The sequence below is a fragment of the Nocardia acidivorans NBRC 108247 genome (assembly GCF_001625085.1).
In the GTDB taxonomy this organism is placed as follows: domain Bacteria; phylum Actinomycetota; class Actinomycetes; order Mycobacteriales; family Mycobacteriaceae; genus Nocardia; species Nocardia acidivorans.
Genome location: NZ_BDAW01000021.1, coordinates 1 through 42123, shown reverse-complemented (window position 1 = coordinate 42123; position 42123 = coordinate 1). Strand labels below are relative to the sequence as shown.

General features: G+C 66.2%; 40 protein-coding genes. 20 read left to right on the top strand and 20 right to left on the bottom strand.

Annotated features, from left to right (window positions below; genetic code table 11):
• Positions 1–340: 340 nt before the first annotated feature.
• Together NA10_RS13245 and NA10_RS13240 are read right to left on the bottom strand one after the other, a co-directional pair.
• Positions 341–2875, bottom strand: coding sequence for a DUF6049 family protein (locus NA10_RS13245; RefSeq protein WP_157556463.1), 2535 nt, complete (start codon positions 2873–2875; stop codon positions 341–343).
• Positions 2872–3408, bottom strand: coding sequence for an NUDIX hydrolase (locus NA10_RS13240; RefSeq protein ID WP_067567868.1), 537 nt, complete (start codon positions 3406–3408; stop codon positions 2872–2874). Before NA10_RS13240 ends, NA10_RS13245 begins: the two co-directional genes overlap by 4 nt.
• 129 nt (positions 3409–3537) lie before the next feature.
• On the opposite strand from NA10_RS13240, the gene NA10_RS13235 reads away from it, so the two are divergent.
• On the top strand, positions 3538–4998 hold the full coding sequence (locus NA10_RS13235) for a CCA tRNA nucleotidyltransferase (RefSeq protein WP_245677182.1): 1461 nt from the start codon (positions 3538–3540) through the stop codon (positions 4996–4998).
• Positions 4999–5018: 20 nt separating this feature from the next.
• Here NA10_RS13235 and NA10_RS13230 read toward each other — a convergent pair whose 3' ends face one another.
• The gene (locus tag NA10_RS13230; RefSeq protein WP_245677181.1) at positions 5019–5954 is read right to left on the bottom strand and encodes a hypothetical protein; all 936 of its coding nucleotides are present in this window, start codon (positions 5952–5954) and stop codon (positions 5019–5021) included.
• 9 nt (positions 5955–5963) lie between these two features.
• Between NA10_RS13230 and NA10_RS13225 the strand changes: the two genes are divergently transcribed.
• The 3 genes from NA10_RS13225 to NA10_RS13215 all read left to right on the top strand — a co-directional run bounded on the left by NA10_RS13225 (position 5964) and on the right by NA10_RS13215 (position 8463).
• A complete protein-coding gene (locus NA10_RS13225; RefSeq protein ID WP_067567864.1) occupies positions 5964–6716 on the top strand; it encodes a LamB/YcsF family protein in 753 nt (250 codons plus the stop codon).
• Positions 6717–6821: 105 nt separating this feature from the next.
• Positions 6822–7532 carry a 5-oxoprolinase subunit B family protein gene (locus NA10_RS13220; protein WP_067567862.1) on the top strand — a complete coding sequence of 237 codons (711 nt, stop codon included), beginning with the start codon at positions 6822–6824 and terminating at the stop codon, positions 7530–7532.
• 49 nt (positions 7533–7581) lie between these two features.
• Positions 7582–8463, top strand: a complete 882-nt coding sequence (locus NA10_RS13215) for a 5-oxoprolinase subunit C family protein (protein ID WP_067567860.1) — start codon at positions 7582–7584, stop codon at positions 8461–8463.
• Here NA10_RS13215 and NA10_RS13210 read toward each other — a convergent pair.
• The 3 genes from NA10_RS13210 to NA10_RS13200 all read right to left on the bottom strand — a co-directional run bounded on the left by NA10_RS13210 (position 8451) and on the right by NA10_RS13200 (position 11907).
• Positions 8451–10031: a glycoside hydrolase family 183 protein gene (locus tag NA10_RS13210; protein ID WP_067567858.1), complete on the bottom strand. Its 1581-nt coding sequence runs from the start codon at positions 10029–10031 to the stop codon at positions 8451–8453. The genes NA10_RS13215 and NA10_RS13210 overlap by 13 nt on opposite strands.
• Complete coding sequence (locus NA10_RS13205) at positions 10004–11365, bottom strand: MFS transporter (RefSeq protein WP_067567885.1); 1362 nt, start codon at positions 11363–11365, stop codon at positions 10004–10006. Before NA10_RS13205 ends, NA10_RS13210 begins: the two co-directional genes overlap by 28 nt.
• A 71-nt stretch (positions 11366–11436) precedes the next feature.
• On the bottom strand, positions 11437–11907 hold the full coding sequence (locus NA10_RS13200) for an NUDIX hydrolase (protein WP_067567856.1): 471 nt from the start codon (positions 11905–11907) through the stop codon (positions 11437–11439).
• 225 nt (positions 11908–12132) lie between these two features.
• On the opposite strand from NA10_RS13200, the gene NA10_RS13195 reads away from it, so the two are divergent.
• On the top strand, positions 12133–12912 hold the full coding sequence (locus tag NA10_RS13195; protein WP_157556461.1) for a pirin family protein: 780 nt from the start codon (positions 12133–12135) through the stop codon (positions 12910–12912).
• A 67-nt stretch (positions 12913–12979) separates the two neighbouring features.
• Complete coding sequence (locus NA10_RS13190; protein ID WP_067567852.1) at positions 12980–13480, top strand: DUF4190 domain-containing protein; 501 nt, start codon at positions 12980–12982, stop codon at positions 13478–13480.
• A 9-nt stretch (positions 13481–13489) separates the two neighbouring features.
• Here the strand turns inward: NA10_RS13190 and NA10_RS13185 are convergent, their stop codons facing one another.
• Entirely contained in the window at positions 13490–13963 is a 474-nt protein-coding gene (locus tag NA10_RS13185; RefSeq protein WP_067567850.1) for a hypothetical protein, read from the bottom strand.
• Between the two features lie 90 nt (positions 13964–14053).
• On the opposite strand from NA10_RS13185, the gene NA10_RS13180 reads away from it, so the two are divergent.
• From NA10_RS13180 to NA10_RS13165, 4 genes are all read left to right on the top strand, one after another.
• Positions 14054–14905: a Scr1 family TA system antitoxin-like transcriptional regulator gene (locus NA10_RS13180; protein WP_067567848.1), complete on the top strand. Its 852-nt coding sequence runs from the start codon at positions 14054–14056 to the stop codon at positions 14903–14905.
• Between the two features lie 7 nt (positions 14906–14912).
• On the top strand, positions 14913–15317 hold the full coding sequence (locus tag NA10_RS13175; RefSeq protein WP_245677180.1) for a DUF397 domain-containing protein: 405 nt from the start codon (positions 14913–14915) through the stop codon (positions 15315–15317).
• 62 nt (positions 15318–15379) lie between these two features.
• A complete protein-coding gene (locus tag NA10_RS13170; protein WP_157556459.1) occupies positions 15380–17362 on the top strand; it encodes a M13 family metallopeptidase in 1983 nt (660 codons plus the stop codon).
• Positions 17359–17883: an AAA family ATPase gene (locus NA10_RS13165; RefSeq protein WP_245677179.1), complete on the top strand. Its 525-nt coding sequence runs from the start codon at positions 17359–17361 to the stop codon at positions 17881–17883. Before NA10_RS13170 ends, NA10_RS13165 begins: the two co-directional genes overlap by 4 nt.
• On the opposite strand, the gene NA10_RS13160 is transcribed toward NA10_RS13165, so the two are convergent.
• The 6 genes from NA10_RS13160 to NA10_RS13135 form a co-directional block, all read right to left on the bottom strand.
• The gene (locus NA10_RS13160) at positions 17880–18959 is read right to left on the bottom strand and encodes an ABC transporter ATP-binding protein (protein ID WP_067567839.1); all 1080 of its coding nucleotides are present in this window, start codon (positions 18957–18959) and stop codon (positions 17880–17882) included. The genes NA10_RS13165 and NA10_RS13160 overlap by 4 nt on opposite strands.
• Before the next feature lie 23 nt (positions 18960–18982).
• Positions 18983–20311 carry an ABC transporter substrate-binding protein gene (locus NA10_RS13155; protein ID WP_084514591.1) on the bottom strand — a complete coding sequence of 443 codons (1329 nt, stop codon included), beginning with the start codon at positions 20309–20311 and terminating at the stop codon, positions 18983–18985.
• A 19-nt stretch (positions 20312–20330) separates the two neighbouring features.
• Complete coding sequence (locus tag NA10_RS13150) at positions 20331–21122, bottom strand: carbohydrate ABC transporter permease (protein ID WP_245677185.1); 792 nt, start codon at positions 21120–21122, stop codon at positions 20331–20333.
• Between the two features lie 59 nt (positions 21123–21181).
• A complete protein-coding gene (locus tag NA10_RS13145) occupies positions 21182–22111 on the bottom strand; it encodes a carbohydrate ABC transporter permease (RefSeq protein WP_067567835.1) in 930 nt (309 codons plus the stop codon).
• A 285-nt stretch (positions 22112–22396) separates the two neighbouring features.
• A complete protein-coding gene (locus NA10_RS13140) occupies positions 22397–23293 on the bottom strand; it encodes a L,D-transpeptidase (RefSeq protein WP_067567833.1) in 897 nt (298 codons plus the stop codon).
• Between the two features lie 295 nt (positions 23294–23588).
• A complete protein-coding gene (locus NA10_RS13135; RefSeq protein WP_067567831.1) occupies positions 23589–24962 on the bottom strand; it encodes a cytochrome P450 in 1374 nt (457 codons plus the stop codon).
• Between the two features lie 140 nt (positions 24963–25102).
• Here NA10_RS13135 and lppU point away from each other — a divergent pair, with 140 nt between their 5' ends.
• A complete protein-coding gene (gene lppU, locus NA10_RS13130; protein WP_067567829.1) occupies positions 25103–25738 on the top strand; it encodes an LppU family putative lipoprotein in 636 nt (211 codons plus the stop codon).
• Between the two features lie 83 nt (positions 25739–25821).
• Here the strand turns inward: lppU and NA10_RS13125 are convergent, their stop codons facing one another.
• Positions 25822–26487, bottom strand: coding sequence for a chymotrypsin family serine protease (locus NA10_RS13125; RefSeq protein WP_067567827.1), 666 nt, complete (start codon positions 26485–26487; stop codon positions 25822–25824).
• A 505-nt stretch (positions 26488–26992) separates the two neighbouring features.
• Here NA10_RS13125 and NA10_RS13120 point away from each other — a divergent pair.
• The 9 genes from NA10_RS13120 to NA10_RS13080 all read left to right on the top strand — a co-directional run bounded on the left by NA10_RS13120 (position 26993) and on the right by NA10_RS13080 (position 36476).
• Positions 26993–27811 (top strand): MlaE family ABC transporter permease, encoded by an 819-nt coding sequence (locus tag NA10_RS13120; RefSeq protein WP_067567825.1) that lies wholly within the window; start codon positions 26993–26995, stop codon positions 27809–27811.
• A 3-nt stretch (positions 27812–27814) separates the two neighbouring features.
• Complete coding sequence (locus tag NA10_RS13115) at positions 27815–28678, top strand: ABC transporter permease (RefSeq protein WP_067567823.1); 864 nt, start codon at positions 27815–27817, stop codon at positions 28676–28678.
• Positions 28679–28690: 12 nt separating this feature from the next.
• On the top strand, positions 28691–30175 hold the full coding sequence (locus tag NA10_RS13110) for an MlaD family protein (protein ID WP_067567821.1): 1485 nt from the start codon (positions 28691–28693) through the stop codon (positions 30173–30175).
• The gene (locus NA10_RS13105; RefSeq protein ID WP_067567819.1) at positions 30172–31215 is read left to right on the top strand and encodes an MCE family protein; all 1044 of its coding nucleotides are present in this window, start codon (positions 30172–30174) and stop codon (positions 31213–31215) included. The genes NA10_RS13110 and NA10_RS13105 overlap by 4 nt, the downstream gene beginning before the upstream one ends.
• On the top strand, positions 31215–32210 hold the full coding sequence (locus NA10_RS13100; protein WP_067567876.1) for an MCE family protein: 996 nt from the start codon (positions 31215–31217) through the stop codon (positions 32208–32210). Before NA10_RS13105 ends, NA10_RS13100 begins: the two co-directional genes overlap by 1 nt.
• The gene (locus NA10_RS13095; protein WP_067567817.1) at positions 32207–33307 is read left to right on the top strand and encodes an MlaD family protein; all 1101 of its coding nucleotides are present in this window, start codon (positions 32207–32209) and stop codon (positions 33305–33307) included. Before NA10_RS13100 ends, NA10_RS13095 begins: the two co-directional genes overlap by 4 nt.
• A complete protein-coding gene (locus tag NA10_RS13090) occupies positions 33304–34389 on the top strand; it encodes an MCE family protein (RefSeq protein WP_067567815.1) in 1086 nt (361 codons plus the stop codon). Before NA10_RS13095 ends, NA10_RS13090 begins: the two co-directional genes overlap by 4 nt.
• On the top strand, positions 34386–35558 hold the full coding sequence (locus tag NA10_RS13085) for an MlaD family protein (RefSeq protein ID WP_067567813.1): 1173 nt from the start codon (positions 34386–34388) through the stop codon (positions 35556–35558). The genes NA10_RS13090 and NA10_RS13085 overlap by 4 nt, the downstream gene beginning before the upstream one ends.
• Positions 35559–35627: 69 nt before the next feature.
• Positions 35628–36476 (top strand): Rv1363c family protein, encoded by an 849-nt coding sequence (locus NA10_RS13080; protein ID WP_067567811.1) that lies wholly within the window; start codon positions 35628–35630, stop codon positions 36474–36476.
• 158 nt (positions 36477–36634) lie between these two features.
• On the opposite strand, the gene NA10_RS13075 is transcribed toward NA10_RS13080, so the two are convergent.
• The 6 genes from NA10_RS13075 to NA10_RS37535 form a co-directional block, all read right to left on the bottom strand.
• Positions 36635–37279 (bottom strand): ribonuclease H family protein, encoded by a 645-nt coding sequence (locus NA10_RS13075; protein ID WP_067567809.1) that lies wholly within the window; start codon positions 37277–37279, stop codon positions 36635–36637.
• Between the two features lie 10 nt (positions 37280–37289).
• Positions 37290–37817 (bottom strand): SRPBCC family protein, encoded by a 528-nt coding sequence (locus NA10_RS13070; protein ID WP_067567806.1) that lies wholly within the window; start codon positions 37815–37817, stop codon positions 37290–37292.
• Positions 37818–37911: 94 nt separating this feature from the next.
• The gene (gene lhgD, locus NA10_RS13065; RefSeq protein WP_245677178.1) at positions 37912–39111 is read right to left on the bottom strand and encodes an L-2-hydroxyglutarate dehydrogenase; all 1200 of its coding nucleotides are present in this window, start codon (positions 39109–39111) and stop codon (positions 37912–37914) included.
• Positions 39108–39782, bottom strand: a complete 675-nt coding sequence (locus NA10_RS13060; RefSeq protein WP_067567804.1) for a hypothetical protein — start codon at positions 39780–39782, stop codon at positions 39108–39110. Before NA10_RS13060 ends, lhgD begins: the two co-directional genes overlap by 4 nt.
• Before the next feature lie 388 nt (positions 39783–40170).
• Positions 40171–40962: a TIGR03084 family metal-binding protein gene (locus tag NA10_RS13055; protein ID WP_067567802.1), complete on the bottom strand. Its 792-nt coding sequence runs from the start codon at positions 40960–40962 to the stop codon at positions 40171–40173.
• 132 nt (positions 40963–41094) lie between these two features.
• A partial coding sequence (locus NA10_RS37535; protein WP_067567800.1) for a DUF445 domain-containing protein occupies positions 41095–42123 on the bottom strand: 1029 nt, incomplete at its 5' end.

Sequence of the window (42123 nt, the reverse complement as noted above, 5' to 3'; positions counted from 1 at the left end):
TGGCCCTGCGGGCGGGGTGGCGGGCCGGGCGGGCGCGCCATGATGGGTCCGGATTCGCCGGTGCGCGGTCCACGCACCGGCGGCGGACCGGACGGTTGACCTTGCGGCCGGCCGGGCATGACGGTCGGAATGCCCTGCGAGGAAGGATTTCCCACCCGCGGTCCCGGGCTCGGCGGTCCCGGACGGGAGCCGCGCTGCTGCGGTACGCCTCGTTCCCAGGGTGCGGAGGGCGCGCGCCGCGGTGCGGGAGCGTCCGGGCCGTCACCGCGGCCGGGCGTGCGCGGTGGCGGCCCGTCCTGTCCATCGGGTCGGCCGGTCGAGCGTGGTCCGCCGTACTCGCTCACCGTGCCTCCTTGTCTCGCAGTTCACGCTTGCGCGCCCGCCGGAACCTGTTCACTCGGCGCCGGGTCTCGGAGTCGAATCCCTTGTCCGCCGGATCGGACTGACCGCGGAAGCGGTGCCAGAGTCGGCGGGCGACGAGCAGGAGCAACAGCGCACCGACACTCGCGGTAATTATTGCCAACACTCGACCGTAGGCGTTGGAGCGCACCGAAACCGATACGGCATTGCCGAGTGGCACGCCATCGGGTGTGGTAAGCGCGATGGGTATCACCAGGTTTCGACTGTCGGAGACCTCGGTCGGAATCTGGAACGAGCGGGTGCCCTTGGCGGGCAGCACCTGTTCGCCGATATCGGTGATATTGGTCTCGGCGGGCGCGTCGATCCGGAATTTGATCCGGACCGCGACGGGCAGGTCATTGCGGGCGACCAGCAGCAGCGGACTCTGCTCCGAGGCGAGGGTGTAGACGCCGCCGGGCGGCAGCACGGTCACCGAGTGGAACAGATCGCCGACGGTGCGGGTGGTCTGATCGATGCGGCGCTGCGCGTTGGTATCGGCCGCGGCGGATCCGGCGCGCCGGTCCGACAGCGTGAGCGCGCGGATCAGGTCGTCGCGCAGCGGGGTCAGGAAGGTGCGCGGGCCGAGCTCCTGCTGGGGCAGTTCGACCAGGGCGCTCATCAGTTCGGTGATGTCGTGCGCCTGCTGCCGGACCGGTTCGACGAAATGCTCCGGGACCGCCTCGGCGGCCGCGGTGGGCAGATAGTCCAGATCGTAGGGCTGCGGATCCGCCTGCTGCGCAAGCAGATCGGTGAGTGAGCGGGGCGTGGCGAGATTGGCGCGGTACATCAGGTCGAGTTGGCCGAGCAGCGCGGTGGCCTCATCGCGATTGGGACCCCACTGCTGCGGCGGCATGAGCAGCGCCGAGCGCGGGCGGCCGGGCTGCGGATTGAGCGCGGTCCAGGTCACCGCCCCGAGCGCGTCCTGCAGCCGGGCGGCGCGGGAGTCGTTGGTGAGGTCGTAGCGCACCTTGTCCGGGGTGAACGGCGGGGTCGGCGGATGCGAGCCGACGGCGGCCAGCGCGGTCGCGGACCAGATGTCGAAGGTGGCGGCGCGCAGTTCGGGTGCGCCCGGGGCGGGGTCGCCGCCGCCGGGCGCGGGCAGGGTGAGCCCGCCCAGTCGCACCAGATCCGGGTTGACCGCATCGCTCGGCGGGGGCGGGCTCTTGGCGCTGGAGATATTGGCGCGGCCGTCCGCGGGCGTCACGGCGTTGTCGGCCAGGATCGCGGTGTTGTATCCGTGGTGCGCGAGCAGCTCCGCGCCCTCGTTGTCGATGCTGCCCGCATCGGGCAGGGCCACGCCGCGCACCGATTTCACCGACAGCAGCTGGTCGATCAGATCGGCGGGCGCGTTGAGCGCGCGGTCCGCCAGGGTGATGTCGCCGGTGGCGGCGAGCGCCTCCGGATCGACCTGTGCGAACGGCAGCGCGACCACGCACATGGTGGGGGCGAGGGATTTGAGCCGGTCCAGCCACGCCTTGGCGGCGTGGTCGCCGGTGCCCGCGCGGGTGCTGCCGTCCGGATCGGACGGACTGGCCAGCACCCGGTAGCCGTCCTTCATATCGGAGACGGTGAGCAGCAGGTCCGGATCGACGGCCAGGCACAGTGAGGCGTTCAGGTTCTTGTCCCCGCCGCCGTCGGGTTTGAGCGCGGTCTCGAGCGCCGACAGCAGCTGGTCGAGGCGGCCGCCCTGGGTGAGCGAGGCGGCCAGATCGTCATCGGTGAGCAGCGCCTCGCCCTCGACGGTGCCGGGCTTGCCCGCGACCAGGCGCGGGCGGTCGGCGAGCGGCCACAGCATGGTGGTGGCGACCGGCGGCGCGTCGGGGACGGCCGGAATCGGCGGTGCGGCCTCATGTTTGCGCGGATCGGCGGCGGTGAGCGGGACGCCGAGCACGGGCAGCAGGAAGCGGGCGTCGTCGAGCCGGGCCTGGCCGCCGTAGGCGGGTTCGCCGTTCACGTTCAGCAGCAGCGGGTAGATCCCGGGTGCGGTGATATCGAGAGCCGATATGCCACTGGGCAGTTCGGCCGCCGAATGCAGGGCGACGGTGAGGCTGAACTGCTTTCGCTGGCCGGGCGTCAATTGGTCTGCGACATCCTGGAATTCACCGGTGATGTCGTAGTTGCTCTGATCCAGTCGCAGCGCGGAGCGCAGTCCGCTGGGACTGGTGACCGCGCCCCCGCGCTGAATGCGCACGCTGACATCGTCGACCTGCCGGTCGCCGATATTGGTGACCGTGCCCGAGACCACGAAATACGGATCGCTGGTGCTGGTGATGGCGGTGGGCGTCACCGAATCCAGCGACAGCTTCAGGAATTTCGGCCCGGTGGATTCGCCGTTGCCGCTCCCGGTCGGCTCGGCGGCCGCCCATGGCGGACACGCGGTGAGCACGGCCAGCACCACCGCGACGAGCGACAGGATCCAGCGGTGCAGCGCCCCCGCGGTGTCTTGCCCAGGACGCCCAGACCCCGCACGCGTCATTGTCTGCCGTTCTCCATCCGGTCGATCAGCCGGTTCGCGACCTCGGCCAGCCTCCGTTCGTCAGCGTAGGCGAGCCGGGAATCGAGTTCGCTCAAGGGAACCCAGGCCACCTTGGTGACTTCGACGTCGGCATCGGAGAGTTCGCCGTCGAGGAAGCGCATCAGATAGTGGTGCACGGTCTTGTGTACCCGCCGGCCCTCGGTGACGAACCAGTAGTCGATGCTGCCGAGTTCGGCGACCACGCTGCCATTGATGCCGGTCTCCTCGGCGACCTCGCGGATGGCGGTCTGCTCGGCGGTCTCGCCCTCTTCGATATGACCCTTGGGCAGTGACCAGAGCAGTCTGCCGCGGCGATCGGTGCGTCCGATCAGTGCGGCGCAGCGTTTCTCGCGCGGGCCGTCCAGGCCGTCCACGACGAGTCCGCCCGCGGAGGTTTCCCGGACCGTGCGCATGCGAGGTTTCGCCGCATTACCGGCCGAACCACGGCGCCGGGGCTGGCGGCGTCGACTGTTCGCGCGATCGGCCGGAGACACTGCGCCAGTGTATAGGGGTGCGTGGCCCAGACCGGCGCACCGCAGGGGTGCCGCGGGAATCGCGCGCAATCGCCAGGGCCGGGTAATGCCGTGGCAGGTGATTTGCGCACTCCATTAAGCTGCGTATTCGTGGTTTCGCAGCAGTCCGAGGAAGCAGCCGTGGATCGCCGTACCCGATTGCTGGCCTCGGCGGCGATCACGGTGGGACGGCTCTCCGATGTCCTGACCCCGCTGGGCGAATTGTTCGCCGCGCACGGTCATGAGCTCTATCTGGTGGGCGGCACCGTGCGCGACGCCGTGCTCGGCCGCCTCGGCACCGATCTGGATTTCACCACCGATGCCCGGCCCGAGGTCGTGCAGGAGTTGATGCGCGGCTGGGCCGACAATCTGTGGGATACCGGCGGCCTGGCCTTCGGTACGGTGAGCGCGTCCAAGGCCGGACAGCAGTTGGAGATCACCACCTTCCGCGCCGACTCCTACGACCGAGTGTCGCGCAATCCGGAGGTCACCTTCGGCGACACCCTCGAGGCCGATCTGGTGCGGCGCGATTTCCGGGTGAACGCCATGGCGGTGCGGATCGGCGCGCTCGGCGAACTCGAGTTCGTGGATCCGCTGGACGGTATGGCGGATCTGCTCGAGGGTGTGCTGGATACCCCTGCGCTGCCGCGGGATTCGTTCAATGACGATCCGCTGCGCATGCTGCGCGGCGCGCGGTTCGTCTCGCAGTTGGGTTTCCGGCTCGCACCGCGGGTGCGCGAGGCGATCGTGGCCATGGCGGCGGAGATCGATCGCATCACCGCCGAGCGGGTGCACGCCGAACTGGACAAGCTGATCGGCGGCGAACACCCCACCGAGGGCATCGACGTCATGGTGGAGACCGGGCTGGCCGAGCGGGTGCTGCCCGAGGTGCCCGCCATGAAGCTGGAGATCGACGAGCATCACCAGCACAAGGACGTCTACGAACATTCGCTGACCGTGCTGCGCCAGGCCATCGATCAGGAGGAGGGCGATCCGGATCTGGTGCTGCGCTGGGCCGCGCTGCTGCACGATATCGGTAAACCGCCCACCAAGAAGAACGAACCGGGCGGCGGGGTGAGCTTCCACCATCACGAGGTGGTGGGCGCGAAGATGGTGCGAAAGCGTATGCGCGCCTTGAAGTATCCCAAACAGTTCACCGAGGATGTGGCGCGTCTGGTCTACCTGCACCTGCGCTTCCACGGTTACGGCAAGGGCCAGTGGACCGATTCCGCGGTGCGCCGCTACGTCACCGACGGCGCGGAACTGCTGCCCCGCCTGCACAAACTGGTCCGCGCGGACTGCACCACCCGCAACAAGCGCCGCGCCGCGCTGCTCCGCTCCACCTACGACGATCTCGAGGTCCGCATCGAAAAGCTCGCGGAGCAGGAGGATCTCGCGCGCGTGCGCCCGGACCTGGACGGCAACGCCATTATGGAACTGCTCGACATCAAGCCCGGCCCGGACGTGGGCAGGGCCTGGAAGTTCCTGAAGGAGCTGCGCCTGGACCGCGGCCCCCTTCCTCGCGAGGAAGCCGAGGCGGCCCTGCTCGAATGGTGGCAGGGCACAAAGTAGCCCCCAGGGAATGTCTTGTCTCAGAAGACGATCAGCGTCGTCCCGGCGACGATCGCCGAACGGATCTGCGCCAGATCGAAGGATCCCGTCAACCCGGGTAGGTCCGCCGCGAAGCAGACGTACTCCCCCGCCCGGTGGGTGCTGCTGATCCGCGCCTGATTCGGTAAGCCGGACAGCGGAATCGGCGGCAACGCGGTCAATCTTCTGGGCGCCCGTACCCCGCGCCAGTGCGCACTGTGCACGGTGATGGTGAGCAGATTGTCGGTGATCTCGGCATCGACGAGCGCCCGCACCCGTCTTCGCTTGTGCCGCGCCAGAATCAGTCCGTCCGCCGCGGGTTCGAGTTCCCAATCCGGCTGCCAGGTATTGACCCATCCCAGCAGCGCGGCCCGCGAGATCACCCCGGTGATATCGAGCTGCGCCGCCCGCACCCGGGTGGGCACCCCGGGCACCAGCCGCACCCCGTGCGCGATGACGGTCAGCTCCTCGATCCGATGGTTGTCCCAATGCACCCCGGTGACAATGGTTTTGGTTTGGAAATGCGCTCCGCGCCGCCGCACCTTGAGCGTGTGCAGGGTGGCGGTCAGGTCGTGGCCGAGGAAGGTGGCATTGACCTCCTGCCCGCCGAAGCGGCTCAGGATCCCCTCCGACAGCAGTGTCATGAGCACATCGGGCATGAGCGCGGTGACGGCTCCGGCCCCGAAGTCGGCGACGGGATCCAGCCAGGAGGTGGTGAAGCTGGTCCACTGGTCGACCCAGCTCTGGTCGAACAGGCGTTTCCCGAGATCCATCCCCAGGTCCACGGCGCGCAGCGGTGACCAGGCCTTCGGATCGAAATACGTGGCCATGATTGCTTCGAGCCTACTGCCCGGCGCCGACATGACCAGTGTGCCGAAGGTGACCCGGGTCACGAGCAATCCGGTCGGATTGTTGTGGGCGGGCGCGGGCGCGACCACAATCGGGACATGACCGTGGACCTGAACAGCGATCTGGGCGAGGGCTTCGGCGCATATCGGCTGGGTGATGACGCCGCCATGCTGGACGTGGTCACCAGCGCGAACATCGCCTGCGGTTTCCACGCCGGGGACCCGTCGATCATGCGCCGCACCTGTGCGCTGGCCGTCGAGCGGGGTGTCCGCATCGGTGCGCACATCGGCTACCGCGATCTGCCCGGTTTCGGCCGTCGCGCCATGGCGGTCGTCCCGGATGAGCTCCGGGACGAGACGCTCTACCAGATCGGCAGTCTGGACGCTTTCGCCCGCGCCGCCGGTGATCGGGTGCGCTATGTGAAACCGCACGGCGCGCTGTATCACGCGGCCGCGGCGGATCCGGCGCTCGCGACCGCCATTGTCACCGCCATGCGCGAATTCGATGCGGCCCTGGCTCTGCTCGGTCCGGCGGGCACGGCACTGGAGTCCGCCGCTCTTGCCGCCGGAACCCCTTTCCACGGTGAGGGTTTCGCCGATCGCGCCTATACCCCGGCGGGTCTGCTCGCGCCGCGCGGTCTGCCCGGTGCCGTGCTGGCCCCGGATGAGGCGGTGGCCCAGGCGCTTTCGATTGCCCGCGACGGCAAGGCGGTCACCATCGAGGACGGTACGGTGGCGGTCGCCGCGGCCAGTATCTGCGTGCACGGCGACTCCCGCGCCGCCGTGGAGATGGCCCGCCGCATCCGTGCGGCGCTCGACGAGGCCGCGATTCCCGTGCGGCCCTTCGTCTGATGGCCGCGTCATGATCACACCCGTTCGTCCCGTCCGAGATCCAGCCGTGCGCGGACCGGGTGCGGCGCTGACCGGGCCGCCGCATCGCGAAAGGACAGGTGCGTGATGAACGGCGATATCCGTTCGGCGGGTGACCGTGCGCTGCTGGTGATTCCGTCCTCGCACGCCCTGGTCGGCGAGTTGGTGGCGGCGCTGCGGTCGCGACCGGAAGGCGTGGTGGATGTGCTGCCCGCGGCCGAGACGGTACTGGTCACCCTGTCCGGGCCGGAGGCCGCCGAATCGCTGCGGAAGCGGCTGAATGTGCTGCTCGCACAGCTGGAATCGGATGCCTCGGTGGCGGTCGGTGGTCGCGAGTTGCCCGGATGGCAGCCGGAATTCGCCGACCGTTCCGAACAATTGCTGGGTGGCAATGGTTTTCACGATGAGCCGATTCGCATTCCGGTGCGCTATGACGGGGAGGACCTGCCCGAGGTGGCGCGCCTGCTCGGTCTGACTCCCGCGGAGGTCATCGCCCAGCACACCGCGACCGTATGGCGTTGCGCCTTCGTGGGTTTCGCCCCGGGCTTCGGTTATCTCGAATCCCCGGACGGCCGCCTGACGGTTCCGCGCCGATCGCAATCCCGCACCGCGATCCCGGCGGGCGCGGTCGCGCTGGCGGGCGGCTATTCGGCCGTGTACCCCCGTCGCAGTCCGGGCGGTTGGCAGTTGATCGGCACCACCGATGCGCGCCTGTGGGATGTGGACCGCGATCCGCCCGCCCTCATCCGCGCCGCCGCCCTGATCCAATTCGTCGATGTCGAAGCAGGTTTCGTATGATGCCCGCCATCGTCGGGGTCCTGCTCGCCACCCGAAACGAGGGTCGCCGATGATTCGCGTCGATCGGGTCGGCCCGTTGGCCACCATTCAGGATCTGGGCCGCCCGGGGTGGTTCGATTCCGGCGTCGGCATCGCGGGTGCGGCGGACCGAGCCTCATTGCGCCTGGCCAATCGCCTGGTCGGTAATCCGGAGGACGCGGCCGCCATCGAGGTGTTGCTGGGCGGGCTGGAACTGCTGGCGGATCAGCACCTGACCGTCGCGGTGACCGGCGCCGCCGCGCCCGCCGCGGTCGACGGTCGTCCGGTGGGTCCGGCCAGCGTGCTGGAAATCGAAGAGGGCCAACGGCTTCGGCTGGGTTTCGCCGTATCCGGGCTGCGCAGCTATGTGGCGGTGCGCGGTGGTATCGCGGTGCCGCCGGTCCTCGGATCGCGCAGTCGCGACACGCTTTCGGGGATCGGCCCGGATCCCCTGCGCGCCGGTGATGTCCTGCCGGTGGGCCCGCCGCCGCGCGAGTATCCGATCGTGGATGTGGCGCCGGTCCCGCCGCCGGGGTCGGGCCTGCTCACCGTGCGGGTGGTCCCCGGCCCCCGGGACGACTGGTTCACCCGTCCCGCGGCGCTTTTCGAGGGCGAGTGGCTGATCTCCTCGGAGACCGATCGCATCGGCGCGCGCCTGGACCGTCGCCGCGGCCCGAACCTGGAGCGCGCGGTATCGGATCAATACTCCGGCGAATTGCCCACCGAGGGAATGGCTCTCGGTTCGATCCAGGTGCCGCCGAGCGGTCAACCGGTGGTGTTCCTGGCGGATCACCCGATCACCGGCGGCTATCCGGTGATCGGGGTGGTGGTCGATGCCGAGGTGGATCTGATCGCGCAGGCCCGCCCGGGGCAGGCGATTCGATTCCGGCCGTCGACTTCTCAGTTCTCCTGATCCAGCTTGGCGTGCATGAGGTACACGTTGTAGCTGTTCCACGCCGAGACGGTGAAGTACAGATCCCGCGCGGTCGACCACGGGTGGATGAAGCCGCCGTACGCCGTCGGATAGTCGTCGATATCCACCAGTGCGACCGGTTCGGTCCAGCTGCCCTGCGGTTCGGCGGCGGTGCGCAGCACGATCGCATGCCGTTGCAGATCCAGGTAGACCATCTGCCAGCGTCCGCTGTCCCGGTCGTAGTGGATGGACAGTTCACTGGCGGTGCCGGAAACCAGTGGGGTGGCGAGTAATTCGTTGGCCCCGTCGGCGGCGGTCCAGGTGCCGTTGATCCAGTACTGGTACGCGGTCTTGTTCAGCACCTGGTCCTTGGGCACGCGGGCGAGCCCGATGACGCCCATCCGCCCGTTGGGTGTGCCGAAGGTGTAGACGTAATCGCCCTGCGGCACCATGGTCGCGACCTGGAAGCGGCCCAGGCCGAACATATTGTCCCAGCGCGCCCATTGGGATTTGGTCCAGGTGCGGCCGTTGTCGTCGGACCAGGCGATACCGCCGTGGTTGGTCCACCACATGCCCGGGATCTTGCTCCACCGGTTGACCGACATATAGCTGAGGTACTGCCGGTCGCCGACGGCGAAGCCGGAGGTGGGGATGGTGGTGATCTCGTAGTTGCGGATCTTGCGGCTGTTCAGAATCTCGGTGGCGTGGCAGCGGGTGTCCTGGACGAAGTTGTCCAGCAGCAGCCCCCGGGACAGATCGCGATTGCTGCTGTAGGCGATGGTGTTGCTGCGCCAGTCCTGATCGCCGGTGCCCGCGCCGATGGGTTCCCAGCCCTTGCCGAAGGTGTCGCCGAAGACGACGGCGACCTGGCCGGGCTGGTTCTCCCACATCAGTCCGAGGTCGGTGCCGTCGACGGACCAGCGGGTATCGGTGCGATTGACGGAGCCGTGCCCGGTGACCTGGTTGACCAGTTCGACCGAGTCCACCGTCGGTATGGCGGCGGGCGGCGCGGTGGGTGCGGCGGCGGGCGGTTGCACATCGGCGGCGGGCAGCGGCTGCGGTTCGGGCGGTTCGCCGCCGGGGACCGGGATCGGAATGGGTTCGGTCTCGGGCCGCACTTCGATCTTGGGCAGCGGCAGCGGGCCGTCCCCGGCATTGCTGCCGCCGGGGGCGCCGGTGGTGGTGGGCGCACCGGTCGGATTGCCCTCCGGCGGTGGCGCTTCCAGTGTCGGCTTGGGATTGTCCCGAATGTCCGGGCAGGGCGCCGCGCACGGATCCTCGGGCAGCGCCACCGGGTCGATGCGGGTGGTGTCGGGCTTGGGTCCGGGCACCTCGACGGTGGTGATCTCGGGTACCGGCACCGTGAGGCGAATCGTCGGATCGGGTTGCGGTGCGCCGCCCTCGGGATTGGACTGCCGCTTCAACGGATCGAAACCTGTTTCACCGCAGCTGTTCACCGGTGGCGGTTGCCAGGCCGGGACAGCGGCGGCGGGCGCGGCGGGCAGCATGATCGCGCCGATGGCGAGAACGCCGGACAGGATCAGGCCGTCGGTGGTGCGGAATCCCATATGTCTCCCGGTCTCGATCGAGCCGATATTAGCGCGATGGCGGCAATGCCCGCGCAGTACACACCGGCGGCCGCGATCACCACCGCGGGTGAGCGTCCGTCGGCCGGAATCCAGAGCGCGGTCCCGGCCAGCGCACCCACATAGGTGATGTTGAAGATGGTGTCCTGCAGGGCGAATACCTGGCCGCGGTGCAGATCGTCGATATCGATCTGCATGGCCGCGTCACCGGTGAGCTTGATGGTCTGCCCGGCCAGTCCGAGCAGGAAGGCCGCCGCCAGCAGGCAGAGTTCGGCGCGTCGCTCCCCGGTCCCGTCGGCGAGGGTGATGGGCGTGACCAGGGTCAGCTGCACCACGATGGCGGTGAGCAGTCCGGCCACCACGGTGCGCGAACGGCCCAGGCGCGGAATGAGAATGGGCGCGACCACCGCGGCCGCGAGCATGCCCGCCCCGGTGGCGGAGATGGCGGCGCTGAATTTGGCGATGTGATGCCCGCCCCCGCCGGTGCCGCTGGTCTCCGAACCGCGCCGCAGCACCAGCACCATGAGCAGGGTGTCCGCGCCGAATACCGCCCGGTGCGCGCCGATTCCGATCATGGCGGTGGTGACCTCGCGCGAATGCCAGGCCGCGGTCGCCCCGGAGCGCAGGCCGGCGGCGATGGCCCGCAGCGAACTGACGGCGGCCGTCGCCCGCCCGGGTTCGTCCGGATCGGGTCCGAGCGCGTGTCTGCGGAATCCGGCCGCGGCCAGCGCGCCCACCACCGATCCGATGGCGCTGACCGCGATGGCCACCGCGGAGGCGGTATCGCCCGCGCCGAGGACGGCGATGATGCCGAAGGCGATGCCCGCGCCGAGGATCGCGCAGCCGGCGGCCATGGTCGCGAGAATCGAATTGGTGGCCACCAGGCGCTGCTGGGCGAGCACCCGGGGCAGCGAGGCCGACACGCCCGCACCGACGAACCGCGACACGCCTACGACCGAGAGTGCGAGCAGCAGCAGCGGTGTTTCGCGCACCCCGCCCAGCAGGCTGACCGCCGTCACCGCGATCAGCAGTCCGCGCAGGATATTCGCGATGAGCAGGACCGTGCGCCGATCCCAGCGGTCCAGTAGCGCGCCCGCGTACGGCCCGATGATCGAATACGGCAGCAGCAGCGCGGCGAAGCCGCCCGCGATGGCCAGCGGATCGGTTTCGCGCTCCGGATTGAACAGGATCGCCCCGGACAGCGCGGCCTGGAACATGCCGTCGCCGAACTGTCCGGCCAATCGCACATTCGCCAGCCGCAGCGCGCCCGGACTCTCGCGGACCGCGGTGCGCAAGGTATTCAGCCCATGCCGCATACCGTCCAGCTTGTGCCGACCGTGATCCGGCGTGTTCCCCGCTGTGGCAATCGGTTCGGTCCCGGATTCGCTCACCTGGCGGGGTGGGTGGTGACGAGTGCGAATACGGCCGCGCGCATATCGTCCGCCATGGGTAGGTTGTCCAGACTGTCGGCGTCGATCCATTGGAATTGATCGTGTTCGCCGGGCGCCAGCAGCACATCCCCCTGTTCGGCTTCCACTACGAAGCTGTATTTGCGTACCCGGGATTTGGTGCGGGTGGCGTAGTCGAATCCGCCGAGTACATCGGTGATGCGCAGTACGCGCAGTCCGGTCTCTTCGAAGAGTTCGCGCTCCACGCATTGCGCGAAGCTCTCCCCCGCTTCCACCCCGCCGCCCGGGAGTTCATACATCCCCCCGTGCCAATCATCGGCAACACGCCGTACGACCAGGAGTTTTCCCCCACGGAAAACGGCCACCCCCACGACGAAGTGGGTGATCCCCTCGCTGTCGGCCTGCTGCCGGAGTTCGCGTTCGATGCCCGCGAGTACGTCGGGTCGCATCCCCTTGCTCTCCCTCCGGTTTCACTTGCGGCACATCATGATACGGTCGCCGACCGCACCCCGTCGGCAGGGTGTGAACAATAGCGCCCTGGTGTCCTGCCTGGTAGGCGGCGTACGGGCGGCGCTGCTCGCACGTTAGAATTTAACCCGGAATTCAGCCTGGGTCGCCGAATGTGCCCCTACCCTGGATTCTGATCGGTGCACGCCGGTGAGAGGAGTAGGGCGGTGTCCACGCTCACGACACCACACATCGATGTCCATCGTGGCGGCGACCGCATGAAAACCCGTGTGGCGTGGCTGGATTCGAAGCATTCGTTCTCGTTCGGGGAACATTACGATCCCGAGAACACCCATCATGGGCTTTTGCTGGTGAACAACGAGGACATCGTGTTGCCGGGTGAGGGTTTCGAGACCCATCCCCATCGCGATATGGAAATCGTCACCTGGGTGCTCGATGGCAGCCTCGTCCATCAGGATTCACTGGGTCATAACGGCGTGATCTATCCGGGTCTGGCGCAGCGGATGAGCGCGGGGTCGGGCATTCTGCATTCGGAGAAGAACGATTCGTGGCGGATCAGCACCGCGCCCGAACATGAGGAGTCGGTGCATTTCGTGCAGATGTGGGTGGTGCCCGATGAACCCGGCACGAATCCGGGTTATCAGCAGCTCGAGGTGGATGACGAGTTGGCGCGCGGCGGCCTGGTGACCGTCGCCTCCGGACTGCCCCGGTACCGCGATCGCACCGCCATCGCCATCGGCAGCAGTCATTCGGCCCTGCATGTGGCCCGTATGCCGGGTGCGGTGGAGTCGCCGGAGGTGCGACTACCGGAGTCGCCCTACCTGCACCTGTTCGTAGCCCGCGGTGAGGTGGAGTTGGAGGGGGTCGGCACGCTCTACGAGGGTGATGCCGTGCGCATGGCGCGCAGCGGCGGTCAACGGGTGACCGCGAACCTGCCGTCGGAGATCCTGGTGTGGGAGATGCATGCGCGCCTCGGCGGGCAATAGCATGCGTTAACGCCTGCTCACAGCGTTGGCGATACCGGGAGCAGCAAACGACGGAAGGACCACGCCCATGTCGCAGTACCCGCCCCCTGGTAATTACGGCGAGTATCCCGCGCCCCCGCCCGGCGGTTATCCGCCGCCCGGTGGTCAGCCGCCGCAGTATTGGCAGGAGTCGCCCAAGGGCAAGGGCCTGGCGGTGACCGCGCTGGTGCTCGGAATCCTCGCGGTGCTCTTGGATTGCACCGTAGTCCTCGCCGTCGTCGGCGTCATCTTCGGTGTGCTCGCGGCCATTTTCGGCCTGATCGCCATGAGGAAGGCGCGGCGCGGGACGGCGGGCGGCTTCGGTATGGCGGTGGCCGGTCTGATCCTGGGTGTATTGAGCCTGATCGGCGGCATCGTGATCGGCATCTTCGTCTGGATCGTGTTCAAGGACAACGGCGGTGACGATCTGCTGGACTGCATCAGCAAGGCCGGTGGCGATCAGACCAAGGTGCAGCAGTGCCAGGACCAGTTCCGGAACAACCTGGAGAACAAATTGAGCATTACGCTCACCCCCGCGCCGACCCCCTGATTCGGCCGTCTACTGCTGGACCGGACGGCATTCCCGGGTGGCGCTGACGACTTCGGCGAGCTCGGGCCGAAAGTCGCTGGCGGGTGGGCAGATCCACGCGCGATACCCGCTGTGCTCATCCGCCGGGGACGGCAGCACGATGTGGCTACCGGGCAGCGCCACCGCCGCGCAATCCCGGAACAGGTTGGAGAAGAGCGCGCTGTCGAGGTAGGAGTCGTCGGTGGGACCGGTCAGGAAGGTCCAGCGCCCCGAGCGCGGATGACTGATGACCGGACCGCAGCGGCCCCGCGTCAGCAGGTGGTCGCGGACCCGGCGACCCAGGTCGGCGGGCATGGTGATGGCTCCGACGGAGCCGACCTCCAACATGATTCGGCCCAGCGCGAAGTCGACTATCCCGTAGAGGCCGTGCTCCTTGCGATACCGCCGGCACCGGGCCAGCGCCTCCTGGGTGGCGGTGTACGAGGACGGGTCCAGCGCGCTCATTGGCGAACCTCCTGCTACCGACCCTATTCTCCCGCAATCGGTATGACAATAGTCACACGCGGGTGAGTTGGGGGCGTAGCATCAGCAGTCATGGCACCCGTATCACCGACCGTGGCGCGGTGGGAACTGGTACTGCGATTACGGGAGCTGCGCGAGCAGCGCGGCTTCGATTCGGCGACCTTCGCCAAACGGGTCGGCTTCACCCCGGCCAACTGGTCCCATGTGGAGAAGGGGCGCAGGGTGCTGACCGCCACCACCATCGGCCCGGTGCTGGAGCTGTTGGAGGTGGAGGGGGAGGAGCGCGACGAACTCCTCGAATTGCTCACCGCCAGTAAGGAACGCGGGTGGTGGGCCAAATCCTCCGCGCTGATCGGACCGGAGTTGCAGCGCTACTACGGGATGGAGTTCGGCGCGGAGAGCATCCGCAGTTACGACTCGCTGGTCATTCCCGGTCTGTTGCAGACCGAGGAGTACAGCCGGGCGCTCATCAGCGCCGATGTGATGATCCGCCCGGTGCAGGTGGAGCAGCTGGTGGCGATTCGAATGCACAGACAGCGGCGATTGCACGACGCCGATCGGCCGGAGCTGACCGCCGTGATCGGCGAGGCCACGCTCATGCAGCAGATCGGCGGCCCGAAAGTCCTTCGGGGACAACTGGAACACCTGGCGACACTCTCGGACGAACTGGATTCGGTGACGGTGCGGGTCATTCCGTTCGCCGCCACCCGCGGCGCGATTCTCGGCGGCTCCAGTTTCCATCTGCTGGATTTCACTTCGGCGGCGCTGCATACCTTCGGCTGGGTGGAGAGCGCGGTTTTCGGTGGGGCCGTGGATGATCCGGAGCTGATTCGCGATCTGGATTTCGCATTCGTGCGTGCACTCGACCAATCTCTCAGTCGTGCAAAATCTTTGGACATGATCAAGAGTTATTCGCAAGGGTAGGAGACACATGCGAGACGGTAATATGCTGCCCATGTTAGAAACCGCGAAGTATCAACCGGAATCCACCGGCTGGTTCACGTCGACCCGCACGAATAACGGAAATCAGTGTGTGGAGGTCCGATTCGACGGTGCGACGGTGTTCATCCGTGACAGCAAGTACCGGCGGAATCCGGCCAACAGCGCACTCGATGAGCCCATCATCACCGTCAGCGCAGTCGAATGGATGTCCTTCCTGACGATCCTGCGGGACCATCCCGGCGGCACAGCCACCCTGACCGCGCACACCGACGCGGACGGATACACCACACTCCGGTCCGGGGAGATCGGTCTCGTCTACACCCCCGGCGAATGGGAGGCCTTTGTGGCCGGGGTCCGCGACGGCGAGTTCGATCGCATTCCACTCGCCGCCTGATCTTGTTTTCGCTCTCCGCGTGATCCCGCCGCACCCGCGCCGCGATCGGCATACTGGAGGGCGTGACTTCGCAGCTGACGCCTCCCTCCGGTATCGATCTGTCCTTCCGCAACGAGGGCGTGCGGGTGCAGGACGACCTGTTCGCGCACGTCAACGGCGAATGGCTGGATAAATACGACATACCGTCGGACCGGGCGGTGGACGGCGCCTTCCGCACGCTCTACGACCAGGCCGAGCGCGATGTGCAGCAGATCATTCAGGAGGCCGCCGCCTCCGATGCCGCCCCCGGCAGCGAAGAGCGCAAGATCGGTGACCTCTACAACAGCTTCATGGACACCGCCGCCATTGCGGCCGCGGGCCTGTCCCCCATTGCCGATGAACTGGCCGCCATTGCCCGGGTGAGCGATCCGAGTGAATTCGCCGCGCTCATCGGACGCCATCAGCGCACCGGCGTGGGCGGTGCGATGGCGTTCTATGTCGATACCGACGACAAGAACTCCGAGCGCTATCTGGTGCACACCTCGCAGTCCGGAATCGGCCTGCCCGACGAGTCGTACTACCACAGGGACGAGCACGCCGAGATCCGCGAGAAGTATGTCGCGCATATCGGCCGTATGTTCGCGCTGGCCGGATTGGATTACGACGCGCAGCGGGTTTTCGAGCTGGAAAGGAAGCTGGCCCAGGGGCATTGGGATGTGGTGCGTCGCCGCGACGCCGAGAAGAGCTACAACCTCACCACTTTCGACGCGCTGGTCGCCGAGAATCCCGAATTCGACTGGAATGCCTGGACTTCCGCGCTCGCCGAGGGCCTGGACCGCTCCGGACCGGAGCTTTTCGCCGAGGTCGTGGTGCGGCAGCCGGATTATGTGCGCGCCTTCGCGCGGCTGTGGGCCGCGCAGTCGCAGGAGGATTGGCGGGCGTGGGCGGCCTGGCGCGTGGTGAAGGCCCGCGCCGCCTATCTCACCGATGATCTGGTGGAGGAGAGTTTCGACTTCTACGGCCGCACGCTGACCGGTGCGCCGGAGAATCGCGAGCGCTGGAAGCGCGGCGTCTCGCTGGTGCAGGATCTGCTGGGCGAGGCCGTGGGCAAACTGTATGTGGCCCGGCATTTCCCGCCCGCCGCCAAGGCCCGCATGGTCGAGTTGGTGGAGAACCTGCAGGAGGCGTACCGCCGCAATATCGCCGAGCTGGAGTGGATGGGCCCGGAGACCCGGCAGGCGGCGCTGGCCAAGCTGGAGAAGTTCACCCCGAAGATCGGTTATCCGGATCAGTGGCGCGATTATTCGGCGGTCACCGTCGATCCCGCCGATGTGGTGGGTAACTACCGCAGTGGCTATGCGGCAGAACACGATCGGGATCTGGCGAAGCTGGGCGGCCCGGTGGATCGCGGTGAATGGTTCATGACCCCGCAGACCGTGAACGCCTACTACAACCCCGGTATGAACGAGATCGTCTTCCCCGCGGCGATTCTGCAGCCCCCGTTCTTCGATATGAACGCCGACGATGCCGCCAATTACGGTGGTATCGGCGCGGTCATCGGTCATGAGATCGGCCACGGCTTCGACGATCAGGGTTCGAAGTACGACGGCGACGGCAATATGATCGACTGGTGGACCGAGTCCGATCGCACCGAATTCGGTAAGCGCACCAGGGCTTTGATCGATCAGTACAACGCCTTCTCGCCCAAGGACCTCTCCGATGACCACAAGGTCAACGGCGAGTTCACCATCGGCGAGAACATCGGCGATCTGGGCGGGCTCACCATCGCGCTGGCGGCATATGAGATCGCGATGGAGGGCAAGGAGATTCCGGTCCTGGACGGGCTGACCGGTCTGCAGCGCGTCTTCTTCGGCTGGGCGCAGGTGTGGCGCACCAAGGCCCGTCAGGAGGAGGCCATCCGCCGCCTCGCCGTAGACCCGCATTCCCCGCCGGAGTTCCGCTGCAACGGTGTGGTCCGCAATCTGGACAGCTTCCACGCGGCGTTCGACGTGCGACCGGGCGATGAGCTGTACCTGGATCCGGCGGAGCGAGTGAAGATCTGGTGACCGGAGCCGTCTATCTGATCACCGGAATCCAGGCGGCCGGGAAATCGACCGTGGCACAGGCGCTGGCGGAGCGATTGCCCCGCACAGCGCATGTGCGCGGGGACGCCTTCCGCCGCTTCGTGGTGAACGGCCGCGAGGATATGCGCCCGGATCCGCCGGAGGAAGCGCTGTCCCAGTTGCGGTTACGCCACCGTCTGGCCGCCCACGCCGCCGACGGCTACGCGGCCGAGGGCTTCACCGCCATAGTCCAGGACGTGGTGCTCGGCGATTTCCTGCCCTACTTCGCCGACCAGATCCGCACCCGCCCACGGTATGTGGTGGTGCTGACCCCGCGCCCGGCGGCGGTGGAGGCCCGCGAGGCGGGCCGCGCCAAGAAGGCGTACGGTCCCTATACGGTCGAGGATCTCGACACCGGACTGCGCACCACCACACCCCGCCTCGGATTGTGGCTGGACACTTCGGATCTCACGGTCGAGCAGACCGTCGACGCGATTCTCGAGCAGGCGGTGCCGGTGTCCTAGCGCAGGCGTTCCTCGGTCTCGGCATCGAAGAAGAAGAGTTCGTCCTGTTTGGGGGTCAGGCGCAGGCCGTCGCCGAGGGCTACTCGGAAGCGGCGGTCGACGCGGGCCACGACGCGGCCGGAGCGGCTGGACCATTCGTCGGTGACGCCGTGCGAGTACAGGAAGGATTCGGAGCCGAGCTCCTCGAGGAGTTCGACCTCCACGGCGAGGGAGTTCGCCGGATCGGTGGTGACCTCCCAGGATTCGGGGCGGATACCGATCACCACCTGATCGCCGGTGACAGTGTGCGGCACCGGGATTCGGAGTTCGTTGAGCACGGCCGCTCCCTCGCGCACGGGCGCGGTGAGCAGGTTCATACCCGGTGAGCCGATGAATCCGGCCACGAAGGTATTGACCGGATTGTCGTACAGCTCGCGCGGTGCGGCGATCTGCTGGAGTTTGCCGTCCTTCATGACCGCGACACGATGGCCCATGGTCATGGCCTCGACCTGATCGTGCGTGACGTACACCGTCGTGGTGCCCAAACGCTTTTGCAGCGCGGCGATCTGGGAGCGGGTGCTCACCCGGAGTTTGGCGTCCAGATTGGAGAGCGGCTCGTCCATGCAGAACACCTGCGGGCGGCGCACGATGGCACGGCCCATGGCCACGCGCTGCCGCTGACCGCCCGACAACTTGGCGGGTTTGCGGTCGAGCAGGTCCTCCAGCTCCAGCATGGCGGCGGCCTCCTTGACCTGAATCAGGGTGTCCGCCTTGCTCATTCCCGCATTGCGGAGTGCGAAGCCCATATTCTCGGCGACCGTCATATTGGGGTAGAGCGCATAGCTCTGGAAGACCATGGCCACATCGCGCGAGCGCGGCGGCAGCCCGGTGACATCGAGGCCGCCGATGTGAATCCGCCCGGCGGAGACCGCCTCCAGACCCGCCAGCATGCGCAGACTGGTGGATTTACCGCAGCCCGACGGTCCGACCAGCACCAGGAATTCGCCATCGGCGATCTCCAGATTCAGATCCCCGACCGCGGGACGCGGCGCACCCGGATAACTGAGGGAAACACCCTCGAACTGCACAGTCGCCATGCGGCGGGTCTCCTAACTAGGTACTACTTGGGCAGCTTGGGCGTGATCTGCCGGTCGATAATGGTCTGCAACTGGCTGCTGATATCCGCGAAAACCGAAGTGACATCCCGGTTCTGCAGGCCGATCTGCTCCATACCGGTGCCGATGATCTGATCGCCGCCCGGGACGAATACGCGCGCGAAGTCCTGCGACTTGGTCACCGCGAGCTGATCGATGGCGGTCTTGGAGTTCGGGTTCTTGGCCAGGAAGTCCAGCTCACTGGGATCCTGTAGCGCGGACTTGCGCACCGGCATGTATCCGGTGCCCTGTGAGAAGTAGGCGGTATTGGCCGCATTGGTGATGAACTCGATGAACTTGAGCGCGTTCTCCTTGCGCGAGTCCGAGATTCGCGACGGAATGGCCAGGCCCGCACCACCGGTGGTCGCGCCCGCGCCGTTCGGATGCGGCAGGAAAGCGGTGCCGACGGTCAGCTTGCCCTCGGCGTTCTTCATGATGCCCTTGAGATCACCGGTGGAGGCGATGGTGGAACCCAGAATGCCGGTGCCGAATTCGGTGGCGATCTGCGGCCGGATGGCCGCGTACTTCTTCACATTGATCATGTCGCTGAAGAACTTGCCCGCTTCGATCGACTTGGGATCGCTGAACTTCAGCTTCCAGTCGTCGGAGTAGCCGCCGCCGAAGGTCCACATCGGACCCTGCAAGGTCCAGGCCAGGTAGTTCTTGGCATCGCCCCAGCCGTGCGCCCATTTGTCGCCGCCCATGACGCCCTGGATCTTCGGGCCCCACTCGTCGAATTCCTGCCAGCTGTTCGGGCCGCGGTCCGGCAGTCCGGCCTTGGACCAGACATCCTTGTTGTAGTAGAAGACCTGGGTCGAGCGGGCGTACGGCAGCGCGTAGTGCTTGTTGTTGAACTTGTAGTCGTTGGCCAGCGAATCGACGTAATCGTCGAGGTGCACGCCCGCGGAGCCGAAGTGCGAGTCCAGCGGTTCGATGATGCCGTTCAGGGCGTAGTTGAACCACCAGACATCGGACAGCACAACGACATCGGGCAGTTCGCCGCCGGAGAGCGCCGCGTTGAACTTCTGCGACACCTCCTCGTAGTTCTTGCCCGCGTCGACCAGGTTGACCTTCAGATCCGGGTACTTGGCCTGGAACCGGTTGATGAGTTCGGTCTCCAGCTCCTTGGAGGTGCCCGGGTGGTTGGACCAGAAGGTGATGGTGTTCGAGTCACCACCCTGCTTGCCGCCGCCGCCGGATCCGGCGCAGGCGGTCAGCGCCAGCCCGGCCGCGGTGGCGCCGGCGAGGCCGAGGAACCCGCGTCGAGACAGCGCGGGAAATCGGGAGTCGGACACTGGAATCTCCTTCTGGGACTTAACCCTTGACCGCACCGGAGGTGAGGCCCTTGATCATGTGACGCTGTAATGCGAGGAAGACGATGAGGATGGGCAGCATGGTGAGCAGGGTGCCGGCCATGACCGGACCCCAGTTGGTGACGCTCGGGTTCTCGGTGTTCTGCAGCAGGGTCAGGCCGACCGGCAGTGTGGCGACATTCGGGCCGTCCGCCATGAGGAAGGGCCACAGGTATTCGTTCCACTCGTTGACGAGTGTGATGACCGCGAACGCCACCATGGTCGGACCGGACATGGGCAGCACCACGCGGGTCAGCAGCCGCCACCAGCGCGCGCCGTCCATTCGCGCCGCCTCGATGACCTCGGCGGGCAGCGACAGGAAGTGGTTGCGCATCAGGAAGGTGCCGAACGCGACCCCGCACAGCGGGATGATGATGCCCTGCATGGTATTTCGCCAGCCGAGCTGGGCGACCAGCGCGTAGTTGGAGATGACGGTGATCTGATTGGGCACCATCAGCGCCGCGATGATCACCAGGAACACGACGTTCTTGCCTGGGAATCGCAGGAACACCAGCCCGTACGCGCTGAGCACGCCGAGGACGAATTTCACCGACGCCACCGTGAGCGTGACGATCACCGAATTCCGCAGGAATGTCCAGAACGGCAGGGTGGTGGTGGCCTCGCTGTAGTTCTCCGCGTGCCAGGTGTGCGGCCAGTACACCGCCGGCTGCACGTAGATATCGCCGCGCGTCTTGAACGAGGTGATGAGCAGCCAGAACAGCGGCACCCCGATGACGATCAGTACGCACACCATGGCCGCGTAGCCGAAGAACTTCGCCCAGAAGGCATTGTCGAGCCGATTGAGCCGGTCGGTCACTGCTCGCCCCGATCCATGATCCGGACCTGGAGCAGGGTGACTATCAGCAGCACCACGAACATGATGGTGGCGACGGTCGCGCCGTAACCGGCCCGGAAGTTGACGAACGATTCGCGGTACACCTGGACCACCATGGTGGTGGTGCCGGTGCCGAGCGGTCCGCCGCGGGTCATCGAGTAGATGATGTCGAAGACCTGCAGCGAATTCAGCAGCACCGTGATGGACAGGAAGAAGGTGGTGGGCCGCAGCTGCGGCAGCAGTACCCGGGTGAAGGTGGTCCAGCGGCTCGCGCCGTCGATCTCGGCGGCCTCCATCAGATCCGTCCGAATGCCCTGCAGCGCGGCCAGATAGATGACGAAGGTGTAGCCGATGTTCTTCCACAGATAGGTGACGGTCACCATGAACAGCGCCCAGTGCGGATCCTGGTAGAAGTCCGGGGCCTTCTCCACGCCGAGTTTGTGCAGCACATCCTGCACCAGGCCGAAGCCGGGATCGAAGATGAACTGGAAGGCCACGCCGATGGCGGCGCCGGAGATGACGAAGGGTGCGAAGACCGCGGAGCGGACCACATTGCGCCCGAACAGTTTCCGATCCAGCAGCAGGGCGAGTGCCAAACCCAGCACCATACTGCCGACGACCGCCGCGAGCGTGAAGACAACTGTGTTGCTTACGATTTGCCACGAATCGTCGCGGCCCCACCACTCCCGGTAGTTGGCCAGGCCGACGAAGGTGGATGTGGTGTCCGAGATATTCCAGTCGAAGAACGACAGCCGAATATTGTCGATCAGCGGCCGGTACATAAATACCGAGAGCAACACCAGGTTTGGCGCGACGAGCACGAAGAAGAGCGCGTAGTCCTGCCAGGGTCTGCCGCGCCGGCCGCGCCCCGGGGGCTGCGGCAGTACTCGTTCGGGGCTCGATCTCACCCGCGCAGCGTGACGGTTGCTTGCGACTAGCCGGTTACGACTGGATGCCGCCCGGTTGAATAGTCGGCGCATGGGCGCAACCGAATGTTCACCGGACGCACCCGCCGGTGGCGCGGACATGCGCCGAATAGTACGGGCGGCCAGTCTCTTTCAAGACCGAATACGGGATCTCTAATTTCCAACAAAGTGAACGGGGGCTCGTGCCCACCTTCCCCCGCACACGCGTACGCCCCGCCCATACCGGGCGGGGCGCACGAAAACTTTCTGTCTGCCCGGGCGGAACGACTAGTTCCAGTCGCCCCAGCCGTCGCTGGTGCTCAGGGTGCCGCCCTTGGTGTTCTTGACGACGACCGGATCACCCTTCTTCACATTGTCCATGAACCACTTGGCGTCTTCGGTCGAGACGTTCAGGCAGCCGTGCGAGGTGTTCGAATAACCCTGCTGCGCAACGCTCCACGGGGCGGCGTGCACGAAGATGCCGCTGTTGGACATGCGGGTGGCGTACTCGACCTCGAGCTTGTAGCCCTCGGCCGCGGTGGTGGGCACACCGTAGGTGGAGGAGTCCATGATCATCTTGCGATTGCGCTCGCTGACGATATAGGTGCCGTTCGGGGTCTCGTGCCCGGTTTTGCCCATCGAGGTGGGCATGGTCCGCACGACCTCGCCATTGCGGGTGACCACGATTTCGTGGGTGGTGTCGTCGGCGGTGGCGATGAACTCGTCGCCGATCTCGTAGGCGACCTTGGTGCCGCCCGCCTCGACGGTGACCTTGGAGCCGGACGGCCAGAACTCCTCGGGCCGCCAGCGCACCTGGCTGTCACCGCGCCAGTAGAAATGGCCGTCCACCTTGTTGGTGGAGGTGATGCGGATGGACTTCTCGGCGGCGGTGTGATCGCTCACCGGCTCCTTGAAGTTGATGATGACCGGCTGTGCCACACCGACCACGTCACCGTCGCCGGGCGTGATGTTCGGCGCGGTGAAGTTCGAGGGCGGCAGCGGCGAACTCGCGCCGGGCGCGGTCGGCAGATCGCCGGGGACGGGCTGCGGCATGACGGCGGAGGGCACACCCGGAACCTCCGGGCCGCCCGGCCATAGCGGGGCGGCTGAGGCGGGCGCGGCCACCACGGCTCCGGTCGCCGCGATGGCGGCGAGGGAAATCAGTCCATACCGGGTGATGCGCACAGCTAGGTGTCCTTCCGATCCTTGTTCATACGCAGATCGCGGGCAGAACTCACCCGCGTTAGGTCCCAACCCCGCGTTCATTCCTACCTTGCGATCGCGGGCATGCCAATTGGCTTGTGGGAGTTATGCATACGAATCTGTGAACGTGACCTGGATCACAGAAGAATGGGAGACCGAATCGCCGGGGTGTTATCGCCGTTCGCGTCGGCGATTCCCGAATGAGACCGGATGTTCGGTCATAATCGGCGAGCCGGTATCACCGGACATGGTTGTGATCGAAATCACTGGCGTCGCATCAGGCTTCGACCACATCGAAGGTAATGGCGGCATGCGGACCGGTCGCAATGTTGTGCGGCACCGTCCACGGCAGCCGGCCGCGCGCGAAGCGCGGCGACAACCGCAGGCGCACGCCGGTGAGCAGGGTGGCCAGCACGATGCGCAATTCGTAATCGGCGAGCGCCGCACCCACACAGCGCCGGTGCCCGCCGCCGAACGGCGCGAATTCGAATGGGCTGTACCGGCGTTCGAGAAACCGTTCGGGCCGGAACAGGTGTGGCTCACTCCACACACCGGGATCCGAGTGCAGCAGCTGCACCGAGAGCCCCATGGTGTCCCCCGCCACCAGCGGCACCCCGCGCAGTGCGAAATCACCGGTGAGCCTGCGCAATACGATCGGCACCGGGGGATGCAGCCGCAGCGTCTCCTGGCAGACCGCGTCCAGGTAGGGCAGTTCGGCGAGTTCGATAGGATCGAGATCGCCTCCGGCGGAATCGAGTTCGGCGCGCAACCGGGCCAAGGCCGCGGGTTCGCGATGCAATCGGTACAGCGCCCAGACCAGTACCGTCGCGGTGGTCTCATGCCCCGCGACCAGCAAGGTCCGCAATTGTTCCCGCAATTCGACGGCGCTCGGCGCGCTGCCGTCCGTATATCTGGTCTCCAGCAGCAGCCCGAGTATGTCCGTTCCGGTGTGCCCGTGCGTACGCCGCCGATCGATCTCGGCATCGATGAGCGCGTCCAGGCGATCGCGCGCCGCGGTGAACCGCTGCCAGCCGGACAATCCGAACATATTGCGCCGCAACGCCGGAACCAGGAACAACGGACCACCGAAGGAGGTGAGGAACTCGGTGGTGGCCGCGGTGTAATCGGCCAGCCGCCGGGGCTCCTCGATACCGAATACCGCCGCCAGGATCACCCGTAATGTCATGGCCCGCGCGGCTTCCCGCGCATCCACCCGGGTCCCCGGCCGCCAGGCCCGTCCGGTCCGATCGCCCGCCAGCTCGGCGCGCGCGGCCTCGCGAATGACGGTGCCGTAGGCGCTGATTCGATTGCGGTGCAAGGCCGGGGCCAGCACCGCCCGTTCCTTTCTATGGCGTTCCCCGCGCGCCAGGATGAGCGAGGCCGGGCCGACCATGGGCTCGATGGGATTGGGCAGTGGCGGTTCCAGCAATTCCACCGGCGCCCGGAAGATTTCGCGCGCCCCCGCCGGCGTTCCGGTGAAGACCGCCGATCCGAAGGCCGGAAAGCGCATGAGGAAGGGGTCGCCGTCGCGGGCGCGCCGCCGGCCGAAGTAACGCTCCAGATCGGCCCCGGCGGCGAGCGCGTGCAGCGGTATCAGCCGGGGTTCGCGCAGGCGCGCCCCGGAACCGGCCGAGCGGGCGGCGGTACTCATGCCGTTCTATACGTTGTCACTACCGGCTCCGGTTCGAGGCGGGTGGGTGAGTGGGCTTTTGAGTCGACGGCCGTCGTATCCGTCGTGTATGCATGGGCGTTGAACTTAAAGCTTGGTGTTTCTAAATTTAGGACAGTTTCGTGTTGCGTCAGCAGATCTCCGCCCGGATCGCCGTTCCGGCCATCTCCGCCGCCGCCCTGCTGCTCGCGGGCTGCGGTTCCACCATCTCCGGCACACCCGTGGCGGCCCCGCCCGGACTGGATTCGGTGGTCACCACCACCGGCGCCAAGCCGTCGGGTAAACCGAGCCCGGGTCGCCCGACCACGACCACCACACCGGCCGACAAGGGTGGCGACACCGATTTCCAGGCCGGCATCGGCGACTGCGTGAAGCTCGGCGGCACCACCGACAACGCCACCATCCACAAGGCCACCTGTGGGAGCAAGGACTCCAATTACAAGGTGGTGGCCAAGGCGCCCACCAACTCCCAGTGTCCCGCCGACGTGGATCAGGCCTACTACGAGACCATGGCGGGTATCGAGACCGGCGCCATCTGCCTGGATATCGACTGGGTGATCAACGACTGCCTGGATCTGGGGACCAAGGGCAGCGGCAGCGATCCCAAGCGCATCGACTGCTCCACCCGCGGCGCGGCCAACGGGGTGAAGGTGCTGGCCATCATGAAGAACAGCACCAGCGTGGACGAATGCGCCAACGGTGATTCGGGTTTCGTCTATGACGAGCGCAAAATCGTCATCTGCGTCAATACGCTCTAGTACCCGGGAATGCTCCAGCACCCGGTAATACAGAGCGGGGCGGCGATCCATCGGATCACCGCCCCGCTCCGTACTTTCGGTACTCAGATCGGGTAGTACCCCGCGCCGGCGCCGCCGCGCGCGTTCAGGTCCGCGGTGATCGAGGACATATTGGTCCCGACCTCGGGCCCGAAGCAGGCCAGCGCCAGATACGCGTTGACCATGCCGACCAGGGTGGTGCCGACGACGACCGGCGCACCGGAATCGCCCTCCACCACACACATCTGGCTCCAGGTCTCCACATTGCTGGCGAAGACGTCACCCCAGGAGAGTCCGCAGGTGTTGCCGGTGGTCCGGCCCTCCTTGCAGACGATCATCGGGAAGCCGGGCGGGCCGCCGAGTCCGGTGATGGTGACATTGCCGATGTGGTTGACCGGGATGACACGGTCCCCGAAGAACTCGATGACCGCGTAGTCCAGGTCATGGTTCGAGTAGACGAATTTGCCGATCTGCCCTGCGCCCCGGTCCTTTTCGGCCCAGACCTTCGCGCCCGGATCGCCGCAGTGGCCCGCGGTGAGTCCGACCAGCCGCCCGGCACTGTCGTGCCCGATGGTGGTGACGGTGCACTCGAACATGTCGTCGATGATGATGCCGGAGCCACCACCGATGACTGCCGGTGCGGGGTCGGCATTCGCGGCCCCGGCGCCGAGTAACGCGGTACTCAGGGCTACAGCGAAGGCGCCGGCCACACCGGCGAGTTTCCTGAACATATCCCTCCAGACGTCGGAAGCCGCTCGAGTCAAGCTGCGGAACTCATCCTGTCAGTATTCGTCTCCGGGTGCTGCTTGTACTGCCACATGTTGCCGAGCCGTGTCCTGCACGTCTTCGAGCGCTATACCGAGTTGGATACGAGTTATGGATTTAATGCATAACTCGGCGCGATTTCCGATAAATTCTCTCCCATTAATTCTTACCTGTTAGAGCTTCGCTTCTACTGAAATCGCTTGGGCCGAAGTGAGAAATTAGAACAAGTTCTAGATGCCTGCCTGGTTCTTTGGGTCGTAAACCGGCCGTGATCTGCCTGTTCACGTCGATTCAGAGAAAGTGATCTGCCTCTATGACCGGAACCACAACGACTGGTGTGTTTTTCCTAACTCCGTAGTAAGGTGCGTCAAGCAAACAGTCGCCGGAGGTTGAGTATCCCGGCGTCGAGAGGGGTAGTCAGTGCAGTTGACCAAGAGTCTGGGTGGGCCGGGGAGTCCCACGGAGTCGCGGATGAATGCGGCCGGCGACTGGGCCAAGGGTTACTGGCAGGACCATCCCAAGCGGTCGCTCGAGACCGGTGGCCGAATGATGGCCATGGGCGTGTCCGCGGTGGCCGAGTTGTTCATCGCCATCTTCCGTAAACGCTTCCCCTTCGCCGAGTTCGTCCGGCAGTGCGCCTTCATGGCGAATGTGGCCGCCGCGCCGACCCTGCTGGTCGCCATCCCCATCGGCGTCATCGTCTCCATCCAGGTCGGCTCGGTCGCCGGACAGGTCGGCGCGACCTCGTTCATCGGCGCGGCCAACGGCCTCGGCATCATTCAGCAGGGCGCGCCCCTGGTCACCTCGCTCATGATCGCGGGCGCGGTCGGCTCCGCCATCACCGCCGATCTCGGCTCGCGCACCATCCGCGAGGAGATCGACGCCATGCGGGTGATGGGCGTGGATCCCATGCGCCGCCTGGTCGCCCCGCGACTCGGCGCGGCGATGCTGGTCTCGGTCCTGCTCTGCGGGTTCGTGGTTTTCGTCGGCTTCCTGACCGGCTATGTCTTCAATATCTTCGCGCAGGGCGGTACCCCCGGTTCCTACGTCGGCACCTTCGCTTCGTTCGCCATCACCACCGATCTGTTTGTGGCGCTGCTGAAGTCGCTCATCTTCGGCCTGCTCGCGGCGATCATCGCCTGCGATGCCGGGCTGAACACCCGCGGTGGGCCGGGCGGTGTCGCCAACTCGGTGAACACCGCCGTGGTCATGTCCGCGGTGATGCTCTTCGGTGTGAACCTGATTCTCACCCAGGTCTACAACTCCCTGTTCCCACCACAGATGGTCTGAGTCGTGTCAGCAACGTATGTTCCGCCGCTGCTGCGGCCGCTCCAACGCCTCAAGGGTGTGGCCTCCTCGCCGCGTGACTTCGTCGCGCGCATCGGTCACCAGGTGTTCTTCTTCCTGCGCTCGATCGGCTCGATGCCGCTGGCGTTCAAGCAGTACCCCAAAGAGGTGTGGCGGCTGCTGTCCGATGTCACCTGGGGCAACGGCAATCTCATCGTCGGCGGCGGGACCATCGGCGTGGTGCTCATCCTGTCGGCGTTCGGCGGTATGACGGTCGCCATCCAGGGCTACACCTCGCTGAACCTGCTCGGTCTGAGTCCCTTGACCGGTGCGATCTCCGCCTTCGCGACCACCCGTGAACTCGGGCCCATGCTCGCCACCCTGGCGTTCGCGGCACAGGCCGGCTGTCGATTCACCGCGCAGCTCGGTGCCATGCGCATCGCCGAGGAGATCGACGCGCTGGAATCGGTTGCCATCCGGCCGCTTCCGTATCTGGTCAGCACCCGCATGATCGCCGCCATGATCGCCATCGTGCCGCTGTACTGCCTGGCCCTGCCGTTCGCGTACATCTCCTGCTCGCTCACCGTGCAGTTGATCGGCGGCACGGCGTCCGGGACATTCCAGCACTACTTCTATCAGTTCCTGATACCGCACGATGTGCTGTACTCACTGCTGAAGGCGATCATCTTCGTCGCGATCACCACGTTCATCCAGTGCTACTACGGGTTTTTCGCCTCCGGCGGCCCGGAGGGCGTGGGTGTCGCGGCGGGTCGGGCGATCAAGTACTGCATCATCGCGGTGGTCTTCGCGGATCTGTTCATCACCTTGGCCATCTGGGGCGTCAACCCCGGCATCCGGATCTCGGGATAGGGGGCGCACAGCATGATCATCGATCCGAGCGGGCGCGGCCCGACCATGCGCCAACTGCTGCTCGCGGGTGTCGCCGGGCTCATCGTCTTCGCGCTCATCCTGGGCTTCCTGATGGCGCGGTACAAGGGCTACTTCATCGAAAAGGTCAATGTCACCGCGAATCTCACCACCACCGGTGACGGCCTGCCCGCCAACGCGGATGTGAAGTTCCGCGGTGTGCTGGTCGGCGCGGTCAAGGATGTGTCGGTCGCCGCCAAGGGCGAACTGCAGCAGGTCCACATCGAGATGAAGCCGGAGTACACCGACGGCATCCCCGCGAATGTGACCGCGCGCGTGGTGCCCTCGAACCTGTTCGCCGTCACCTCGGTCGAACTGGTCTACAACGGGACCGATGCGCAGCACCTCAAAGAGGGTTCGCAGATCTCCGAGGATCGCTCCAAAGGCACCATCGCACTGCAGGACACGCTCACCACGGTCCGCAATATCCTCGGCAAGATCGATCCGGTGCAGTTCGGCCGGGTGCTGGGCACGCTCTCCTACGCGCTCGACGGCTCCGGCCGCATGCCCGGCTCCAGCATCGAGCGGGTGGACCGCTGGCTGCAGTCGGTCGACGATTCGATTCCGGATCTCGGGGTCATGCTGACCGATTTCTCCAACTCCTTCCGCGCGCTCAATCAGTCCGCGCCGGAGTTGATGGGCGTACTCAGCGAATCGGTGAAGACCGCGCAGACCATCGCCGACCGCCGGACCGAACTCACCTCGCTGATCTCCGGCACCGCCGTCACCGTGGACAAGGTCAACGCCCTGTTCGCGCGAAACCCCAACGTGGGCAAGGACGTCACCACCGGTACCAGCGCGCTCTTCGGCGCACTGTCGGACAATCCCGACGCCATTCCGCAGGCCATCGCCAATCTGAACACCTCGGTGCGCAAGCTGGCGAGCACCTTCCACTGGGGTCCGCAGAAGCAGATGATCTGGAATATGGGGCTGACCTTCACGCCCTATAAGCCGTACACCCGGGACGACTGCCCGCGCTACGGCGAACTGGCCGCCCCGAGCTGTGGCACCGCCCCGCTCGTCTCGGATCCGGGCACCCTGCCGGAGTCGCTGCGGCCCAAGGCGCTGGACGCCGCCGCCGGACTGCCGAAACTGCCGCCGCCGGCGGGCTTCCCGATGATTCCGGGCCTGACCGTCGTCGAACCCACTCCTTCGGACAGCGCCACCCCCGTCAATCCCTTCGCGGGCACCCCGCTGCAGGGGCTGTTCCCGAATCTCGCGCCGACCGTTCCGGGCGATCAGCCCGCACCGCAGGGTAATCCGCCCGCCGCCCCGGCCGCACAGCAGACGATTCCCTCGGGTGGGACGATCTCCTACCCCGGTGACTCCGCCATTACCGCGCTCCTGGGCCGCCGCCCGACCGCAGCCGAATACCTGCTGCTGAGCCCGATTCTGAGGGATGGAACCTTGCAAGTGACCGACAGCGAGGCCGGTCGATGAGCATTCGCAAACCGCTGATCGGCTTCGGCATATTCGCGATCGTGTCCATCCTGGTGACCGCGGTCATCTGGAACACCCTGGCGCGCACCGTGGATGGCTCCACCAACCGCTATACCGCGACCTTCACCGACGTCCTGGGCCTGCGCAAGGGCGATGACGTCCGGATGGCCGGCGTGCGCGTCGGCAAGGTCGAGAACATCGAACTGGACAAGGGCAACAAGGCCCTGGTGACCTTCATCGTGCAGCGCGATCAAACGCTGTACGGCGACACCAAGGCGCTGGTGCGCTATCAGAACCTGATCGGCCAGCGCTATATCGCGCTGGCGGAACCGGTTCCGGGCAAGCCGGTCTCGGGTGTGCACACCGTTCTGAAGAACAACGGCGGCATCCCGGTCGAGCGCACCGAGCCCTCCTTCGATGTCTCGGCGCTGCTCAACGGTTTCCAGCCGCTGTTCCAGGTATTGCAGCCCGAGCAGGTCAACAACCTCTCCAATACCTTCATCCAGGCGCTGCAGGGTGACGGTGTCTCCCTGAGCGCCTTCATCACCCAGGCCGCCCAGCTGGCGACCGACTTCCAGCGCCGCGACGCCATCCTCTCGGATGTGATCACCAATCTCTCCGGTGTGATGTCCGGGCTGGCCAAGCGCGGCGACGAGTTGGAGACCCTGGTGACCCAGACCCGCGCGCTGATCGGCGGGCTCTACGCACAGGGCCAGTCGCTGCAGTCCTCCACCGTGCAGATCGCCGACGCCACCTCGGCGCTGGTGAATATGATCGGCCAGATCCAGCCGAAACTGGTGCTGGCCCAGAACTCCACCCATGACGCGCTCGCGCTGCTGCTGGCCAATGGCGACAAGCTGGACAAGGCGGCGGTGGATCTGCCCAGCATCCTCACCGATATCGGCAAGTTCACCCAGAACGGCACCTACGCCAACGCGTACGTGTGCAGCCTGGATGTCTCGCTGTACGGAATCCTCTTCCCGCGCGGTCTGTTCAACCAGATCGGCGGCAACTCCCACTCGGCGGTGTGCCGGCCATGATGGCGAAACTCAAGTCCCGCTTCGGTTCCAACCGCAACCTGTGGCTCGGCGTGCTCGGCGTGCTGCTCATCGTCGGCCTGCTGGCCGGCTCCACGCTGTACCGGCAGATCGGTATCGGCGAGAAGACCGTCAAGGCCGAGTTCGTGCAGACCGCGGGCATCAGAACCGGTGACAAGGTGTCGATTTCGGGTGTCGCGGTCGGCCGGGTCTCCGGCGCCGAACTCGAGGGCGACCACGTGATGGTCTCGCTCTCGGTGAGCAACGATGTCAAGCTCGGTCCGGACGCCAAGGCCTCGATCAAGATGGCCACGCTGCTCGGCGCCCGCTATGTCGACCTGATCCCGGGTGACGGTTCCGGGCTGAAGAACAATCGAATTCCCAAGTCCAATACCGCTGTTCCCTACAACCTGGCCGATGTGGTGCAGGAGGGCACACCCAAGTTCGAGGAGCTCGACACCAAGAAGCTCGCGGATTCGCTGAATCTGATCAACCAGCAGATGGGTGACACCCCGCAGCTCACCGTGCAGGCGCTGGATTCGGTCGGCGCGCTGGCCAAGACCATGAACGACCGCAAGGGCGAGGTCGATCAGCTGCTCAAGGATCTGGATCGGGTCACCCGCATCCTCGGCGACAACCGCAACAGCGTGCTGCTGGTCATCACCCAGGGCGAGGCCATCGCCAATCGGGTGATGGAGCGCCAGACCCTGCTGCGTTCGCTGCTGGACAATATCGCCACCCTGAGCCGTCAGCTGCAGCAGATCGGCGCGCAGAACGACAATCAGTTCGGCCCCACGCTGATCCAGCTCAACACCATGGCCGACGGCCTGCAGAAGAACAAGGACAACCTGGATCGACTGCTGTCGGTCATGCCGGTATCGGTGCGGACGTTCAACAACGCCTTCGGCAATGGCAATTACGGCGAGGTCGGACTGCCGTGGCTGTTCCCGGACAACTGGTTGTGCTTCGCCCAAGTGATCGAGGGGTGCCACCAATGAACCCGGCAAAGTACACGCGAATCGCCAAGGCGGCCTTGATCGGTGCGGTCGCGCTGGCGGTCGGCAGTTGCTCGCTGGTACCGCTCGGGGTGAAGGACGCGGTCGGCCAGACCCAGCACTTCACCGCCGACTTCCTCAATATCGCGGGCATGTTCGAGGGCAATCCGATCACCGTGCTCGGGCTCGATGTCGGCAAGGTCGACAAGATCGTGCCCAAGGGGCAGTACGTCGAGGTGCACATGACGGTGGACGCCGGTGTGGACATTCCGAAGAACGTGCAGGCGGCGCTGATCTCGCCGTCCATCGTGACGGACCGGCACATCGAGCTGACCCCGCGCTACACCGGCGGGGACAAGCTGAAGGACGGCTCGCACCTGACCACCCAGCAGACCAAGACCCCGGTCGAGCTGGACACCATGATCAAGACCATCGACAGCTTCGCCGCGGCCCTCAAACCGCAGGACGGGTCGGACGGTCTCGGCCCGCTCTCGGGCCGGGTGCTCTATCCGATGATGAACGGCAACGGCGAGAAGATGCGCGATGTGCTCAACTCGCTCTCCGGTGCGCTGAAGGTCGGTGTGGACAACAAGGACGCCGTCTCCACCATCATCATCAAGCTGAACGAATTGACCACCATGCTGGCCGACAACGACCAGTCGGTACGAGATTTCAGCAATCGGATGACGCAGATGTCCGGGCTGCTCGCCGATCAGGCCCCCGGCCTGCAGGCGACCCTCGATCAGCTGAACTCCTTCCTGGCCAACACCAGTGGCGCGTTCTCGCAGTACTCCGATCAGCTCAACGGCACGCTCACCGGTCTCACCAATGTGACCAACCAGCTGCGCGCCAATGCCGCCGGCGTCGTCGAAATCGTCGACACCGCACCGCTGCTCATGCAGAACCTGGACCGCTCGGTCAACCGTCAGGGCCAGTTCATCCGCCTGCACGCGGTACTCGGCACCGTACTGTCCGGCGAGATCATCAGCCTGTTCTGCGAACGCATCCAGATGAAGTCGGACGGCTGCCGCACCGGCAAGGTGCAGGATATGGGTCCCGACCTCGGACTGATGGCGGCAATGTTGGGAATGACGAAATGAGCAAGCGAACCCGGCGCACCGCCGTCGCGCTGGCGGTAGCGGCCTCCACCCTCGCGGTCTCGGGCTGCGGTCTGACCGTCGAGAGTCTGCCGCTGCCCAAACCCGGTGCGGGCGACAAGACCTATACCATCCACGCCGTCTTCGACAATGCGCTGAACCTGCCCGACCAGGCCAAGGTCAAGATCGGCGGCTCCGATGTCGGGGTCGTCACCAAGATCACGACCAAGAATTTCAAGGCCAATGTCGACCTGGCCATTCGCACCGATATCGAATTGCCCACGGACAGTACGGCCGAACTGCGGCAGGCCACCCCGCTGGGTGACGTCTTCGTCGCGGTGTCCAAGCCCAAGACCGATCGGGGCGCGCAGCTGCTGAAGAACGGTGACACGCTGAAGAACACCTCGGCGGGCGCCACCGTCGAGGAACTGCTGCTCTCGATCTCCATGCTGTTCAACGGCGGCGGCATCGCGGCGCTGTCCAAGCTCACCTCCGAGATGGACTCCATCGTCGGCGGCAAGGGCCAGACGCTCTCGCATCTGATCACCGAGATGACCGGTGTAGTAGGCAGTCTCAACAACAACAGTCAGCGGGTGGACAGCGTGCTCGCCGGATTCAGCGCGCTGGCCGACACCATCCAGAACAATCACGATCAGCTCGGCCATGTCGCCGACACCCTGCCCGGCATGATCGGCGCCATCGCCGAGAACAACCAGGCGCTCGGCGATCTGCTCACCAGGATCTCCACAACCAGTGCGGCCCTGGGCGATTACGCCAACACCACTTCGGCCGATCTGGCCCGTCTGCTCGACAATGTGCAGCAGTTGATGAACGCGCTGGCCCGCACCGAGCCGGACTTCGGTCCCATGCTCGATGCCATGCACGACCTCCGGCCGTCGGTGGACGCCTCGTTCAAGGGCAATACCCTCGCCGTCGCCGCCACCCTCAGCATGCTCGATATCGGACTGCTCACCGATCCGGCCAACAGCAAGTTCCCGGATCTGCGTGACCTCAACGACTTCGGCGGCAGCATCATCCAGGTGCTGCAGATCATCTACGGCCGGGTCACGGGGGGCCAGCGATGAACTGGGTGAAGAACCACAAGAATCTGGTGTCGAATTCGGCGCTGGTGCTGATCCTGCTCCTCGGTGCGACGTATCTGGCGATCAGCGTCATGCGGGTCAATCCGCTGCGCGAAACCTATAAGGTGACGGTCGATCTGGACCGGTCCGGCGGTCTACAGGCCGGCAATGACGTGACCCTGCGCGGCTATCGCATCGGCAAGGTCACCGATATCAAGCTCGCCACCGGCGGTTCGGCCATCGCGGCCACCGTCGAAATCGACAAGAAGTACCACATCTCCAGCGATACCGTGGTGTCGGTCGGCGCGCTCTCCGGCGCGGGTGAACAGTTCCTGGACTTCCGGCCCAATACCGATAAGGCCCCGTTCCTCGCCAACGGCTCGATCGTGCAGTTCGACAAGGACAGGGTGAAGACGCCGACCCCCGTGTGGTCGGTGCTGGACAACTCCAGTGAATTGATCTCGCAGATCGATCCGGACAAGTTCTCCACCATCCTGACCGAACTCGACACCGCGTTGTCCGGTGGACCGGATCAGCTACGATCGCTCATCAACGGCATCAGCCTGGCGACCACCGGCCTGGACAATCTGCTGCCGCAGACCACGAATCTGATCAAGAACCTGCAGACGATCAATGCCACCACCTCGTTGGCGCAGCCCGATCTGGCTACCCTGACACGTAATTCGGGTGTGTTGTTCCAGCAGTTCAACGATGCCAATGCCGAACTCCAGAAGATCCTGGAACAGGCGCCCGCACAATTGCAGGCACTCGGCGCGGTGCTCGACAAGACCGCCGATCCGATGACCAGCCTGGCCACCAACTTCGCGGCCATCACCAAGGGCGCGATGCTGCGTCAGCCCGCCTTGCGCGCGCTGTTCCCGGCGCTGGTGGTCGGTACCTCGGCCATGGGTGTGCCCGCGCACGACAACGAGTTCTACACCATCGTGGACATCTGGCCGCGGCCCTTCTGCGACTACGTGACGAAGAAGATCCGCCCGGAGGTCGCCACCGAGGGCACGCTCTCCCAGTGGGGCAGCTACTGCACCAATGGACAGGCGGATCAGCAGATTCGCGGTTCGGCCAACGCACCGCGGCCGGATGTGCCGAACAATGGCGCATACCCGCCCGCGGACGCCGATATGAACGAGCGGACCCTGCCGCCGGTGAAGTGAGCCAGGCATACTCGCTGACGAAGACCCCAGCACGGTGCGCCCGCAGCGCACCGGGAAAGTGATCGATACATGTCGGATGACGCTGCCCAGGACAAGAAAACCGAAGACGATTCGATCGCCGAGGCCGATGCACAGGGCAGCGCCGACATAACGCCACCGGCCACCCCGGCGGCCGAGCCGACCGATGCGGCGGCCGAACCCGCCGCCGAGAAGCCGGATCTGGCAAAGGGAACCGACGCCCCGGCCGCGCCCGCCGCGGCCGATCCGGAACCGGCTGCCGTCGCGCCCGCCGCTTCCGGTGCGACCGAGGCCAAGTCGTCCGCGCTGAAGTCCGCCTCGCTCCCGCTGATCGCCGCCTTCGCGGCGGGCGTGCTGCTGGTCGCCGCCATCGGCGCGGTGGTGTTCTTCTGGCTGCAGTCCGATAAGCGCGAGAACGAGCTCGCCGTCCGCGACGACGCCACTAAGGCCGCCTGCGATTTCGTCAAGACCGTCTCGGTCTACGACGAGAAGAGCCTGGGCGACTACGTCCAGCGGGTGCAGGCGTCGACCACCGGTGAGTTCCGCCAGATGTTCGACACCATGTCCGGCGATCTCAAGGACGTGCTCACCAGCGTGCACGCCTCCTCCAAGCTGAATACGGTGCGCTGCGGCTGGGAATCCGGTGACGATGCCAAGGCCACCGTCCTGGTCAGCCTCACCCAGACCTCCAGCAACACCATGCGCGCCCAGCCCCTGGTGCTGACCCTGCCCACCTTCGCCGAACTCGAGAAGAAGGACGGCAAGTGGCTGGTCTCCAAGTTCGAGCCCATCGCCGACAACGGCAATAACGGCCTCTTCCCCGGCGGCGCGGCCCCCAACCCCTCCGCCCAGCCCGCCCCCACCACCCCCGGAGCCCCGGCCCCCGCCCCCGGCAACTGATCACAGCAACACAAAAGCCCGCCCGGCTGGGCGGGCTTTCTGCTATTCGGGGGGTGTGAGGTCGAACCCCAACGTCTGTCGGAAGCGACGTTTCCGCCGGGGGTTTGGGGGCGAAGCCTCCAAGCCCTGACGTCGGTCCCTCCCCAATACCCTTGTCCTCAGAACAGCGTGAGCGCGTCCGCCGCAGGCGCTTTCGCCGCCGTCCGCCGACGCGGCGTCGCGGGCGCGGTATGCGCCTGCGCCACCACCTTCTCGGTGACAGCCACACTCTCCACCGGGCTGATCACCGGAATCTCCTCGGTGGCCGGTTCGAGCGGAATGGGCTCGGTGACAGGCTCGCTCGGCGCGGGCTCGGGCGAGGGATCCAGTGTCCCGGACGCGATGGCCCGCGCCGCCTGGCCGCAGAGCGTGTCCGCCTGCTCGTTGAAGTAGTTGCCGACGTGCCCGCGCACCCATCGGAAGCGCACCGGCCCGGACCGGGTGCTGATGGCCTGGTCGATCTGCCGGATGAGTTCGAGGTTCTTCACCGGTCCCCCGGTGGAGGTCTTCCATCCGTTCCGCCGCCACCCGTTGATCCATTCGGAGGCGCATTTGATGGCGTAGAGCGAATCGGATTCGATGAACAACGGTTCCGCGCCGGGATGCGCGCGGATGGCCTCCAGGAGCGCGCGTAGCTCCGCGATCTGATTGGTGCCCGATGGCGCACCGCCGCTGGCCGATCCACCCGCGTGATTGACCCACGCCCAGCCGATGGCCCCGCCCGGGTTACGCAGGCAAGATCCGTCGGTGCTCACGATGATCATGCTCGCAACCCTACGCAATCCGGCCGACAAGATCCGTTCCGTGGAATTCCTCTATCTCCCTTCGCAATTGCGATTCGGTGCGTCGCACGGCCGATTGTACGGCGGCGGCCAGCATTCGTGAGAGCAGGCGGCCGGTGAGCCCCCGCGGGGCCCGGTACTCGGTTTCCGAGGTCAGCACCGCTCGACCGTAGCCGAGCGGATCGAAGCGCAGGGTGATGACGCACAAAGGCGCGGTGCACGGCGAGTTGCCGTTATGCCCCTGCGCGGGGGCTGACTTCCCCGTCCCGCGCCTGCGCAGGGTGTACTCGATGACCGCGTTGCGGCGATAGTCGGTGATCTCGCATTCGATGACCGGATGCCAGAAACCCACCCGCAGCCGCGTTCCGAAGACGGCTCCGGAACCGTGATCGCTGTCCCCGAGCGGTTCGAAGGCGGCGACGCCGAAGGCCCAGTCGGGGACGAACTGATGGTTGTCCGTGTACGTGAACGCGACCTCCACCGGCGCACCGACATCGCTCGCGTACTTCATGTGGCCCATAGGTGCTCCCTGTCCCACGGCTGTCCACAAAAGTACTACAGGAATCCTATTTATTGAGTGGATACCCGGATTTGCCACCCGGACGCTGATTCGGTCAATCGTCCAATTGTGCGGCGATATGCGCCGCGATCGGCAGCGCCGAGGTAGCCGCCGGGGACGGCGCATTCAGCACATGCACCGAGCGCGGCGTGCGTTCGATCAGGAAATCGTGTACCAGCGTCCCATCGGCCCGCACCGCCTGCGCGCGGATGCCGGCCTCGCGTGGCAATAGATCGGCTACCGTCAGCTCCGGACAGTAACGGCGGCACTCCGCCAGATAGCCGCGCCGGAAAATCGAATTGCGCATTTCGCGCAGGCCGGTTCGCACATTGGCTGCCGCCACCCGGTGGAAACCCCGGAACCCCAGGATCTCCCGCGCGTCCCGCAGATTCACACTGCCCTTGCGATACCCCTCGCGCGCCAGCCCGAGCACCGCATTGGGCCCGACGGTCAGCTCCCCGTCGATGGTGGGGCTCAAATGCACGCCCAGGAACGGCAATTCGGGATCCGGAATGGGGTAGATGAGCGTCCGCACCAGATCCGCACGCTCCGGCGGCAATTGGTAGTACTCGCCGCGAAACGGCACTATGCGCAGGTCGGGCCGCACCCCGGCGAGCCGGGCCAGCCGATCGGCCTGTAGTCCACCGCACACCACCAGCCGCGCGGCCCGCCACCTTCCGGCGGGGCCGGAAACCGTTACCCCGTCCGAATTCTCGTCGATGGCGGTGATCTCCGCGCCGAGCACGATCTCACCCCCGGCGGCGCGCACCGTATCGGCGAGGGCGGTGGTGACCCGGGTGTAATCGATGATTCCGGTGCTCGGCACGAACAGCGCGCCGACCCCGGTCACTCGCGGTTCCCGGCGCGTCAGTTCGGCCGCGTCGAGCAATTCCACCTCGACGCCATTGGTGATCGATCGTTCGTACAGCGCCAGCATCCGCGCGTGTTCGGCGGAATCGGTGGCCACCAGCAGTTTTCCGCACACCCGGAACGGAATGCCTTGTGCTGCGGCGAATTCCCTGGTCTGCTTCGCCCCGGCCCGGCACAGTCGGGCCTTGAGGCTGCCCGGTTCGTAGTAGATGCCGGAGTGGATGACTCCGCTGTTGTGCCCGGTCTGATGTGTGGCCAGCGCCGCCGCTTTCTCGACCAGCAGCAGGCTCGCACCCGGATGCCGATCGAGAATGCGGTGCGCGGTCGCCACCCCGACAATGCCGCCGCCGATCACGCAGTAGTCGTACACATCGGGAAGTCTCACACAGTGCTGGCGCCCGGTGTGTTGTGCCGATCCAGTCGCACGTCATAGCGGCCGAGCGCGGGATCGGACAGGGTCAGCGTGACCGCACCGCTGCGGGTGTCCACATCGGTGCGCAGCTGGGTGTTGGCGGACGGGTCGGAACCTATGCCGAGCGTCTCCCCGAGCGGGGTGCGCAGCACCAGATCCGCCACGGTGGCGAAGACATTGGTGTCCACCGTGACCGAGATCGAATTGCGCCGCACCGGAACCACGGCCGCGTCGAGGTAGGCGGTGCCCAGCCGCAACTGTCCGGCAATCGGATTGCGTTCGATCGCCGGGGACGCTTCGGTCCGGGATTGCGAGAGCGTGCCCGGAACCTCCTGCGACACCGTGGTTTCCATCGGGTGCGGGGTGAAATACGCTGCCAGCCCGATAGTGTCGGCGAGCGGGGCGCTGCTCGCGGTCTGCGAATCGGTGCTTCCGGGTAGCGCCGCGGTTGCGTGCGGTGCGGCGGGTGCGGCGACGATGGCTCCGGATTTCTCGGTTCCGGCCATCTGATTGGCGATATAGGAGCCGGCGGCGACGGTGAGTCCGATACTCGCCATACCTGCGGTGACGATGGCGCTGTAGCGGAGCACCTGTGCCGCACGCCGCGATGATCCGGCGGCCTGCGTCGCGAGTTGATGCGACATGACTGGTGCGGTCCTTTCCCTCTCCCCTGGTCCCCCTGCGTCTCTCGACGCCCACGACCCGCACCATTGAAAGTCGTACGCCCGTCCAGGTTACGGCGGCGCACGGCGGCACCCCCGTCCTACGAGACCAGGATCACAGCGACTGTACCGGCAGATGAGACTGCAAGGTCCGGAATGCGAACTTCGAATGGTTTACGCATCCGCATGTTTCCGGTGTCGGAAGGGTGGGTAAATACCTGAGAGCGGCGAGCGCCAACTCGACTGCCATCGAAGACCTCCGGCCAATGTCGTCCGGTCGGCACCAGGCACGGCGCACCCATCGGTGGCGCTCGCTCGCTCTACTCCCTGGGAATTGGGGATCTGGCCGGAGGCCGGGCTCGGCGGCGGGTCAGTCGAACTGACCCGCCGTCCGGCCTGTTCCGGGCGGACCGGCGAAAGCCTGTGCCAGTCCCAGCCATTCGAGCGCCTCCGCACCCTGCACCCGCAGGGCCAGGTCATCGAGGTGACGGCGCTGGGTGACCGCGAGGCAGAAATCCAAGGCGGGACCGGTGATTCGCTGCGATGCGTCGGCCGGGCCCCAGCTCCAGACATCGCCGTCGGGAGCGGTCAATTCGATGCGGAATTCCGCGGCGGGCGCGGGCCGACCGTGCGTCATGTACGCGAAATCGCGGGTGCGCACGCCCAGATGCGCCACGTTCTTCAACCGAGCGGTCGGTTCGCGAGTCTGGCCGAGCGCGTCCGCCACATCCTGTCCGTGCGCCCAGGTCTCCATCAGTCGTGCGGTCACCATGGACGCCGCGCTCATGGGCGGTCCGAACCACGGCAGTTTGGTTCCGGCGGGTACCGTGCGCAGCGCCTCGACCAGGGCCAGCCGATCCCGTCGCCAGGCGGCGAGCAACTCCGGCGGCGGCGTCTCGGCCTCGTGTTCGGCGGCCTCGTCGACGAAGGTCAGCGCCTTCGGCAGTGCCGCCTGCACCTCTCGATCGAAGGCGCGCGCATCGGTCGCGGCCAGTACGGCGACCCGATCGGTCCAGGTCAGGTGCCCGATCTGATGGGCGATGGTCCAGCCGGGCGCGGGTGTGTCCCGCTGCCATTCGGCCGGATCGAGATCGGCTATGCGCCGGTCCAGGTCATCGCACTCGGCGGTGAAGTCGGCGAGCAGCGCCTCGAGATCGGCCATCGGAAGTCCTTGTCGCTCAACCCTGCTGTGCCGAGAGGGGCACAGGGTCGGCACGCACCCCATTGTGCGTGCCTTCCGTCGGCCAGCATCGCAGCGTGGGCGAAAAAATGCAAGCACGCGTGCTTGTATTTTCTACCAGCCGAAAAGTATCAGGTGGATCGCGCCGACGCCCAGGCCGAGCAATGCCCCGTGCAGGTAGAGCAGCCAGGCGTCCTGTTCCACCGAGGCGTAGAACATCTCCATGAACTCGCCGGGGGTGAGTTGCTGCAACTTCCGCGCGGCGAATTCGTCGATCTTCTTGGCCTGCGCGTCCGCGAACACCTCGTCCTGCACCAGACTGGGGGTGAGTTCGGCCGCCGCCACCGCCGCGCCGACCTTCAGATTGTCGAATTGCCGTGCGCCGAAGACGGTCCGCACGAAGGTGTGCGTCGGACCGAGCTGCCGATGGATCTCCGTCGCGATGAGGCGCTCGAGCAGCTGCCGGGTCTTGTCGCCATTGGTGCCGTCGAGCAGTTCCCTGGCCAGATTCGGCAGGGTCAGCACCTGATAGGCGAGGATGTGCGCGAGGTCGGCGGCGGCCTCGGGCTGGCGCTTGGCCAGCAGCGCCTGCTTCCACACGTATTTGTAGCGCGGCTGCGGATCGCCCGGTTCGAACACCATCTTCACCGCGATCACATTGACCAGGACGCCGATGGCGGCCGCCGCGGTCAGGATGACCGCCCAGTTCGGCACCCAGCCGATGATCGGAATGCTCTGGTGCACATGCATATACAGCGCCAGCAGCACACCGAACGGTGCGCCGAGCAGGCCGATGCGCACCATGAATTTGAGTTCGGGGGCGGCGATGGTGGTGGTGAGGTCCTTCAGGATGTGCGGATTCTCCCGCAGGTACCGGATGACGAAGGTCTTGATGTCGATGAGCTGGTCGACATTGTCGCCGAGCTGTTCGAAGGCGCGCCGGGCCAGTGTCGGCAGTTCGCGCTCCACCCGCTGGTAGAGCACATTGCGGGCGGCGCGCGGCACCGCGCCCCACAGGTCCGGGTTCTCCCGCTTCATGATCTCGTTCACCATGGACGGCACCTGTTTGCGGCCGACGTCGGCGATATAGTCGGCGATGCCGTCCAGATCGAGTTCGTGGATGAAGTCGCGCGGGCTGCCGAT

What these genes read in the sequence shown, in the direction of transcription:
- NA10_RS13190 (WP_067567852.1), top strand. Translation starts at nt 12,980, where the DNA reads ATGTCGCAGTACCCGCCCCCTGGTAATTACGGCGAGTATCCCGCGCCC.
- NA10_RS13210 (WP_067567858.1), bottom strand. Translation starts at nt 10,031, where the DNA reads ATGGGATTCCGCACCACCGACGGCCTGATCCTGTCCGGCGTTCTCGCC.
- NA10_RS13080 (WP_067567811.1), top strand. Translation starts at nt 35,628, where the DNA reads ATGTCGGATGACGCTGCCCAGGACAAGAAAACCGAAGACGATTCGATC.
- NA10_RS13220 (WP_067567862.1), top strand. Translation starts at nt 6,822, where the DNA reads ATGAACGGCGATATCCGTTCGGCGGGTGACCGTGCGCTGCTGGTGATT.
- NA10_RS13070 (WP_067567806.1), bottom strand. Translation starts at nt 37,817, where the DNA reads ATGGGCCACATGAAGTACGCGAGCGATGTCGGTGCGCCGGTGGAGGTC.
- NA10_RS13200 (WP_067567856.1), bottom strand. Translation starts at nt 11,907, where the DNA reads ATGCGACCCGACGTACTCGCGGGCATCGAACGCGAACTCCGGCAGCAG.
- NA10_RS13150 (WP_245677185.1), bottom strand. Translation starts at nt 21,122, where the DNA reads ATGGTGTGCGTACTGATCGTCATCGGGGTGCCGCTGTTCTGGCTGCTC.
- NA10_RS13100 (WP_067567876.1), top strand. Translation starts at nt 31,215, where the DNA reads ATGGCGAAACTCAAGTCCCGCTTCGGTTCCAACCGCAACCTGTGGCTC.
- NA10_RS13125 (WP_067567827.1), bottom strand. Translation starts at nt 26,487, where the DNA reads ATGTTCAGGAAACTCGCCGGTGTGGCCGGCGCCTTCGCTGTAGCCCTG.
- NA10_RS13055 (WP_067567802.1), bottom strand. Translation starts at nt 40,962, where the DNA reads ATGGCCGATCTCGAGGCGCTGCTCGCCGACTTCACCGCCGAGTGCGAT.
- NA10_RS13245 (WP_157556463.1), bottom strand. Translation starts at nt 2,875, where the DNA reads ATGACGCGTGCGGGGTCTGGGCGTCCTGGGCAAGACACCGCGGGGGCG.
- NA10_RS13160 (WP_067567839.1), bottom strand. Translation starts at nt 18,959, where the DNA reads ATGGCGACTGTGCAGTTCGAGGGTGTTTCCCTCAGTTATCCGGGTGCG.
- NA10_RS13180 (WP_067567848.1), top strand. Translation starts at nt 14,054, where the DNA reads ATGGCACCCGTATCACCGACCGTGGCGCGGTGGGAACTGGTACTGCGA.
- NA10_RS13185 (WP_067567850.1), bottom strand. Translation starts at nt 13,963, where the DNA reads ATGAGCGCGCTGGACCCGTCCTCGTACACCGCCACCCAGGAGGCGCTG.
- NA10_RS13075 (WP_067567809.1), bottom strand. Translation starts at nt 37,279, where the DNA reads ATGATCATCGTGAGCACCGACGGATCTTGCCTGCGTAACCCGGGCGGG.
- NA10_RS13120 (WP_067567825.1), top strand. Translation starts at nt 26,993, where the DNA reads ATGAATGCGGCCGGCGACTGGGCCAAGGGTTACTGGCAGGACCATCCC.
- NA10_RS13085 (WP_067567813.1), top strand. Translation starts at nt 34,386, where the DNA reads ATGAACTGGGTGAAGAACCACAAGAATCTGGTGTCGAATTCGGCGCTG.
- NA10_RS13105 (WP_067567819.1), top strand. Translation starts at nt 30,172, where the DNA reads ATGAGCATTCGCAAACCGCTGATCGGCTTCGGCATATTCGCGATCGTG.
- NA10_RS13205 (WP_067567885.1), bottom strand. Translation starts at nt 11,365, where the DNA reads ATGCGGCATGGGCTGAATACCTTGCGCACCGCGGTCCGCGAGAGTCCG.
- NA10_RS13095 (WP_067567817.1), top strand. Translation starts at nt 32,207, where the DNA reads ATGAACCCGGCAAAGTACACGCGAATCGCCAAGGCGGCCTTGATCGGT.
- NA10_RS13135 (WP_067567831.1), bottom strand. Translation starts at nt 24,962, where the DNA reads ATGAGTACCGCCGCCCGCTCGGCCGGTTCCGGGGCGCGCCTGCGCGAA.
- NA10_RS13090 (WP_067567815.1), top strand. Translation starts at nt 33,304, where the DNA reads ATGAGCAAGCGAACCCGGCGCACCGCCGTCGCGCTGGCGGTAGCGGCC.
- NA10_RS13215 (WP_067567860.1), top strand. Translation starts at nt 7,582, where the DNA reads ATGATTCGCGTCGATCGGGTCGGCCCGTTGGCCACCATTCAGGATCTG.
- NA10_RS13110 (WP_067567821.1), top strand. Translation starts at nt 28,691, where the DNA reads ATGATCATCGATCCGAGCGGGCGCGGCCCGACCATGCGCCAACTGCTG.
- NA10_RS13175 (WP_245677180.1), top strand. Translation starts at nt 14,913, where the DNA reads ATGCGAGACGGTAATATGCTGCCCATGTTAGAAACCGCGAAGTATCAA.
- NA10_RS13060 (WP_067567804.1), bottom strand. Translation starts at nt 39,782, where the DNA reads ATGTCGCATCAACTCGCGACGCAGGCCGCCGGATCATCGCGGCGTGCG.
- NA10_RS13225 (WP_067567864.1), top strand. Translation starts at nt 5,964, where the DNA reads ATGACCGTGGACCTGAACAGCGATCTGGGCGAGGGCTTCGGCGCATAT.